Genomic DNA, 57671 nt, shown 5'->3' with positions numbered 1-57671 from the left:
GCCGGAACGCCGTATCTCTCCGCCCCGGTGATGTAGTCGGGCAGGGACGTGGCGGCATCCGCGGGGGCGTTGCTGGTGAGAGTGATGCTGAGCGAGAGCGTCCGGGATGTGCGACCGGTGCCGCAGCCCGACCAGGCGAGCTGGACGGCCGGGGTCACGTAGTAGTCCATCTTCGAGCCGGTGCCGTCGTTGAGATAGACCCCGAGGCGCGCGGTGTCGACGTCGCTGGCGACGAGGGCACCGGCCAGAGTGGTCTCGTCGAGGATGTCCTGATCCGCTTCGTCCGCGCTCCAGAGGTACAGTCGGTGCTCTTCGCCGGCCCGACCCAGCGCGGCGATGAGGGCCACGGGATCGAGGTCGCCGTCGGTCAGTGCCGCGAAGACCGCGCTCGCCGCGACAGCGAAGACCGCATCCTGCGCCTTCGGGTCCCGATACGCCAGGTACACATCGTTGAGCAGGTAGTCCACCGCGTTGGCACTCGTTAGTTCGATCCCGGTGGGGAGGGTGACCGGACCGGTCGCTTCGAGGAGATACGACAAGGCGACCGGGTCGATCGAGACGACGCTGTCGACGGGGCGATCGTTGCGCGCCGCGAACTCGCGCGCGAGCTCTGCCGTCAGCCGGAAGTCGGGAACCTGCGTGACGTTCTGCAGGAATCTTCCGGGCTTGGCCTGGTAGATCGTCGCGTACTCGCCCAGGTCGAGAACGGACTCCGGGTACGGTGCGAAATCACCCGAGCTGAGCTGCCCGTCGATGGACAATCGCCCGTCGTCTGCGCGGATGAACGTCGCGGCGCCGACGATCCCGCCGAGCGTTCGCCATTCGGCGTTGTTCTGCACGATGATCATGTGGTCGCGCGATCCATCTGCGCCGAGCATGGACGGGAGCAATCGGCTCGCCCGCGCAAGCGCGTCGGTGCCTGACGCGACCTGCGACAGCAGCCCGCCGACGTCGTCCAGCGCGTCCGCGATGGGTGCGACGAGCGGTGCGCGATCGATGGCGGTGACCTGGTCGCGGGCGGATGCCGCGACGGCGGCGCCGTCGGTGGCGGGCTGCGCGAGTGCGGCGAAGACCGATGTGTCGATCCGGCCGTCGACCGGGACGAACGCCTCGACGCCGAAGCCGGTGGCCACTGCGGCAATCGGGCGGGCGGTTCCCGTGACGACGTCATCGACCGAGGCGGCGACGTCGGCGACTGCCGCGAGCTGGGGACCCATCCATGGCACGCCTTCGGCGCCCTGCCAGATGGGGTCGGAGGTGAGCTCGCGCGCCTGGGCGGTGTGACGGGACATCTCGTCGATCGCCTCACCCGCGGCGCTCAGGTCGCCGAGGTCCGACGCGATCTCGGGCGCCCGCTTCTGCGCGCTCGAGAGGTGGTCGTAGGCGAGGTACCCGCGCACCGCGATCCACCCCAGGGCGAAGAGGACGAACAGAAGTGCGAGCCCGAGGACCCACACGACGACGCGCCCCGCGGTGCGGGCGGCAGGGGGCAGGAAGGTCTCGGGCATCGGCATGATCCTACGGGGGTCGGCCGACCGCGCCGGATCAGGGGGCGAAGACCGCGCGTTCCCAGCGGTCGCCGCCCGAGACCTGTGCGTGCGCGGCGGCGTCGCTTGCCGCCGCGCGCAGGCGGTCGAGGTCCCAGTCCGCGAGGGGCGCGGCAGCCACGCCGATGCTCGCCGACAGCCGGACGGGCACGGCCTGCTGGTCCGTGAACGTGCCGATCCGCTCGAGGAGCTGCGACATGAGTCCCCTCACGGCGGTGTCGGGACGCGGCAGCAGGACGAGGACCTGAGTTCGTGACACGGCGTGCAGGTCGGCCTCGGGCGGCATCACGTCGCGGATGTCGTTCGCGAAGCGAGTGGTCACGCGCTGGAAGGCCCGGCCGCTCGATGCCTCGAGCAGCTCACCCGGGTCGTCGAGGCGGATGTCGAGAAGAGACCACCAGCGGTCGTCGGCGGCTCTCGCGCGGGCGAGGCGGTCGCGCGCGATCGTCGAGAAGTCCGGTGTCCGCTGCGGGTCCGCGCTCTGCGAGCCGCGACGCACGAGATAGAGAAGCGTGACCAGCGCGCACACGAGATACAGCAGGGCGACGAGCTCGTTGAGCGCGTAGAGCCCGGACATGTCCGCCTCGGTCTGCCCACCCTGTCTGTTCACCCACCGGATGATGCCGTCGATGCCCACGAGAAGCGCGAGCCCGACGAATCCGACCGACGCGACGAGCAGCGGAAGAGACATCTCCAGCTCCGGCCGGCGCAGGCGGACGAGTTCCGACACGGCCAGTCCCGATACGACGGCCCCCACAGCGAAGGCGACGCGGAAGACCAAGCCGTAGACCTCCGTCTCCGCGGTGAGGCCCAGCGCCACGGTCAATACGCTGAAGACGGTGATCGTGGGGATCAGCATGATCGGCTCGCGTCCACGGCGCGCGCGCAGGCCCACCCAGATGAAGCCGGATGCGCACAGGATCGGGCCGTGCGCCGCGGCCCGCACCAGACTCGAATCGATCTGGTCCGCGGCGACGAGCAGATAGCAGCTCAGCATGGCGACGGCGAACCCGGAGGACCAGATGGCGGCCGCTCGTCCCGGAAAGGGCAGGAATCCGAGGCCGATCATCATGATCGTGCACGCTGTCGAGAAGGCGACCAGCACGATCGTCACATCGACGTGCGTCATTGCCCACCCCCCTCGTCACGACCTGCGGCGGGGAGACGGACCGTGACGGTCGTCCCGCGTCCGAGAGCGCTCTCCACCGCGATGCTACCCCCGTGGGCCTCGACGATGTCGCGGGTGATGCCCATGCCGAGGCCCGTGCCCTGGGCGGACCCCTCCTGCGCGTTCTGGGCTCGGAAGTACGGCGTGAACACCCGTTCGACGTCCTCGGGGGTCATACCGATGCCCTCGTCGGCGACCGAGATCACCACGCACCCGTCATCGTCGAGCACCGCGGTGACCCGCAGCGTGCCGCGATCGCTGTACTTGATGGCGTTGCTCATGATGTTGTCGACGACCTGCCGCAGGCGGAACTCGTCTCCGTCGACGGGGAGGGGGCCGGCGACGACCGGATCGATCGCGAGGGCCGAAGCGGATGCCGCCGGCTCGAATGCCGCGATGGAAGCCTCGACCAGGTGGGCGGCGTCGAACGTGGCGCGGTGGTCCTCGGCATCCGTCGACTGGGCGAGCAGCCCCTGGATCAGGGTGAGCATCCGCTCGCTCGCCGACTCGATGACGTCGAGGTGGTCGCGCTGGCCGGGCGTCAGGTTCGAACCTTCGAGCAGCAGATCGGCGTGGCCGAGGATCACGGTCAGCGGGTTGCGCAGCTCGTGCGCCACCACGCGCGTGACGTGCGGTCGTTCCCGCTGGGCCTCGGCGACGGCGGTGAGATCCGCCAGCTCGATCACGGCCGTGGGCTGGCCCAGCGAGTTCGGTGCCGCATCGCGGATGGACAGCCCGAGGGCGCGCCACGTGCCGGTGCGGTCGAAGAGCCAGAGGCGTTCGTTCTCGACCACCTCACCACGGCCTGCGCGCGCGATGGCCGTCTCGCTGGGACTGAGCGCACGGCCGCGGTAGTCGGAGTATTCGACGGCGCCGCCGAGCGGGAACCGCAGATCCTGCGTGTCGAGGGAGTAGAGCGCGCGGTACGCCGCGTTGGCGGAGACGATCTCGCCGCCGCGCGTGACACGAGCCAGAGCGACCGAGATCGAGTCGAAGAGGGAGTTGACCCGCTGCTCGGCCGACTGCACCCGGTCGACGGTCGCCGTCAGTCGTTGGGCCTGGTTTCGGGCGAGGATTCGGAAGGCCCGGGTGCGTCGTGCGCCGACGGCGATCGTGATGGCGAGGAACGTGAGGGCGAGCAGGATGATCAGGAGCTCGACGATGACCTCGGGGGAGAAGCCCCAGCGCGAGGGGTCGGCCAGGCTCATGACCCCGACGGCACTGATGGACAGCACGATCTCGGCCGTGCCGAAGTACGTCGCGACCCACGCGATCGGGAACAGCCACAGGTACCCGAGGCTGGGTTGTTCGAGGGTCAGGAAGCCGATGGCGACGATGTCGACGAGGGGGAGGACGAAAGCCGCGTGACGCGGCGCCCTCGCCCACGGCGTGACCAGGGTCGCGATCGAACAGATGATGATGACGAAGACGCCGATGAGATAGCCGGTGCTCGCCAGCAACGTCACATCGAGGATGCCGACGACCAGCGTGATCACGACGACGCTGAAGGTGAAGATGAGCTGCCACTGCCACACGGATCTCACACGCGTGCCGATGAGCTGACTGTCCGCCCAGCGGCTTTCGGTTGTCGGCATCAGTTGGCTCCGTCGCCAGTGTAGCCACGCGCAGAGCGCGCGATGTCAGTGGGCCGAGGCGCCCGGCTGCACGACCGCGCGCACCGTCTTGACCAGGATGAGCAGATCGTTGACGAGCGACCAGTTCTCCACGTAGTACAGGTCGAGGCGGACCGCGTCATCCCACTCCATGGTGGAGCGGCCGCTGACCTGCCACAGGCCCGTGATGCCGGGGCGAGCGAGCAACCGACGCTTCGCGGCATCCGTGTAGAGGGCGACCTCTGCGGCGATCTGGGGACGCGGTCCCACGATGCTCATCGACCCTCCCAGCACGTTGAAGAGCTGCGGAAGTTCGTCGAGCGAGTACTTTCGCAGGATTCGCCCGATGGGGGTGATCCGGGGGTCGTTGTGGATCTTGAACAGCGGCTTCTCGCTCGTTCCTTGCGCCTCGAGGAGGGCCCTCAGCTCCTGATCCGCGCCGACGCGCATCGAACGGAACTTCAGCATGTGGAACGGTTCGCCCGCTCGTCCGATGCGCTGCTGGCGGTAGAGGATGGGTCCCGGCGAGGACATCCTGACCAGCAGTGCGACACCGGCGAGAACCGGCGACAGGGCGATGATGAGGGCGAGCGATGCGCAGATGTCGAATGCGCGCTTGGCGATCTTCTGGCCCTTGCCGAACCTGGGCGTCTCGACGTGGATGAGGGGAAGTCCCGCCACCGGTCGGGTGTGGATGCGCGGTCCGGCGATGTCGGCGATCCCCGGTGCGAGAACGAGGTGCTGCCGACCGGGCTCGAGCTGCCACGAGATCTCTTTCACCTTGTCGACGGGGAGCTCGTCGGTGCTCGTCACGATCACGGTGTCGGCGTTGCACGCGGCCAGGGCCGAGGTCACAGCGGAGATCGATCCCATGATGGGGATGTCTGTGCCGTCGATCGTCTCGGCGATGGCGCCAGTGGGCACGCACGCACCGACGAGGTGGTACCCGGCGGATTTGTTCCGGAGCAGTTCGTTTGCGGTCTCGACGACGGATCGCCGCGAGCCCACGAGCAGGACGCGCGCGGAGTAGGCCCCCGTGCGCCGCTGGGCGATCAGCCACTGCCGCCAGAGCCAGCGCTCGAAGAGGAGGACGAGGATGCCGAGGGGCAGGCTGATGAGCAGGAATCCGCGGGCGACCTCGGTTTGCGTGAGGAACGCGATGATCGCGATGACGCCGAATAGCGTGACACTCGACTGGGCGATCCTGGCGTACTCGGCGGAGCCGGCGCCGATCACGCGGTGGTCGCGGGTGTCGGCGAGGCTGAGGGTCAGCATCCACACGAGGATGAGGGCGGTCGAGAAGCTCCAGTACGAGATCTCGCCGGCGACCCGTCCGGAACTGATGGCGAGGTCGGCGGCGCCGAGCCCGAACCAGGCGATCTGGGTGCCGTAGACGACCCAGATGAGGACGAGCAGGTCGCTGATCCATAGGCGGCGCGCGTAGATGCGGCGCCACGGTGCGGCGAAGGGGGCCGTCGCCGTCACCGGCGCGCGTTCGCTCTGTTCGTCTGTCATCTTGGTCATCGCCGTGCTCGCCACATTCCCCCCCAGGATGAGAGGGCTCTCACCTTCTCTCAAGGGGCACCGTATCAGTGACCTGTAACGCGAGTGTGTCGGGGGTGTCATCGATCTACACCGCGGGCGCCGCGGGAAGACGCAATGTCGCCCGCACGCCCCGCCCGGGCGTCGAGGCCAGCGTGACGTCGCCGTCGTTGCGGCGGGCGAGATCGCGGGCGTTGGCGAGCCCGAGGCCGAGGCCGCTGGCGGTGCGCCCCTCGGCCTCACGGCCGCGGAAGAAGCGCTCGAAGGCGCTCGCGAGGGTCTCGGGCGACATGCCCGGTCCGTCATCGGCGACGACGATCGCGATGTCGTCGCCGTCACGGCGGGCCTCGACCCAGACGGTGCCGGCCTCGGCGAAGGTGACCGCGTTCGAGACGAGACTCCAGAGCGCCCGCCGTGCGTCGGGTTCGGCCGCCCAGACGTGCAGACCGCTCGGCGTCGTCAGGAGGTGGGTGCCGCGGGCGACGGCCTCGGGGCGGTGGGCGTCGCACACCTCGAGGATGAGGTCGTCGACCGGGATGCGGGTGGGCTCGCCGCCCGAGGCGGCCTGGATCAGTCCGTCGAGCAGGCCCGCGAGGCGCGCGGCCCCGCGCCGGATCGCCTCGACCCAGCCGCGCTGGTCGCCCGACAGCGGGGAGTCCGTCAGCAGGTCGGCGTAGCCGAGCACGTTGGTCACGGGGGTGCGCAGTTCGTGGCTCGCCGCGGTGACGAAGTCCTCTCGCTGGCGTTCGAGGTCGAGCTGCTGCGTCATCGCGGCCGCGCGCGCCCGCTCGGCGGCGGCGATGTCCTCGGCGGCCCGGACGGCGAGGGCGGCGTTGGTGCGCCCCTCGAAACGGGCGATCGAGACGAGCACGGTGAAGACGCCGATCGCGCTCATGAACACGACGAGCGTCACGGCGGCATCCCGCGACTCGACGGTGCCGAGCCCGCTCCTGCCCCCGGCGGTGAGGGTGAGGAGGAGGACCGCGATCGAGGTGAGCAGCGCCGACCAGGTGGCGACACGGACCGGGAAGCGCAGGCACGCCCCCGCGATCGCCGCGAAGGTCAGGAACGACAGGTGTGCGAGGCCAGGCGGGCCGAAGGCGAGGATGACGCTGGCTCCGACGGCCGCGGCGTGCACCACGAGTTCGAGGGGACGCGCGCGCTCTTCGCGGCCGACGGGGAGGATCGCGAGGCTCCCGATGAGGATCATGGCCGAGCTGTGCGAGGCGAAGATGACGATCGAGGTGGGGAAGAAGTCATCGCGCAGGAGCAGGACGTTGGTCGCGGCGATCCCGACGCTCGCGACGGCGGCGCCCCCGAGCACGGCTGCGACGAATCTCGTCGCCTGCGACAGCGTGTCGAGCCGCAACCCGGTGCCGCGGCGGGTGAGGAGCGCGGCGACCAGCAGCACCTCGAGGGTGTTGAAGAAGGCGTACAGCAGCCACAGCTCCCAGGAGCGGCCGGCGATCGCATTGGCTGCGGCGGTGAGGGCGAAGATCAGCGCCAGCACGATCCAGCGTCGTTCGGGCGCGACACGCAGTGCGAAGGCGAGCGACAGGCCGGCGGCCGGCCACCAGATGGCGATCGGCAGGCCGTTCGCCTGCAGGCGGACGCCGACCAGGGCGAGCAGCAGGATGCCGGTCGACGTGAGGGCCCACCAGAGGATGCGGCGGCCCGGGGCGAGGGGCGGTGCGAGGTCCGGCGTGCGGCCGCGCGGCAGCCCGTCCTGCCCGCCCTCGCTCCTCGTCACGCGTACACCGTACAGTCGGCGGTGTTCCGGTGGATACGGCGGTGTATTGTCTGCTGCATCGCCGACGTTCGGGGTCGGCTCGATGACGCGAGGTGAGCGCGTGGCACACGTGCTGGTGGTGGAGGACGACGTCGATGTCGCGTCGTTGCTGCAGCAGGTGCTCGCGCGTGTCGGTCATGAGGTCTCCGTCGCCCACGACGGCGGTGCCGGGCTCGATGCGGCGCATGCGCGGCATCCCGATGTCGTCATCCTGGATTGGATGATGCCGATCAAGACGGGCATCGAGGTGTGCTCCGAGCTGCGGGCGGATCCGGCCTTCGCCGACACCCGCATCCTCATGCTCACCGCCCGGTCGTCGCCGCACGACGTCTCGCGTGCGAAGGCCGCCGGGGTCGACGACTACGTCGTCAAACCGTTCACTCCGCGTCAGCTGCGGGAGCGGGTCGAAAACCTGCTTGTCGGCTGAAGCGTCAGTCGGCGGGCACCACGAGCTCGCGCTCGAGGACGACCTGATCGCCGACCTGCCGCAGCGCCGTGCCCGCCTCGCGCGTGCCGAGCCCCGCCGGGACAGCGAGGGTCAGTGCGCGGGGGGAGAGGATGCCGGGGCTCGAGACCCGCACCCGCAGCCGGTCGCCCGCGCGGGTGAGCTCGACGGCGGCGTCGCGCGCGCCGGAGTGCTTGACGGCGTTCACGAGGGCCTCGTTGACCATGCGGGTCGCCTCTTCGCCGATGCCCGGGCGGTCGAGGGCGGCGCGCGCGTCGTCGGCGATGCCGACGCGGATGTCCATCACCACCGACCACGCCTCGACGAGGTCCTCGATGGTCTTCTCGTCGACGGCGGTGGCTCCTGTGCGCAGGTCGTGGAGGATCTCGTCGGTCTGGGCGCGGAAGGCGACGAGCGTCGCCTCGTCGGCGGGGTTCTCGTCGACGTGCGCGGCGAGGATGACGCACCGGCTCTGCAGGCGGCCGTGTAGCAGGTCGCTTCCCCGGCGGAGGGGTGCACGCGCGGTGTCGACGGCGGTGGCAAGCGTGCGGGCCGCGGTGCGGAGAACGGCGGTGGCGCGTGCCTCTTCGGCGCGGGCGCGTCGGTAGGAGTCGACCGAGACTGCGATGACGCTCGCGGCGAGCGGCAGGCCGAGCAGCGGGACGAGCCCGAGCGCGCCGACGTCGGGCAGGAGTGTGTAGGTCAGCCACATGATGCCCACGCCCACGAGGGCCCACACGGCGAGGAAAACGAGACCGCGGGGTGTCGCGGGCAGGCGGCGCGCGCGACGGGTGACGGCGCCCGCGGCGAGGTCGAGGGCCGCGCTCGCCGCCAGGGCTGCGGCGGCGACGGACGGCCCGCCGTGGGCGAGGCCGAAGGGGAGGGTCGCGGCGACGTAGGTCAGTCCGACGGTGAGGGGCGGCGTTGCGCTGAGTCGCGCGAGGAGCGGCACACCGCGGGCGTCGTCGGTCGGGGCGAAGTCGGGCTGGTCGTCGGTCGGCCACTGCGTGAGTTCGTCGAGACGGTGGCTGGCCGACCGCACGCGGGTGGAGTAGTCGCGCACCGCGTCGTAGTCGACCGTGCCGGCGAGCAGGCGGTCGCGGTGCCGCGTGAGGTCGTCGGCCATCTGCGCGAGGATGCCGGGTACCTTCGTCTGCAGGTGGGCGGCCTCGGCCGTGCCGACGCGCATGAGGGCGCTCGCCTGGCGCAATCGTCGGGTCGTGGCCCGCAGCTGCCGGTGGTACGTCACGGCGACGGCGCAGACCGTGAAGAGGATGCCGGCGGTCACGATGTTCGTGGTGATCCGCGTCGTCCAGTTGCCGCCGGTGGTCAGCCCGAAGAGGCCCGCGCTGACGGCGTCGTTGAGGAACGGGCGGATTGCCGAGAGGCCGACCAAGGTCGCGATGACGACGGCGACGCGCTCGGCAGCGGTCTTCGCGAACCGGCGTTCGGCGTAGGCGGCGACGAGGCCGAGGAGGGCGAGTGGGACCCAGCCGATCGCCGCGACGGCGACGCCGCGCAGGTAGCCGTCGAAGGAGGGGATTCCGACGCTCGGCACGCTGAGGAAGGTGCCGATGACGAACGACATGAGCAGCGACCAGCGGGTGAAGTACTCGCCGCTCGCGAACGGTGCCGACAGGACGGCGACGGCGAGGTCGGTGCGGCGGCGCCACCTCGACGGCACCTCTGTCCTCACGCCCTGCACATGGGCAGCGTAGCGGCAGCGCGGGGTTCTCAGCGCGGGACGGTGGTCAGGTCGTCGCCGGTCCAGAGCAGCACCGTGTCGGGGGTGAGCGCGAGGGCTGCCGGGGCCGCGGCATCCGCTGTCACACAGGCGAGCGGGTCGGTGTCGGAGGTCAGCGACGTGAGCAGCAGCCCGTCGCAGTCCGGGGTGCGGGTCGCTGCGATGATCTCGCCGTCGAGGGTGTCGAGGGCGACGACGTCGGCGCCGATCGCGGTGGTCTCGCCGTCGGCGGCGGCGTACGCGGTGCCGTCGCAGAGGAAGGCGACCGTGCCGGCGGAGGAGCGCAGTCCCCACGGGGCGGGGCAGGGGGCGGCGAGGGGGTCGCCGTCGATGACGACGTCGGCGCCGACGAGGTAGTCGGAGCGCGCGAGCACGTCGTCGTAGGGCGACCAGAACGCGCCGTCGGTGAAGGTGCGCAGGGCCTGGGTCTCGCAGTCCTCGCCGACGTCGGCGACGGCGGTCGCCTGGGTGTCGGCGACGGAGCGCAGGGCGCGCACCTGGGCGATGTCGCGGTAGCGCGGGGTCTCGTCGGTCCAGGTCGTGCCGTCGTCATCCGATCGCTCGATGACGGGCGCCTCGCCCCCGCACGCGCCGGCGGTCGCGCGCCAGAGGATGTCGGCCCCGGCGGCGAGGTAGCGCTCGGCCGCGGCGGGTGCCGTCACCGCCGGAGCGGCGCTCGCCGTCGGCGACGGGCTGTCGACGGGAAGGGATGTCGAGGGCCGAGCGACCCGCTCGGGGTCGACTCCTTGCGTGCGCTGCAGAGCGAGCACGACCAGGCCGCCGACGCCCGCCGTCAGGGCGACGACGAGGACGGCGACGACGACGGAGGGCAGACCTCGCCGCGCCCGCGACCGGCGAGCCACGGTCAGCGGACGGCGGAGTCGCCGGCGTCGCGCGCTTCGCGCCGCGTGTCGAACCCGAGCTCACCAAAGGTGGGGGCGGTGTCGGGCACTACGGCGACGGGAGCCTTGCGCTTGCGGCCGCGCGCGGCCTTGGGCTGCTCTTGCACGTAGCCGTACCCGCCGTAGCCGTACCCGTAGCCGCTGTAGTACGAGTCCGGCCCGCGGGTCGGAACCATCGACATCACGAAGCCGGCGACCTTCGCGCCCACCGTGTGCAGCGCCACAACCGCACCCTCGAGCTGGTGGCGGGTGACCTTGCCGGCCGAGGCGACGAGGATCGCACCGCTGGTGCTGCGGGCGAGGATGGCGGCATCCGTCACCGGCAGCAGCGGGGGAGCGTCGCAGAGGACGACGTCGAAGTCGCGCTCGAGCACGTCGAGGAGGGTGCCCATCTGCTTCGAGCCGAGCAGCTCGCTGGGGTTGGGCGGGATCTTGCCGGCGGGCAGGACGAACAGGCTGCGGCCACCCCACGGGAGCATGACGTCGCCGATGCGAGTGCGCCCGATGAGTACGTCGGTGAGGCCGACGCCACCCTCGAGGCCGAGGTACTCGGCGACCTTGGGCTTGCGCAGATCGGTGTCGAGGAGGGCGACCTTCTTGCCGGCATCCGCCAGGGCGATCGCGAGGTTGATCGTCGTCGTGGATTTGCCCTCGCTGGGGACGGAGCTCGTGATGACGAAGCTCGCGCGACCGCCCATGTCGAGGAACTGCAGGTTGGTGCGCAGCGCCCGGAACGACTCGGCCCGCGGGCTGAGCGGGTCGGCGTGGACGATGAGCGGACGTTCCTTGGCCTTCGCGTCGTAGGCGATCGCGCCGAGCGAGGGGGAGGAGGTGATCTGCTCGGCGTCGCGCGGCGTGCGCACCTTGTTGTCGAGGACGGTGCGCAGCACCGCGATACCGATGCCGAGCGCGAGGCCTACGAGGGCGCCGAGAGCGAGGTTGAGCGGGACGTTCGGGCTGGCGGGGGCGAGGGCCGGCTGCGCGTCGCTGACGCGGGTGAGGCGGATCGGGCTGCCGCCCTCTTCGATCTGCGGCTCGATCTCGGGCACGACGGTCGACAGGCTCGCGGCGATCTGGTTCGCGAGGTCCGCCGCGGCGACGGCGTCGGCGTCGGAGACCGTGATCGTGATGATGGTGGTGTTGAGCGCCGACGAGGCGGTGACCTTCTCGGCGAGGGACTCGGCCGTGACGCCGAGGTCGAGCTCGGCGATGACCGGATTGAGCACGATCGGGGTCTTCACCAGTCCGACGTACGTGTTGATGCGCGTCTGCGCGAAGTTGGCGCCCTGCTGGATGTCGGATGCCGTGCCGCCGGTCTGCGTCGAGACGGCGACGCTGCTCGACGACTCATATACGGGGGTGCGCGTCAGCGAGTACGCCGCCGCCGCCCCCAGTCCGACGAGCGTCAGCACGACGATGACGAGCCAATTCTTGCGGAGGACGCGGATGTAGTCGCTGAGCTCCATGGTGCCTCTCGTGCCCACGCCCGGTCGGGCGTCCGATCAATTCGGCTCAGTCTGCCACAGGGGTGTGTCGGGCAAATGACGCGGGGGACCGGCGAGGGCGTCGTCATCAGGGTGCGACTAGGAAAAGGAAGGAGGTGACGGCGATGAGGGCAGCGCCGCCTTGAAGGGTCCGCTGCCGTCCAGCCAACGCCACCGCGGTCACGGCGGCCGAGAGTGTGAAAGTCGCGAAGTATCCGATGACGGAAGGGTTCGCGTGGAGTGCGAGAACCGCGGTGGTGGCTACGCACAAGTCCGCCGTGGTCTTGATGCTTAGGGCCCGGACACTTAGGCGGGCGTGCGCTTGACGAACGAGTAAGGAGGAAGCTGTGATCATCGATGCCCAAGGGATTAGGTACACCCAGGTGCCCGCATCAGAACGAGCGTATTGCAGTATCAGAGCAGCGACGGATCCCAGCAAACCGACTGTGAGCAGAATCAGGATGAGGCGCGGTGCCTCGGTTGGCTTCTCATGCCAGGAGTACTTCACCGAGAGGATGGAGTTGACGAACAGATTGATGCCAGCGCCCACGAACCTCCCTACGAAGTAGGCCAGGGCTAAAGTCCCGGCGGGCAGCGACAGGAGAGCGGATGCGGCCAATATGGGCATGACGGCGCTGGTCACTGAAGCGACACCCAGAAAGATCGCATGCTCAGTGACCAGCTTGCGCGCCTCGGGTTGCGAGACTCGGGTGCTGATCCCTGACACTGTTTGAGATCTCCTTACTGCCGTCGTCAGCGCCCCGACGCCTCCGAGTGTCCAGAAAAACCAGATCACGAGAAATTTCTGAGCCGGGAGTGGGAGTGCAACCAAGAGTCCAGTCGACAGGGCTGCGGCGGAAAAGACGGATACGAGCGGAATGAGTGCGGGTGAACCGTTGCACGCGCCTCGGGCGGCATAGACTCCTGCCGCGGCATACAGTGCGCCGCCGAATCCGAACAGCACAAAGCTTGATGGCGAGTCGGACGAAGGTAAGGCGATCGCAGCGACGCCCCCTGCCATGACGCTCACGCCTCCGGCAATCACCGCACATGTAGTCCATCGGTTGAACGAGGGGCGACCGATGGCCAGGTTGTAGACGACGCCCATGGCCACCCCAGTCAGTGAGACCGTGCCAACCTGGAGCATGAGCGTGAATGCATCGGCGCCACTGGGCCCGACTACTAGAGGCAGGCACGCGAGAAATACGGCGAGCAGAATCTGCGAGCCGAGGTTCGTGCCGATAACGCGGACATACCGCTTCATTAGAGGGAGCGAACTTTCCGCGCAGGCACTCCCGCGTACATTGCATCCGGTTCGCAGTCCCTATTGACCACGCTGCCCGCGGCGATCACCGCGCCGGCGCCGACCTGGACACCGGGAAGGATCACGCTCCCTGCTCCTATCCACACTCCGTCTCCGATGATCACCGGCTTGGTGCGTGCGATTGCTGCACGCTGATGAGAAGGACCCTGATGGTGGGTGCTGGTGAGGATCATCGATCTCATCCCGATCGCGACCCCACTGCCGATTCGAATGGAGTCGGAACCGTCCAGAAATGTTTCTGTGTTGATGAATGTCCGTGCCCCGATTGATACTCGGACATCCGTCACCTTCACGCCATTCGAGAGTCGTGCGGTGGGGTGGATGCGGCAGCCGAGAAGGTTCAGGTAAGCCGGGCGGAGGGGCTGCGGAAACAGGGGGCTTCCGGGTAGGGATGTCAGGAGAAGGTCGCGACGTAGTCGAGGCCATGCACGTCTCAATATGCGATAGAGAACAGCCACTGATCTGCTTCCTTTCGCGCATCGCTCTCGGGCAGGGAGCTTCGGACCGACGCTCGATCCAGCGGGCGAGAAATCGCGCGACGGATGCCTGCAGTCAGGGCTTCGACGGTAACGGGATCATCGACGACGACGTGCCCCGTGTTCTCGAGCCAAGAGGACAGGCCGGTGGAACGTGTGGTGACTATCGTCAGACCTTCGCTCAGCGCCTCGGTGATCGGAAGACCAACCTGCTCGCGCCACCTATCCGTGTCTCGCGACGCGAGAACCAGGACGCGCGCTGACCTGATTGCTTCGATGACCCCCTGCCGAGGCGGATCGATCTTCAGTTCGATCTGAGAGCGGGCGGATGTCAATTCCGTGATCCTCTCCTGAGCCGCTCCCTTCCCCACCATCAAAAAACGGAAGCCCGGATTCTCTTGAGACAACGCGGCGAACGCCTCCGCCGTCTCGACTGGGGATTTCCGATCTTCGAAGGCGCCAACGAAGATCGCATCTATCGTGGGGTTGTCCGTCGCGAAGCCTACGGGCGCTGGCAGGGCGGGGTGCAACTCAATTTCGGCGTTCCGGAGTGTGAGTCTCGCGTGAGACAGATAATTGTCGCGAGCGGCTGTGGTCCCGAAGCTGATCCGAGACGCCTTCGGCAATAGGTGCAGACCAACCCGTAAAATCAGGCGACAGGCGGTCTTCGGTAGCCCGGTTCGGGCCGCTAGTGAAGCAATAGGCGACAAGTTTTCGATCGCGTAGAAGACAATGAGGGGCCGATGTTGTTTCGGCATGCTGATCACTGCAAGTTTGAGAGCGAAGAGCAGGGGCCAGGCGTTGAATTGAAGGGCCTCATTTGTCTCGATAACGGCCGGTCGTTCTCGGCGCACAGCTCTGACTACTTCGAAGATATTGACTCTGCGGATTCGTGATTCGCTCAACCCGACCAGGTCTTCGGCGAAATCGTAGCTCTCGCGCAGGTAAAGGGTCAGCGCAGGTTCAAATTCTCCTAGCCGCTCGAGATGTGCCGATCGTAGCGATCGATACACGCGCATATTAGTTCTCAAAAGCTGAACTCGCCTTCAACTGGCCGCGGGCGCGCGCAAGTCGGTTCGTTTGTGGATGCTTCTGTCGTGAGCTCCAAACCACACCGAAGGAAGCCCCCACTAGGAAGACCCAGATGGCACCCAGCCCGTCCCATGCGTGGAGGGCCAGTGAGAAGCCAGCTGCGGAGCAGAGCGCGGCCGTCAGTCCTATCTGTTGGTGCACACCGATCGATCGGACGGCGACTATGGCGGCAACTGACACAAGTAGAAGTCCCACCCACCCTAAGGTGAAGGCGGAGTAGACGAGTTCGGAGTCCAAGGTTTGCAGAATGTCTTTCGCACCGAATGCCTCCGTTTGCACCAGCCACTGCCCTGCCGGGAATGTACCTAGGCCATATCCAAGTGGTCGGTGCAAAAGGAATTCGGGGACCGTTGAATAGATGGCCCATCGATAATTCGCACTGTAATCCCCCCCGGTGTTTCCTGATACCGCCGCCGACCACACGAAGATCGACATATATGCAAGCCCGACTAAGCCGACAGCTGCCAACGCGACAAGAACACGCGCTTTTTTCGCTATGGCGCGTCTCAACGTCGGCACAAGGGCGACGAGCGCGAAGCAGATAGCCAGGAAGAACGGCCCGCGACTCCCAGTCGCACCGATCCCAGCAAGCAGAGCACATAGCGTCAAGGTTCGCACCAACGGATTTCGTATCGCTCCGCACATCGGGACTGCCAGCGCTATGAGGGTGCCCAGGACTAGGGAGTGGTCAGAGGCCAGAACGGCGCGGACGGTCCCATCCCGAGACATCGCGGCAAGCATGGTATCCCGCGAGAATAGCGATCGGGTGGCCGCAACCTCGACCATAGCGAGGCCGCTATTCACGGCGGCAATGGTGACATATGGAACCGCAAGGCTACGTAGAAGAGAGGGGGTCTTCGACACGGCGAAGCCAGCGAAGAGCATGACGGGCGTGACGACAAGAAGTCGCTGAATGTTTGTCGCGAGGAGTGGGTCTCCGAGGGCGTCCGCCGCGAGATAGCTGACTCCGATGGTCGCGGCTAATGCGAAGAGCGTCAAGACGAGATTCAGGGCAAGCACTTGAGGGTCGAGGATCCTCCTTGCGGCTGCAACAGACACCACAAGGCCTAGGAACACGAGGATGAGGCGATTGTTTGCGACTGACGACGTGAGGGCAGGGAAAAAAGTGACGGCGGCGAAGATCCAGCCAGACGCCGTCACGGTTCGAAGGGACAACCGTGCGTCAGCGGTACCGGATCGCATGCCGGACTCCCTTGAGATAGGAGGCTAAATTTCGCACTCTGGATCTGTCCCCATGGGCTTTGATGGCGAACCTCAGGCCTTCGCGAATGATCGCCAGAATGGCTCGCGGAGGCGCCGTGTGGCGGATCGCGAAGAGACCCCCACTGCGACCCACAAAGTAGGGCGGCGCGCCCTTCGTGCTCTGGGTTACGGATGACCCGGGGTCGACCAAGATCCTCCATTCGGAAGATCGCATGCGGGCGTGAAGATCGGTCTCTTCGTAGTACATGAAGAACGCGGGATCGAACCTGTGATTTCGCAGCGCTTCGGCACGATACATAACGAACGCGCCGTCCAACCACTCACAGTCGGCCAGTCCGACGGGCATGTTTAGGCGATGGGTGGGCCTCCGAGCGAAGCGCGAGTAAACACCGCCCGTCGACCAAATCTGATTACCGGGACCTTCGAGTGTGAGGACTGGCCCGACGGCACCCGCGCCACTGTCCTCGCGCAGCGTCTGCCGCAGTCGTTCGAGTATCTGCGGCGAAAACCTCGTCTCGTGTGACGAAACTATGATGTAATCGGGCGGGTCCGCCTTCTCCAGATGCTGTTGAATGCCCACGTTGGCGGCGGCGCCGTAGCCTGCATTCCTGCAATTGATGCGCTCGACCGATGTCGGAAGTGCGCTCTCCAGAGACGCCCTCAAGGTTTCGGATTCGGAATTGTCCACCACGATGACGCGATGCTCGGGTACGCCTGCCGTCAGAAAATCCGAGATCGTGTCTAGTACTGCCGGAAAGTTCTTGTGGTGCACGATGACGACGCCAGTATCAATCAACACGCGCCGCGCCTCGACTCCTCCATAGCAAGCCGGCCGGGTAGCCCGCCATCTTGGCGATATCGCCGATGCTGACGATCAATGGTGCAATGACGATCCCACAAATTCGCTCGACCGGGCTGAGATTCTCATGGCGAAGAAGTCGACAAACGGTGCGGCGTAGATATGCTGCGCCTAACGGAAGTGCTAAGAGGAGCGCAACAGCGCGTCCTCGGCTTGCCATGCTGATCGCCACCGTGGCAAACAAATACGCTATGTACCTGGCAATGTGGCGCTTGGTCCATAGCTGCGCTTTTCCATCGCCCCGAGCGTATCGATAATACTGTTTGAAGAACTGCTGGATGCTACTACGCCCGCTCCAGGAGACGGTTGCGTTGACAATGAGATTAAGACGTCCGCCGGCGTTCAGCATCGCCAGGTCGAACACTAGGTCCTCCGAGTAGTCCAACCACTCTGGGTATCCGCCGGCAGCGGACCAGAGCGTTCGTTTGAACATGACAGACCGCGAGGATGGCAGAAAAGTGCGTTCCGAGATCTCGCTGGCCAAAGGAGTGATTGCGGCAGACAGTATCCGCTCGAATGGGGTGCGACCCGCAGGCGTGAAAAAGCCAGCCACGATATCCCCGCCAGCTCGTCCTTGGCGGAGGCGTTCAAGCCACCGCTCGTGGAGGTTCGTCCCAGCGTCGGTGACTGCGATCCAGTCATGCTTCGCGGCTCGAATGGCAAGGTTTCGTCCTGCGCTGATGTTCGCGCCGTGAGCCTCGATCAGATTGACTTCGAACGGGAGGCTCGACTCCGACTCGCGGATGAGTGCAACCGTGGCGTCAGAGGAACCGCCGTCGACCACCACGAGTTCGTCGGGTCGCACGGTCTGTCTGCGCAAAGAATCTAGCCAATCCTGGATCGAAGATTCCTCGTTCAGCACAGTGATAATCAAGCTGACGGGTGCTTCGTTCATTCAGGCCCTCCCGACAAGAAAGCGTGGGTGTTTTCGGTAGAAGCGGAACGCGCTCGCGACCTCAAGTTTCCATCCCCGCCAGTTCAATCCAGTGGACTCCCGCGCCCAACCGTGCGTCCATTGTGAGTCGCCATCCACGATGCTTGGCACGCCGGCGTGCCCTCCGCGAACGCAGAGGTCGATGTCCTCGTAGTACACGAAAAACTTCTCATCGAATCCGCCCAACTGTGCGAAGGTGTCGCGTCGCGTCGCGATCGCCGCGCCCATCAACCAAACGACGTTGCGTTCCTCGCCTGGCCCCGCATAGATGCGATAGCCCGATCGGCTCGCGCGCCCAGGTGCAAGCCTGTGCATGACCTTATTCGTGAGTGACGGCCGTCCGCGGCCATTCGGCTGCAAGCTTCCATCTGGGTACACGAGTTGTGGCGCTAGGAGTACATCACGGGACTCAAGGATTTCTTCCAGTCGCTCTAGGGTGCTGAAATCGATCCGAACGTCAGGGTTGGCCAGGATGAGGTGGTCTGTGGCCGCGACCCTCGCCGCAACATTGTTGGCCGAGCCAAAGCCGACATTCTTTGGCAGCTGGATGACCTCGGCGCCCAATTTTCGTGCCACCTCAACTGAATCGTCGGCGGACGCGTTGTCCACAACAATCCATCGATGAGGGGCCGGCACGCCCTTGGTCCAGAATTCCGCCAATTGACGACGATTGTTGAATGTAACTGTGATGATCGTGAACATCGAGCCCCCGGGTTACTAGCTGCCTGTGAAGCACGGAAGTCCTGGCTTCGGGTCATCTGATGCGTTCGATCCGTCAGTTCGCAAAGTGTGCAGGGTGCCAGGTAGTTACCCCGCGGCTTCGGTTCGGCGCTGCTGAAACCTAGCAGTTGAAGATGACGCCAATGTGTCCGGGGCTGTCCGCCACGTTTCCGAATCGTCCCAGCGGTGATCTGTAGTGTAAGCTTTCTCCTTGGTGCCTGCGCCCTGCTGGCCTCGCACCGCGAACGTGAGCCCTCCACTGGCGTGTTCGACCGGCATCCCGAGCGAACCACCCCGGAGTGGGATTCACGAACCTCTCCGTTCGAATCTATGAAAGCAGCACTACTGTGACGCGCACGTACACCCCCAAGGCTGGTGAGATCACCCGTGAGTGGGTGGTCATCGACGCATCCGACGTCGTCCTCGGCCGCCTCGCCTCGCACGCTGCCACGCTCCTGCGCGGCAAGCACAAGCCCACCTTCGCGAACCACGTCGACACCGGCGACTTCGTGATCATCATCAACGCCGACAAGGTGGCCCTCACCGGCCAGAAGCTCGAGCAGAAGAAGGCCTACCGCCACTCGGGCTACCCGGGCGGCCTCAAGTCGGTGACCTACTCCGAGCTCCTCGAGAAGAACCCGGTGCGCGCCGTCGAGAAGGCCGTCCGCGGCATGCTCCCCAAGAACAGCCTGGGTCGCCAGCAGCTGTCCAAGCTCAAGGTCTACGCCGGTGCCGAGCACCCGCACGCGGCCCAGCAGCCCACCACGTACACCTTCGACCAGGTCGCCCAGTAAGCGCCGCAGAGAAGAACAAGGATTATCTGATGGCGAAGATCGCTGACTCCCTCGACCAGACTCCCGAGAACTACTCGACCGAGACGCCGGCTGCCGCTGAGGCCGCCCCGGCTCGCCCCGTCCTCTCCGTCCCCGGCGCCGCTGTGGGCCGTCGCAAGCAGGCCATCGCCCGCGTGCGCCTGGTTCCCGGCTCGGGCACCATCACGGTGAACGGCCGCACGATCGAGGACTACTTCCCCAACAAGCTGCACCAGCAGCTCATCAACGACCCGTTCACGGTCCTCGGCCTCGCCGGTGGCTACGACGTGATCGCCCGCATCTCGGGTGGTGGCCCCTCGGGCCAGGCCGGCGCCCTGCGCCTCGGCATCGCGCGTGCGCTCAACGAGATCGACGCCGAGAACAACCGCCCGACCCTCAAGAAGGCCGGCTTCCTGTCGCGCGACGCTCGCGTCAAGGAGCGCAAGAAGGCTGGTCTCAAGAAGGCGCGCAAGGCTCCCCAGTACTCGAAGCGTTAATCCTTCGATGGCACTGTTCGGGACAGACGGTGTGCGCGGCCTCGCAAACGGCCCGCTCACCGCAGATCTCGCGCTGACCCTGGCCCAGGCGACTGCCGTCGTCCTGGGCCAGGGCCGTATCGCCGAGGCGCGGAAGGCCACAGGCAAGCGCCTGACCGCCGTCGTCGCCCGCGATCCGCGCGTATCAGGGCACTTCCTCAGCGCCGCCGTCGCCGCTGGGCTCGCCTCGTCGGGCGTCGACGTGCTCGATGCCGGCGTGCTGCCGACACCGGCCGCGGCGTTCCTCGTGAGCGACATCGACGCCGACTTCGGCGTCATGATCTCGGCCTCGCACAACCCGGCGCCCGACAACGGCATCAAGATCTTCGCGCGCGGCGGCGTCAAGCTTCCCGACGAGGTTGAAAAGCGCATCGAAGAGGCCATGGCCGGCCCGAAGCTGCTCCCCACCGGGGGAGCCGTCGGACGCATCAGCCGATTCGCCGACGCCGAAGACCGTTACGTCGTTCACCTGCTCGCGTCGATGCACACGCCTCTCCGTGGACTGCACGTCGTTCTCGACTGCGCGCACGGTGCGGCCTCCGGCGTCTCGCCCGAGACGTTCCGCGACGCGGGAGCGAAGGTCACCGTCATCGGCGCCGATCCTGACGGCGTCAACATCAACGACGGTGTCGGGTCGACCCATACCGACGTCCTCGTCGCCGAAGTGCTCCGCACCGGCGCCGACCTCGGCATCGCCCACGACGGTGACGCCGACCGCTGTCTCGCCGTCGACGCCGACGGCCGCGTCATCGACGGCGACCAGATCATGGCGATCCTCGCCGTCTCGATGAAAGAGCGCGGTCTGCTGCACCAGGACACCCTGGTCGCCACCGTGATGAGCAATCTCGGGCTCCACCGCGCGATGCAAGCCCACGGCATCCACCTCGAAACGACCGCCGTCGGCGACCGCTATGTGCTCGAGCGCATGAACGAGGGCAAGTTCTCGCTCGGAGGCGAGCAGAGCGGCCACGTCATCATGAGCGAATACGCCACCACCGGCGACGGCCTGCTCACCGGCCTGCACCTCGCCGCCGAAGTCGTTCGGCAGCGCAAGCCGCTGTCAGAGCTCGCGAAGGTCATGACCGTGTTCCCGCAGGTGCTCCTGAACGTGAAGGGTGTGGAACGTTCGCGCGCCACCGACCCAGACGTCCTCGAAGCTGTCGCGGCCGCCGAGGCTGAGCTCGGCGACGCGGGGCGGGTGCTGCTGCGGCCCTCGGGTACTGAGCCGCTCGTACGCGTCATGGTCGAGGCTGCGTCGGAGAACACGGCGTACAAGGTTGCCGAGCGTCTCGCGGAGGTCGTCAGGGGCTGACGGCCTCTCCCGAGCTCGTTCATTCCCGCACCAGGCGCCTCGATGCGTAACGAGCCCGTAGCTTCCACCCAGTAGGCTTCGAACGCCCTGGGCTGCCTTCGGGGTGACGCAATCACATGATGGGGGACTCATGAAGGGCATCATCCTCGCGGGCGGTTCGGGTACGCGACTGCACCCGATCACGCTCGGCTCGTCGAAGCAGCTGATCCCGGTGTACGACAAGCCGATGATCTACTACCCGCTGACGACGCTGATGCTCGCCGGCATCCGCGACATCCTGATCATCACGACTCCGCACGACGCGGTGCACTTCGAGCGGCTGCTCGGCGACGGCTCGCACCTCGGCATCAACCTGACCTTCGCGCAGCAGCCCTCGCCCGACGGACTCGCACAGGCGTTCACGATCGGCGCCGAGCACATCGGCGACGACAAGGTCGCCCTCGTCCTCGGCGACAACCTCCTCTACGGTCCCGGCCTCGGATCGCAACTGCAGCGCTACAGCGACATCGACGGCGGCGCCGTCTTCGCCTACTACGTCGCCGAGCCGAGTGCCTACGGTGTCGTCGAGTTCGATGCGGGTGGCCGCGCCGTCTCGCTCGAAGAGAAGCCCGCCGAGCCGAAGAGCAACTACGCCGTGCCCGGTCTGTACTTCTACGACAACGACGTCGTCGAGATCGCGCGCAACCTCGAGCCCTCGGCTCGCGGCGAGTACGAGATCACCGACATCAACCGTGCCTACCTCGACGCCGGCAAGCTGCAGGTCGAGGTGCTCCCGCGCGGCACGGCATGGCTCGACACCGGCACGTTCGACCAGATGCTCGACGCCGGCGAATACGTCCGCACCATCGAACGCCGCACCGGCCTCAAGATCGGCGTTCCTGAAGAAGTCGCATGGCGGCAGGGCTTCCTCTCCGACGACGAGCTGCGCACCTGCGCGCAGAAGCTCGTGAAATCCGGCTACGGCACCTACCTGCTCGACATCCTGAACAGAGGCGAATGACCTTGGCACACCTTCTCGTCACCGGCGGCGCCGGCTTCATCGGCTCGAACTTCGTCCACCACGTCGTCGCGCACACCGATCACACCGTCACCGTGCTCGACAAGATGACCTACGCGGGCAACCAGGCTTCCCTCGCCGACCTTCCCGAGAACCGCGTCGACCTCGTCGTCGGTGACATCGCCGACGCCGAACTCGTCGACGGACTCTTCGCGAAGGCGGATGCCGTCGTCCACTACGCGGCAGAGTCGCACAACGACAACTCGCTGCACGACCCGCGGCCCTTCCTCGACACCAACATCATCGGCACCTACACGCTGCTCGAAGCCGCCCGCCGCCACGACACCCGGCTGCACCACATCTCCACCGACGAGGTGTACGGCGACCTCGAGCTCGACGATCCCGCCCGGTTCACCGAGGACACGCCTTACAACCCGTCGTCGCCGTACTCGTCGACCAAGGCCGGCAGCGACCTGCTCGTGCGCGCCTGGGTCCGCTCGTTCGGCGTCCGCGCCACGATCAGCAACTGCTCCAACAATTACGGGCCCTACCAGCACGTCGAAAAGTTCATCCCCCGGCAGATCACGAACGTGATCCGCGGCATCCGCCCCAAGCTCTACGGCACCGGCGAGAACGTGCGCGACTGGATCCACGCCGACGACCACTCCTCGGCCGTCCTCACCATCCTCGACAAGGGGCGGATGGGCGAGACCTACCTCATCGGCGCCGACGGCGAGAAAGACAACAAGACCGTCGTCGAACTCATCCTCGAGCTCATGGGCGAACCCCGCGACGCCTACGACCACGTCACCGACCGCGCCGGCCACGACCTGCGGTACGCCATCGACTCCACCAAGCTCCGCACCGAACTCGGCTGGACGCCCTCCTACCGCGACTTCGAGGCGGGACTCGCCGCCACCATCGACTGGTACCGCGAGAACGAGAGCTGGTGGGCTCCAGCCAAGGACGGCGTCGAAGCCTTCTACGCCAGCAAAGGCCAGTGATCATGACGGAGTTCGGCAAGGCGCTCACGCCCACCGACACCGGCATCCCGGGACTCGTCGTCTGGGATCTGCCCGTCCACGGTGACAGCCGCGGCTGGTTCAAAGAGAACTGGCAACGCGAGAAGATGACAGCTGCGGGGCTCGCCGACTTCGGACCCGTGCAGAACAACATCTCGTTCAACGACGCCGTCGGGACGACCCGCGGCATCCACGCCGAACCCTGGGACAAGTGGGTCTCCGTCGCCACCGGCCGCATCTTCGGGGCCTGGGTCGACCTGCGCGAGGGGCCCAGCTTCGGCACCGTCTTCACCACCGAGCTCGACCCGTCGCGGGCGATCTTCGTGCCCCGCGGCGTCGGTAACTCGTACCAGACCCTCGAGCCCGACACCGCCTACACCTACCTCGTCAACGACCATTGGTCGCCCGACGCGTCGTACTCGTTCCTCAACCTCGCGGACGAGACCGCCGCCATCGCGTGGCCCATCCCGCTCGCCGACGTCGAGATCTCGTCCAAGGACCTCGCCCACCCGCGCCTCGCCGATGTCGTGCCCATCCCGCCGAAGAAGACGCTCGTCGTCGGCGCGAACGGACAGCTCGGCCGCGCGCTGCGCGACGCGTACGCGGACTCCGCCGACGTCGAGTTCGCCGGTCGCGAGAACCTCGACCTCACCACGGACCTCACCGGCGCACGCCGCTGGCGCGACTACGGCACCATCGTCAACGCCGCCGCCTACACGGCGGTGGATGCCGCAGAGACCGACCGTGCCGGCGCCTGGGCCGGCAACGTCACCGCCGTGGCGCAGCTCGCCCGCATCGCGACCGAGAACGGCATCACGCTCGTCCACGTCTCGAGCGACTACGTCTTCGACGGCACCCACGACGCACCCTACGGCGAAGGTGAGCCGGTCGCGCCGCTCGGCGTCTACGGCCAGACCAAAGCCGCCGCCGACGCGATCGTCGCCACCGTGCCCCGCCACTACATCGTCCGCACCTCGTGGGTGATCGGCGAGGGTAAGAACTTCGTCCGCACGATGGCCTCACTCGCCGAGCGCGGCGTCGCGCCGTCGGTCGTCGACGACCAGATCGGACGCCTCACCTTCACCGGTGACCTGGCCCGCGGCATCCGCCACCTGCTCGACGTCGAGGCTCCCGCCGGGGTCTACAACCTCACCGGCGGGGGAGACGCGGCCTCATGGGCGCAGATCGCCGCCGAGGTCTACGCACAGACCGGCCACGACGGTACCCAGGTGACGGGGGTGTCGACCGAGGAGTACTTCGCCTCGGCATCCGGCCCCGTTGCACCCCGACCCCGATGGTCGGTGCTCGACCTGGCGAAGATCGAGGCGACGGGGTTCGCACCGCGCGACTGGCGCGACTCGCTGCGCGACTACCTGAGCTGAGTCGAGCGCCTCGTGCTCAGGTCCAGGTGTGCACCGGCTCGTTCGTGTGCATCGCCTCGCGGTACTCGAGCAGCGTGGCGCGGAGAGCGTCGGCACGCTCCATGCCCGAGCGGGCCCGCATCCGCTTCGCGAACCACTCGGCGCCGTTCGTCTTCGTGACGCAGCGCCCCTCGATGATCCCCAGGTAGCGGTCGCGCTCGGCGGAGGAGACGCCCCAGGCGTCGAGCCCCTCGGCCGCGAGCGGCAGCAGAGTGTCGAGGATGAGCTCCGTCGCCGGCACCTGGCCCACACCCGGCCACGACAGCCGCGCGTCGATGCCGTCTCGCGCCGCCGAGAGGAAGCTCTCGCGCGCCGTCGCGAACGGCATACGCGACCACACCGGGCGCTCATCCTCCGCGAGCGAACGCACGAGGCCGAAGTAGAACGCCGCGTTCGCGACCGTGTCGACCACCGTCGGCCCCGCCGCGAGGATCCGGTTCTCGACGCGAAGATGCGGCATCCCATCGGCCACGTCGTACACCGGACGGTTCCAGCGGTACACCGTCCCGTTGTGCAGCTTCAGCTCCGCCAGCGACGGCACCCCGTCCGCCTCGAGCACCTCCAACGGATCCTCATCGTCGACGATCGGCAGCAGCGCCGGGAAATACCGCACGTTCTCCTCGAACAGGTCGAACACCGACGTGATCCAGCGCTCGCCGAACCACACCCGCGGACGCACCCCCTGCGCCTTCAACTCCTCGCTGCGTGTGTCGGTCGCCTGCTCGAACAGCGGGATCCGGGACTCCCGCCACAGCTCCCGCCCCAGCAGATACGGCGAGTTCGCCGCGACCGCCAGCTGCGCCCCCGCGATCGCCTGCGACGCGTTCCAGTACGCCGCGAACTGCGCCGGCGACGTCTGCACATGGAACTGCGTGCTCGTGCACGCCGCCTCCGGCACGATCGAGTCGGCCGTCGTCTCGAGCCGCTCCGGCCCCGCGATCGAGATCGCCAGATCCTCGCCGCGCGCATCGAGCACCTGCTCGTTCAACAGGTCGTACCGCGAATCCGCGCTCAACGTGCTGCGGCTCAAATGCGGTTCCGCGAGCGTGGGCAGGATGCCGATCATCACCAGATGCGCACCCAGGTCCTCCGACCGCGCCTCGGCCTCGTTCAGCCGCTCGCGCAGACCCTCCTCGAACGTCGTGAGCCCGCCCTCGCGCAGCTTCGCCGGCGGGACGTTGATCTCCACGTTGAAGCGACCGAGCTCCGTCACGAACGCCGGGTCCGCGATCGCCCGCAGCACCTGCTCGTTCCGCATCGCCGGGTCACCGACGGCGTCGACGAGGTTCAACTCGAGTTCGAGGCCCGTCATCGGGTCGTCCGTGTCGAAGCGCGCCTCGCGCAGCATCCGCTCGAACACGTCGAGGTTGCGACGGATCTTCTCGCGATGAAGGGTGCGGTCGGCGCCCGTGATCTCCTGCTTCTCGACTTCTTCTCCCACCCCGCCACGATAGGTCGCGACACCCGCCGCCCGCGGGGGCGTTGACAACCCGCGCCCCGTCGACCATGACGCGCTAACCCATCACGCCCGGAATAGCCAGGGGTTGGCTCGCATCCGGCCCCTGCCTAGCGTGGGTGGTCCCGGAACGCGCCGCTTCCGGAAAGATCGACGGAAGGACCAGATCATGGGACTCGACGACAAGATCAAGAACGCCGCACAGGACCTCACCGGAAAGGGTAAGGAAGCTGCCGGCAAGGCGAGCGACAACGAGCGCCTCGAAGCCGAAGGCCACCAGGACCAGACCGAGGCCAACCTCAAGAAGGCCGGCGAGAACGTGAAGGACGCGTTCAAGTAAGCCTCCCTCACCGAACGCCCGGGCCCACCACGGACCCGGGCGTTCGGCATGTCCCCGCGTCTCTCCGCGCCGCGCCTGACCCCTCGCTAGACTGACGCCCGGGCCGACCCGGGCCCGCTGGGGAAAGACGAATTATGGCCGGGGGAGATCCCGCACCCGTCGTTCGGCGACGCATCGGTCTCGGCGCTCACGTGTGGTGGGATGCCGTGACCAGCGGTGCCTTCTTCTCGCCCGCGGCGCTGTGGATCAGCATCCTCATCGCGGTCACGGTCCTCGCCCCGTTCCAGCACATCGACGAGGGCGCCGGGGTGGCCCACGTCGTATCGGTCGGATTCCTGGGGTGGGCGGCGCTCGCGGTGCTACTCGTCCCGGTAGCGCTCGCCGAGCGACGACTGCGCCGCGCGTCGCACCGCGGCATCCTCGTCCTCACCGCGGTCGCGGTGGCCGCCGGCATCCGCCCGTTCGTCAACGAAGCCATCTACGTCGGGCTGTACGACGGGGTGCCCGACTTCGACGGGGTCGGCGCGCGCATCGGGTCGAACGTGTTCGTCTGGCTCGCCGGCCTGTCGATCATCGCGATGACCGTGCGGTCGATCGAGCTCACCCGCGGTTCGCGCCGACGACTCACCGAGGCGATCGCGGCGCTCACCGCCGGCCGCCGGCGTCTCGCCCGGTTCGAATCCGAGAACCGTGCCGAGCTCGCTCCGCTCGTCTCGCGACTGCGTCGCCGCCGCGACGAGACGCTCGCCGGCACGATCGACTTCGCCACGGTCCGCGCGTACTCTGAGGAGGTGCGCACCGCGAGCCACCGTCTCGAGGAACGCGCCGGGCTCGACCTGCGCGCCGTGGAGGGCAGCACCGGCGAGCACGTCATCGAGCCGCCGTCCCGGTCGGCGCTGACCATGCTCCGCCCCGCGCCGTACCTGCTCACCGGTTTCGTCTTCCTCGTCGGCGCCGTGCCGTACGCGTATCAGTCGAACGGACCGTGGGCGGCGCTCGCCGCGATCCTCGCCGGAGCGCCGGTGACCCTCGCGGCCGACGCCGTCATCCGGTGGCTCGCCCGCGGCAAGGCCCCCGCGCGACGCGGACGGATCCTCGTCGGCGTGTGGCTCGCAGCCGGCGTCGCGATGACCGCGGTCGCGTGGGTCATCCTCGGACCGGCCGATCCGACCCGCTTCGTGCCCCTCATTTCGCTGCCGCTCGTTGCGCTCGCGCTCGCCGCGTGCACCGACGCGATCGCCCGCGCCGCCGACAGCGCCCATCGCCTCGAAGCGGTGCTGAGCCTCGTCGCCCGCACCCTGACCGCGAAGACCGCGTCGGCCCGCCGCCCGCTGCGGAACGCGGCGCACGTGCTGCACGGGCGGGTGCAGGGGCGGTGCGTGCTGCTCGCCGCGGCCGCCGACGAGTGGGAGCTCACGCCCGACGACATCGAGACGTTCCGGCGAGAGACGGATGCCGCCTTCGACTCGATCCTCGCGTTCATCGCCGAGACGGACTCGGCCGCGCTCGAGGGAACCCTGCAAGGAGCGCACGAGGACCTCTTCGAACTCGTCGCGACCTGGCGGACGGTGCTCGGGGTGTCGAGCGAGATCTCGCCCGAGGCGGTCGACGCGCTGCAGGACCCGGCGCTGTCACGCCGCGTCGCGACCGTCGTGAACGAGGGGTTCGTCAACGCGGTCAAGCACTCCGAGGCGAAGGAGGTGTGGCTGTCGATCGACGTCGTCGACGGTGCGCTGCTCGTCCGCACGTGGTCGCGCGGAGTGCTCGACCGCCTGCCGCCGGTGGGTCCAGAGCTGCGCGGCATCGACGTGCTCGGCGTCGGGTCGCGCATCTACCAGCGCGACGACGTCGTCGTGCTCGAGGTGCCGGTGCCGCTCAGCCCTGAGCTCGCCGTCGCGGCCGCGCCGGTTCGGCGGCCGTGGTGGACTCCGCGGGCGTCGCGCGTCGGCTGAGGATCAGTCCTCGGGGATCAGTACTCGAGCAGCGCCGCGACGACCAGCGCGAGCGCGCCGAGAGCGACCACGACCAGCACGGCATACGCCCACCGGGGCAGGCCCGGCGGCTTCGGAGCAGACCGTTTGCGGCGGCGACGGGTCGACGAGCGAGCTGACATCAGGTTCCTCCCCCAGAGCGGTCATATTCGCACACATGCATTTCGTCGCAGTTAACGGGAACCTGCGGGTTGGGGGCGGCGTGGCGCCGCGTTGCCGCGTTCACGGATGCAATGGATGCCGGGCGACGCGCGGCATCCATTGGTCAGGGGACGGCGTGTCGGGGCGGATCTGTTGCATCCGTGAACGCAACGGCCGGCCGGCCTCAGCGCGCGGCGAGCATGAGGTCGGCCGTGCGCAGCGACAGGGCCATCTGCGTCAGCGCGGGGTTCGCGGTCAGCGCGCTCGGGAACGTCGAGTTGTCGCAGATCCAGAGGTTGTCGACCTCGTGGGAACGACCGGATGCGTCGACGACGCCGTCCTCGGGGTCGTCGCTCATGCGCGCGGTCCCGAGCGTGTGGCACGAGCGCTGCGTGACCCGCGTGCTGCGCGCACCCGCCGCCCGAAGGATTCGCTCCATGACAGCCACGCCGTGCCGGTCGATGGCGCGCTCGTTCTCGCCTTGCGAGAAAGTGATCTCGGCCCGCGGCATCCCGTCCTCGGCGAGTTCGTCGCTCAGCGTCAGCGCGTTGCGGTCGTCGGGCAGGCACTCGCCGTTCATGCCGACACCCGCGCTGTACGGGTACTCGTCGACCGCCGCCATGAGCTCGCCGCCCCACAGCCCCGCGCCGCGCACGAGCTGCGTGCCGAAGTTGAGCGGCATGACGCCGAGGCTCTGCAGCAGGTATCCGCCCACGAAGTCGGCATCCGCGGGGCGCACGAAGTCCTCGCTGATGATCGACGACGGGTAGCCCCGGTACGCGCGGATCGGCTCGTCGAACCGGCCCCACACCTGCACGCCGCCGTGCGCCATGAACCCGCGCCCCACGACGCCGTTCGAGTTCGCGACCCCGGTGTGCAGCAGCAGCCGCGGCGTCTCCACGCCGCCTGCCGCGAGCACGAGCGCGGCGCACCGCTGCCGCCGCTCGACCCCGCCCGAGCGGTACACGACCGCGGTCACCCGGCCTGCGGCATCCCGTTCGATCCCGTGGACGAATGCGTCCGGGCGCACCTCGGCACCAGCCGCCACCGCGGCGGGCAGGTACGTGTTCGCGGTCGTCGCCTTCGCGCCGAACCGGTCCCCCTGGTGGATGTCGCCGTTGTCGAGCGTCGCCGGGCGCACGCCGAAATGCGGCTGGTCGCGGTCGCGCGTGAGGATCGCGGCCGGTCCATCGGTCGCGGTGATGCCGAGCGCGTCGCAGCCGCGGATCATCACGTCGGACGACCCGTTGCGGCGCACCGGGGGATAGGCGTACCGGCGCGACGGATCCCACGGGTAGTGCGCGGGACCGCTCACCCCGATGTCGGACTCCACCCGCTCGATGTAGCGGATCAACTCGGCGTGATCGATCGGCCAGTCGCGACCCTGGCCCGTGTCGGTGCGCAGCCGCAGGTCGCGCGCGTCCGGCCGCGGCGTGAACGCACCCCAGTGCAGCGTGCTGCCGCCGACACCGTAGCCGCTGTTGTTCGGCCCGAACGCGGTCGGGTCGTCGCCGCCGCTCAGCCGGTCCGACATCCAGTTGATCTTCGTGGACTCGAGCTCGTCGGGGGTGAACTCGCTCGGCGCGAAGTCCGGGCCTGCCTCGAGAGCCACGACCCGCAGCCCCGCCTGCGCCAGCCGTGCGAGCAGAGGAGCACCGCCGGCGCCCGTGCCCACCACGACCACGTCGACGACCTCGTCGGTGTCGAACCTCTGCATGCCCGGGTGATCAGTCACCCGGCGATGATCGCCGGTCACGCGGCATCCTCCACCACTGTCTGGCCGAGCTCGCTCGGCTCCCACGTCTCTCGTCCTCCGGCCGCGATGGTCGCCCATCCCGCCGGCTGTTGCGCCGTACCGCCCACCGCGAAGCCGTCGAACCCGATGCGCGCAAGGGATGCCGGGTGGGCGAGCCACATGCGCAGCAGATCGTTGCGGGCATCCTCGAACCACGAGCGGATGCCGTCGGCCCCGAGTCCGTCCGCGGCGATCCCGTCGGTGATCAGCGTCACGATCAGGCGGCGCTGCTCGGCGACGTCCGTCGGCCACACCGCCGCGATCGCGTCGAGGCCGCGCGCGTACGCGATCGGGTCTGCCGGGGAGCCCAGCGGGCGCCAGCCGTCGGTGCCGCCCTCGGCGAGCATGTCGTCGATGCGCGTGGCGAGATCGATCGTCCCGCCCTCGCCCTGCGGCACCAGCAGCGACGCGAGCGCCCGGAGCGTCTGAATCTGCGCGGGGTTCAGCGAGCGGGCAGCGCGGCCGCGGTCGTCCGCGATCGCGCGGCGCGCGAGGGTTCGCCGCACGGCGATGTCGACCCGCGTCGACGCGATGACGCGCCCCCATTCCGCCGGCACCACCGGAGCCGCGGCGCAGATCGCATCCCACGTCTCGGCGAGCACAGCGGCGACCCGCTCGGGGGTCTCGTAGGGCAGCAGATGACCGACACCCGGCATCCGCTCGACACGGGCACGGGGGTAGACGTCGGCGATCAGATCGGGCTGCGCGTCGGCGCCGAGCGACTCGTCGGCATCGCCCGCCAGCACCACGACGGGCAGGTCGAGCACACCCACGAGCCCGGTCGCGTCCTCGAGGCTGCCCGCGGTGAGCCAGTCGCGCCAGGCGGACGCCGGCTGTCGCACGACCGCGTCGACGGCGGCCTCGTGCACCTCGCTGGACAGCGGGGCGGCGACGTTCGCGGCGACGAAGGCCGCGGCATCCTCCCGCGACAGGTGGTCGCCCTGCGCGGTCGCCAACATTTCGGCGCGCTTGTCGTCGGGCATCGGCTCGGGCGTCGAGGGAGAGGGGGCGAGCAGCACGGCGCCCGCGAGCCCGAAGACCTGCTCGGTGCCGGCCAGCACGCGCGCCATGACACGGGCGGCGACCTTGCCTCCGAGGCTGTGCCCACACACGAGGAACGGGCCGCCGTCGGTTTCGGCCGCGATCCGTTCGAGCGCGGTGTCGGCCAGGTCGTCGACGGATGCCGCGCGCCCTTGATCGAGCAGGTCGATGCCCACGACGCGGAGTCGCGGATCGGTCGCCGCCGCGATGGCGCGGGCGGATGCGGCATCCAATCCCAATCCCGGCAGGAAGAAGACGGTGCACTCGTGAGGGGGGTTCGCAGCGCTCGGCACGGGACAACCCTAGGAACGCGGCCGACCTTCCTCGCCTGCTTGCGCACCCGCCGGGGAGGTGCGATCATCCCGCGCCCCTGCCTCGCCGCGCACGCGGACGCAAGGGGGTGAATCGCGCTCCGGCGCCGACCTACCGTGGCGAGCATGACCGACCAGTACACGTTCGACAACCCCGTCACCCGCTACGCCCGCGTCGAGCCGCCCGTGCAGCACCAGCCGGAGCCCGGCGTGCAGGCGCGGATGACGCCCGTCCCCGACCTGGGCGAGCACACGTACCGCGGATCCGACCGGCTGCGGGGGCGCAAGGCTCTCGTCACCGGCGGCGACTCGGGCATCGGCGCGGCGGCTGCCATCGCCTTCGCACGCGAGGGAGCGGACGTCGTCATCGTGCACCTGCCCGACGAGCAGGAGGATGCCGATCACGTCCTCCAGGTCATCGCCGACGCCGGCGTCCGCGGCCACGCGATCGCCGCCGACATCACCGATTCCGATCGCTGCCGCAAACTCGTCGCCGAGGCGGTCGAATTCCTCGGGAGCATCGACATTCTCGTAAGCAACGCGGGGAAGCAGATCGCCGTCGACCGTGTCGAGGACCTCTCCGACGATCAGTTCCGCACCACGTTCGAGACCAACGTCTTCGCCTTCTTCTGGATCGTGAAGGCCGCCCTCGTGCACATGCCTCCAGGGGCATCCATCATCAGCACCGCTTCGCTCGAGGCCTACAAGCCCGCGCCCGACCGCCTCGACTACGCGGCGACGAAGGCCGCGGTCAACAACCTGTCGAAGGGTCTCGCACAGCAGCTGGCGCCCCGCGGCATCCGGGTCAACGTCGTGGCTCCCGGCCCGGTGTGGTCGGCGCTGCAGGTCAGCGACGGCGTCTCGGACGAGCAGATGCAGGCGTTCGACGAGGAGAACGAATACAAGCGCGCCGGACAGCCCGCCGAGATCGCACCCGCGTTCGTGTTCCTCGCTTCGGCGGAGTCGAGCTACGTCTCGGGCGAGACCCTGAACGTCAACGGCGGGATGGTCACGCCGTAGCGGTCAGCGCGTCACCGAGAGCGACAGGGCGGGGGATGCCGGTGCCTTCGGCGCGGTGAGGATCGCCCCGACGTCGACGCGGGACCCCTGCGTCAGATTGGCGAGTCCCCACTCGACCCCCGAGCAGCTGATGCGGGCACCCGCGGTGCCGGGGCTCGCGACGCGGCACGACATTCCCCACGCGCTGTCGACGGCGGTCGCACCCGGCGACGCCCACGAGGCCGTCCACGACCGCACCTTCACGCCCGACGACGCCGTGAGGGCCAGGGCGATCTGGTATTTCGACGGCCATGAACTCGTCACCGTCAGCGTCGCCGAGACGCCGTTCGACGAAGCGCTCGTGGATTTCCCGACGGCGGGGTCGGGCTTCGTGCCGGGGGACGAGGGCTGCGGGGACGGCTGGGGTGCGGGTGTCGGCGCCGGCGCGGCCGGGTAGCGCACGTTCTTCGGAGTGAGGATCGGCTTCAGCGCCGCGAGCTTCGTCTTCTCGCGCGTGTACCAGTCGTCCTTCAGCAGGCCGCCGGTGTCACCGCTGTTCGGGTTGAACGACCAGTACCCCCAGCTCATGCGCCGATCCTTCAGGTAGCCGACGAACTTCGACAGCCACTTCTTGTCGGACGAGGTCTGCAGCTTCGTGCCGAATTCGCCGACGAAGACCGGAGCGATGTTCTTCCGCGCGATGTAGCCCCAATGCTTGTCCCACACCCAGGTGAGGTTGGCGGGGTATCGCTTGTCGTGGAACCAGGGCTGATCGAACACCGACGAGGGGTACTCGTGGGGCGAGTAGACGACGCGGTTCTTGACCTTGAGCACCACCGGCTTCGACTTCACGCCGGTCAGGTTGCCGCCCCACCAGGTGCCCTTGCCGTCGGCGCCGTACTGCACGCCCTCGACGATGATCAGCAGCTTCGAGTTGACGGTGTGGATGGCGTCACCCGCCCGCGTCGCCGCCGCGCGCCAGTCGCGCGCCTTCACGCCGCAGCCCCAGCACGCCGAACCCTGCGGCTCGTTGTGGAGGTCAAAGCCGATGATCGTCGGCTGGTTCTTGTAGCGCTTCGCGAGCATCTTCCAATCCGAGATCCAGCGGGACTCGGAGTACTTCTTCGTGTACCAGAGCTCGGACTGGGCATCGGAACCCGGCCGGTGCCGGTCGAGGATCACGCGCAGGTTGTACTTGCGCGCGCTCGCGACGACGGCATCCATCACCGTCAGCGTCGACGCCTTCGCGAGCTTCGGGTTCAGTGCGGTGTTCACGGAGCCGACCGATTTCTTGGTCAGGCACTCGTTCGAGAACGGCAGGCGCACGGTGTTGAAGCCCATGCCCGAGATCTGGGCCATGCCCTGATCGAGCGTGATCGACCATAGGCCGTGCGGCGCGCACGTGTCGGTCTCCATCCCGAACCACGAGGTGGCCTTCACGGTCACGGTCTTGCCGGTCGAGGCGTCCTGGATCTTGGATCCGTGCGTCTTCAGCCAGGGGATCGTGGCGGCCTCGGCCGTCGCGGGAGCGGAGGCCACGCCCAAGGATGTCGTCAACACGACAGCGGCAAGGACCGCCAGAACGCGTCGCAGCATCGGAAAAACCCCCGTCGAGAACGGCAGAACGGCCGCGTTGGAACACCCGCTGCCAAGAGTACGCGACACACCCCCTTTCGCGCGCGTACGTCCCGCGCGCGTAGGGGGCGCCGGCGGCACGGCTAGAGTTGCCGCAATGTCCCCCGACGAGACGCCGACGACGAACGATTCGTTGTACCGCGAGATCCCCCGTGCCGAATGGGCGCGGATGGCCGCCGGCATGGAGCAGCCCCTCACCGAGACCGAGGTCGTGCAGCTGCGCGGCATCGGCGACCGCCTCGACATCACCGAGGTGCGCGAGGTCTACCTGCCGCTGAGCCGGCTGCTGTCCCTCTACGCCTCGGCGACCAAACGGCTCGGCGCCGACACGGCGGAGTTCGTCGGCGAGAACGACGCCACGACGCCGTTCATCGTCGCGGTGGCGGGATCGGTCGCGGTCGGCAAGTCGACGGTCGCCCGACTGCTCCGCGAGCTGATGAGCCGCTGGCCGGGTACCCCGCGGGTCGAGCTGGTGACGACCGACGGCTTCCTCTACCCGAACGCCGAGCTCGAACGCCGCGGGATCATGGACCGCAAGGGCTTCCCCGAGTCGTACGACCGCCGCGCGCTCGTCGAGTTCCTGCTCGCGGTGAAGTCCGGCGAGGCAGAGGTGAAGGCGCCCTACTACTCGCACATGCGGTACGACATCATCCCCGACGCGCAGGTCACCGTGCGTCGACCCGACGTGATCATCGTCGAGGGGCTGAACGTCCTCGCCTCGGCGCCGAACCCGCACGACATCGCCGTCAGCGAGCTGTTCGACTTCTCCATCTACGTCGACGCCGACCACGATCACATCGCCCAGTGGTACGTGAACCGCTTTCTCGCCCTGCGCGAGGCGGCCTTCTCGAACCCGAACTCCTTCTTCAAGGTCTTCGCCGACATCTCCGACGACGAGGCCGTGACGCGCGCGCTCGGCTACTGGAACGAGATCAACCTCCCCAACCTGGTCGAGAACGTCGAGCCCACCCGCCACCGTGCGAGGCTCATCCTCCGCAAGGCCGCGGACCACACCGTCGAGACGGTGCGCCTGCGCAAGCTCTGAGTCCGTGCCTCCGCCCGGGCTCAGCGGCGTCGGATCCTCCGCCAGAGCTCGAGTCCCAGCATCCCGACACACGCCCCCGTCGTGTTCGCGATGATGTCGAGCACGCTCGGAGAGCGCTCGGTGAGGAACGCGGCCTGTCCGCATTCGATCGCGACCGTCGCGACGATTGCGATCGGCAGCACGAGCTCGCGTGAGCGCAGGATCATCGGCAGCAGCACGCCGAACGGCACGAACAGCCCGACGTTCGCGGCGAACTCGACCCGGGGATAGCTGAGCGCGGGCAACCGGCGCGAGAGGGCTTCGAGCAGCGGTGCGACGCCCGCATCCACCGGGGTCGGCCAGAACGCGATCACTGCCAGCGCGACGATGTAGCCGCCGAGCACCATGAGCGGGACGGATGCCGGTCGCCGTCGCGCGGCCGCCGAGCCAGGCAGCGGAGGTCTGGGCGGTATCTCCTGCGGGATGGGCGGCGGGACGTTCGGCATCGGTCCTCCTCGGGCGGGGCGCGACGCTGCGGCGAAGATCGCCGAGTCTACGCCCCGCCCGGGGCGGGGCCGATCAGCGCGCCGGGTACGAGCCGAACACCTGCGTGTAGAACGGCAGACCTCGCTTCGAGCACGCGACGCCGATGCCGATGCGGTTGTACGAACCGAGGATGTTGGCCCGGTGCCCGGTGGATTTCATCCATGCCGGGGTGACCTTGGCGGGGGTGTAGCCGAACGCGACGTTCTCGGCGGCGCGCGTCCAGCCCGCGGGGATCTGCGACGAGTACTTCGGGTTGTGGCTCATCCGGTTGGCGGCGGCCTGCTTCGTCGACCAGGCCACAGCGACCTTCGACATCGACGCGTTGAGGGTCAGGGGCTTCTTGCCCTTGGCCTTGCGCGCCGCGTTCACGTCGGCCAGGACGCGCTTCTGGACAGCGGCTTGCGTCGTACCGGTGCACGAGACCGACGTCGCCGCGGACGCGGACGCGGCAGGCGCAACCGACAGGGAGAGGGCGAGGACGGCGGTGAGCGCGATCGCGGATCGCCGTCGGGTACGAGAGGATGCGGACACGGGGGACTCCGTCGTGTGGGGGCACGGCCGTGCGGGGGACACGGTTCTCCATGGCTACCAAACAGATACCGCCTCCCGCCAGCCCTTGTCGCACGCGACGCGCCTGAGCGCGGGCAGGGGAGTTGTCTCAGCCCGTCCCGCTTAGAATCGGACGCATGTGTGGAATCGTCGGATACGTGGGGCCTCGCGACAGTCAGGCCATTCTCCTTTCGGGCTTGGCTCGGCTCGAGTATCGGGGGTACGACTCCGCAGGGATCGCCGTCATCGACGGCGAGGGAGACCTCGAGATGCGCAAGCGCGCGGGAAAGCTCCAGGTGCTGCGGGACGATCTGACCGCGCACCCCATGACCGATGGCACGACCGGCATCGGCCACACCCGTTGGGCGACCCACGGCGGCCCCACCGACGCGAACGCGCACCCGCACCTCGCTGACGACGACAAGCTCGCCGTCATTCACAACGGCATCATCGAGAACTTCGCCGAGCTGAAGGACGAGCTCCTCGCCGACGGATTCACCTTCCGCAGCGAGACCGACACCGAGGTCGCGGCGGTCCTGCTCGGCCGCGAGTATGCGGCATCCCATGACCTGGTCGCCGCCTTCCGGACGGTCGCCGCCCGCCTCGAGGGCGCCTTCACCCTCCTCGCGATGCACCAGGATCAGCCCGGCCTCGTCGTCGGCGCTCGCCGCAATTCGCCCCTCGTGATCGGACTGGGCGAGGGAGAGAACTTCCTCGGCTCCGACGTGGCGGCCTTCGTCGAGCACACCCGCAACGCCCTCGCCATCGGCCAGGACCAGATCGTCGCCATCACGCCGCAGGGCGTTGAGGTCACCGATTTCGACGGCCACACCGTCGAGGTCGAGCCGTTCGAGGTCGTCTGGGACGCCTCGGCCGCGGAGAAGGGCGGCTGGTCGTCGTTCATGGCCAAGGAGGTCTCGGAGGAGCCCGAGGCCGTCGCGAACACCATCCGCGGTCGTTTTTCGGACGGCGCCGTCACGATCCCCGAGCTCGACGGTCTCGACGACCTGTTCCTCGGCATCAGCCGCGTCATCGTCGTCGCCTGCGGCACCGCCGCGTACGCGGGCATGGTCGGTAAGTACGCCCTCGAGCAGTGGACGCGCGTCCCCGTCGACGTCGAGCTCGCGCACGAGTTCCGCTACCGCGACCCGGTCATCGGCCCCGACACGCTCGTCGTCTCGATCTCGCAGTCGGGCGAGACGATGGACACGCTCATGGCCGTCAAGTACGCCCGCGAGCAGGGCGCCAAGACGCTCTCGATCTGCAACACGCAGGGCGCGACGATCCCGCGCGAGTCCGACGCGATCGTCTACACGCACGCCGGTCCCGAAGTCGCCGTCGCCTCGACCAAGGCCTTCGTCGCTCAGATCACCGCCCTCTACCTGCTGGCCCTCCACGTCGGCCGTGTGCGCGGCGTCCTCTCGCAGGAGGACTCGGCTCAGGCCGTCCGTGAGCTCGAGGCGATCCCCGCGAAGATCGCGCGCGTCCTCGAGACCGAGCAGGAGCACATCGAGCAGTTCGCCGGCTGGATGGCCGACACGAACTCGGTCCTGTTCCTCGGCCGCCACGTCGGATACCCGATCGCCCTCGAGGGTGCGCTCAAGCTCAAGGAGATCTCCTACATCCACGCCGAAGGCTTCGCCGCCGGTGAGCTCAAGCACGGTCCCATCGCGCTCATCGAGCCCGGTCAGGCGGTCTTCGTGATCGTCCCGTCGCCCCGCGGCGCGGCCGAGCTGCAGAAGAAGGTCGTCTCCAACATCCAGGAGATCCGCGCCCGCGGCGCCCGCGTGATCGCGGTCGCCGAAGAGGGGGACGTGTCGGTGCTCCCGTTCGCCGACGAGGTCCTGCGCATCCCGCTGGCCGCGCCGCTGTTCGAGCCGCTCCTGGCGGTCGTCCCGCTGCACATCTTCGCGATGGGCCTCGCCACGGCGAAGGGCCTCGACGTCGATCAGCCGCGCAACCTCGCGAAGTCCGTCACGGTCGAGTGAGTCAGGCCGGGTTCCGTCCCGGCCCGAACGACGCGTTCCGCGCCTCGTCGACCCAGGCGCGCAGCTGCCACGGCGCGAACCGGAACAGCCGCGCGACGTCCGCCTGCGCATAACCCGCCTCGAGCACGGCCGCGACCGCGAACTCCTGCATCGACCCGAAATCCCGGCCGGCGAGCGGACCGGTGCGGAGGTCTCGGAAGGTCCTTGGCGTCGCCGGTCCCGCGGGAGCGCGCGGCGTCGCGGCCGGGGGCGGTGACCCCTCGTAGGGCACCGAGATGACGTAGCCCGGGACGGGGCCGGCCGCCGGCGCGGCTTCCGGTTCCTGCGGCTGCTGCCGGGTCGGCGCATACGGCGCGTACGGCCACGGCTGCGGGGGCGCCGCCGGCGCGGCATCCGGCTCCCACACCTCCGGCATCTCGAGCGGCTCGTAGCCCGGCGGCGGCGCAGCCAGGAGGTGCGCGTCGGGCCAGAGGAGCGAGTGGTCCTCCGGGGCGACCCGGTCGTCGGGCGTGTAAGCGGGTGCGTCGGTGTGCGCAGGCGGGGATGATCCGGCCTGTGAGGCGCCTTCTGCGGAGGTGCTCATCGTGACGTCCTCTTCGGGTGAGGTGATGTCAGAACTCGGAAGTGATGGTGCGGTTGTCCGCTCACGATAGCGATCCTCGCCCACGGCGTCACGTGCGTGTTCGGCCCGATCGACACGATCAATGCGTCCCAAGACACCTCCGTGACAAATGGTCGTCATCGGAATCTGATAGACACGACCGGCACCCCGAAGACACGGCGTGCGTGTGGAGGGATTCTGAGATGCGACTTTCTGTCATCGGATGCGGCTACCTGGGGGCCGTGCACGCGGCGGCCATGGCCTCGATCGGCCACGAAGTGGTTGGCATCGACGTGGATGAGCGGAAGATCGCCTCGCTCGCCGCCGGCGAGGCCCCGTTCTTCGAGCCCGGCCTGTCCGAGATCCTCTCCGAGGGCATCGCCTCCGGTCGACTGTCCTTCTCGACCGACTTCGCCGCCGCCGCGGGCGCAGCCGTCCACTTCGTCGGTGTCGGCACGCCCCAGGTCAAGGGCGGCTACGCGGCCGACCTGACCTACGTCAACGCGGCCGTCGATGCGCTCCTCCCGCATCTGTCCGAGGGCGACATCGTCGCGGGCAAGTCGACGGTTCCCGTCGGCACCGCCGCATCCCTCGCCCCCCGCGTCAGCGCGACGGGCGCGACCCTCGTCTGGAACCCCGAGTTCCTGCGCGAGGGATTCGCCGTGCAGGACACGGTCGACCCCGACCGCCTCGTCGCGGGTGTTCCCGCCGGTGACGAGGGCGAGCGCGCCACGCAGGTGCTGCGCGAGGTCTACCACCCGTCGATCGCGAAGGGGACGCCCTTCATCGTGACCGACTACGCGACCGCAGAGCTCGTGAAGGTGTCGGCGAACGCGTTCCTCGCGACGAAGATCAGCTTCATCAACGCGATGGCCGAGATCGCAGAGGTCGCCGGTGCCGACGTCACGATGCTGGCCGACGCGATCGGCCATGACGCTCGTATCGGTCGCCGGTTCCTCGGCGCCGGCATCGGATTCGGCGGCGGGTGCCTGCCGAAGGACATCCGTGCCTTCTCCGCCCGCGCCGAGGAACTCGGCCGCGGTGAATCGGTCGCGTTCCTGCGCGAGGTCGATGAGATCAACATGCGCCGCCGAGAGCGCGCGGTCCAGCTCGTCCAGGACGGCCTCGGCGGCGAGCTCTTCGGCAAGAAGGTCACCGTCCTCGGCGCAGCCTTCAAGCCCTACTCCGACGACATCCGCGACTCTCCGGGTCTCGACGTCGCCGTCCGTCTGCACGGGCTCGGCGCGAGCGTCACCCTCACTGACCCTGAGGCGATCGAGAACGCGCGCCGCCAGCACCCTCATCTGACCTACGTCGCCGACCGCGACGAGGCGCTGACGGGCGCCGACGCCGTCATCCTGGTGACCGAGTGGGATGAGTACCGGCGCGAGCTCAGTCCCGAGCATGCGGCATCCCTCACGGCCGGCCGCGTCGTCGTCGACGGCCGCAACGCTTTCGACCCCGCTGCGTGGCGCGCCGCCGGATGGACGTACTACGGGATGGGTCGCCCCTGACCGATGCGCGGCGCTCCGGCGGGTGGTGTCATCACCCGCCGGAGATCGCCGCGCCCGCCGCCATCAGGAGCAGCGCCGTCGCGTTGTAGACGATGTGCACGAACACGGCCCCCCACACGCGTCCGGTCAGGATGACCAGGGTCGCGCAGACGAGGCCGACGGCGCCCACCGAGAGGGACTCGCCGAGCGGCAGCGAGCCGTCGACGACGTGGATGAGGATGAAGCTCGCCGTCGAGACGAGGACCGCCGCGACCGCCGCCGCGGTGCGACCCGCGGTGCGTCGGAGGAGCCCGTACATCGCGACGAGGACGACGGTGCGGAAGAAGAACTCCTCGACCACCGGGCCGACGAGCCCCGACGGGATCGCCTCGGTCAGCAGCCACGACGAGGTGAGGTTCGCGGACGGGAACGGGCGGGCCGCGGCATCCGACACCCATCCCTCGATCACCCGCAGGCCGAGGCCCAGAGCGAGTCCGTAGATCACGTCCGCGCCGCGCACGCGCAGCAGCCCGGCCGGGCGTCCGCGGCGGAACGCGACCACGACGGGGACCAGCATCCCGACCCACAGGATCGCCGTCGAGACCAGCGGCGCCGACGGCGACCGCCACAGCAGCTGCACGAGCGAGCCGGCGAAGATCGCCGCGCCCAGGCTGAGCAGCGCGATGACCAGCAGGCTGCCGTTCCAGGGGCGCACCCCGGTGCCGCCGAGGCGCCAGTCGGTGCGGCGTCGGCGACGGCCGCGGCGGCGCCGCTCGTCGCCGTCGGGGCGGCGCTCGGGCTCGGCGATCGGGGTCTCCGCCTCCGCCGCGGGGGACGAGGGGCCGTCGCTAAGCTGATCCTGCACGGGCCTACCGTATCGGGTGCCCGTCCGCGTCCCACCCCCGCGCCACCGTCCCGCCGAGCACCGAGGGGGCGACTCGGACGAGGGCGAGTCGCGGCATCCGTCTCGAAGGGCCCCGCGTGATCCACATCCTCACCGTCTGCACGGGCAACATCTGCCGCTCGCCGCTCGCGGCGCTCGTCCTCGAGCAGCGCCTCGCGGACCTCGGCGTGGTGGCGACGAGCGCGGGCATCCGCGCACGTGAGGGAGTGCGGATGCCGGTCGAAGCCGCCGAGCTCGCGATCGCCCGCGGCGTGCCCGCCGACCGGATCGCGGCCCACGGATCGCGGTACCTGACCGAGCCGATCCTGCGAGGCCCCGACCTGGTGCTCGCCATGGACCGCGACCACCGGCGCGCGGTGGTCGAGCTCGCCCCGGGGCAGCTGCGGACCGCGTTCACGATCCGTGAGTTCGAGCGCCTCGCCTCGGCGACCCCCGACGAGGCGCTGCGGGCCGGTGCCGTCGGCGCGGAGCCGCGGGACCGCCTGCGCGGCGCGCTCGCCGTCCTGTCGGGGCAGCGCGGTCTCGTGCTCCCGCCCGCGGATCCCGCCGACGACGACGTGGTCGACCCCTACGGCCGCTCCCGCGAGACCTACGCACGCTCCGACGCGCAGCTCTCGCCCGGTCTCGACGCCGTCGAGCGCGTCGTCCGCCTCGCCGTCGGCTGACGCCACCCGCCGCCACTCCGCCGACGCGCAGCCGTCCCCGGATATCCTGATCTGATGCCGTAGAGCGCGGCGAGGGGGAGGCGGCATGATCATCGGCATCGGCGTCGACCTCGTCGACATCCCGCGCTTCGAGGCGTCGATCGCCCGCACCCCGAAACTCATGCAGCGCCTGTTCACGCCCGCCGAGCAGACCCTCAAGCCGCACTCGCTCGCCGCCCGCTACGCGGCGAAGGAGGCGCTCATCAAGGCGCTCGGCGGCTCGGACGGCGTGCACTGGACGGACATCGAGGTGGCCTCCGAACCTTCGGGTCGCCCCGTCTTCGCGCTGTCGGGCGAGACCGCCGTCACCGTCGCCGACCGCGGCATCACGACCGTGCACCTGTCGCTCTCGCACGACGCGGGACTCGCGACGGCCTACGTCGTCGCGGAGGCGGGATCGTGACCCGGATGCCGGAGGGCGTCGCGCGGGAAGCGGTCATCGACGTCGGCGCGATCGAGCACAACGTGCGGCACCTGGCGCGGGTGACCGCGTCCGAGGTCATCGCCGTCGTGAAGGCCGACGGGTACGGTCACGGAGCCGTGCGCTCGGCGCGGGCGGCCCTCGCCGGCGGGGCGGCGCGCCTGGCGGTCGCCGATGTGGGTGAGGCGCTCGAGCTGCGCGCCGCGGGCATCGACGCTCCCGTGCTCGCCTGGTTGCACGCCCCGGGCGCGGATTTCGCCGAGGCCGCCGCCGCCCGCATCGAGCTCGGCGTGTCGAGCCTCTACCAGGTCCGCGCCGCCGCGGCGGCCGGGTCGCCGGAGCGGCCCGTCACGGTGCAGCTCAAGGTCGAGACGGGCCTCGGCCGGAACGGCATCGCCCCCGCCGACTACGGCGCAGTGTTCGCCGAGGCGGCGGCCCTCGAGGAGGCCGGCGTCATCCGGGTTCTGGGCCTGTTCAGTCACCTCTCCAACACGTCCGCCGCCGACGACCGCACGGCGCTGTCGCGTTTCACCGTCGCCCAGGCGGCGGCCGAAGCGGCGGGTCTCCGTCCGCCGTTGCGTCACATCGCGGCATCCCACGCCGCCCTCGACCTGCCCGAGGCGCGCCTGGGCTGCGTCCGTCTCGGCGTCGCGATCTACGGGCTGTCGCCGTTCGCTGACCGGTCGTCCGCCGACCTCGGGCTGCGTCCCGCGATGACACTCCGGGCGGCGGTCGCCGCTGTCCGCCGCGTGCCCGCGGGGCAGGGGGTCTCCTACGGCTACCTGCACCGCACGGCCAGCGAGTCGACGCTCGCGCTGATCTCGATGGGGTACGCCGACGGTGTCCCACGCGCCGCCTCCGGTGCCGGACCCGTCTCGATCGGGGGACGCACGTTCCCCGTCGCCGGACGCATCGCGATGGACCAGTTCGTCGTCGACGTCGGCGACGCACCGGTCGCGGTCGGCGACGAGGCCGTGCTCTTCGGCGACCCGGCGGCGGGCGTACCCGCCGCGACCGACTGGGCCGACGCCGCCGACACCATCAACTACGAGATCGTCACGCGCATCGGCCCGCGCGTGCCGCGACGGGAGGTGCGGTCATGACCGGGATGGAGCACTTCGAGGGGCGCCGAGAGGTCGCCTCGCCCGAGGACATGGAGCGGCTCGGCCGCGAGCTGGGCGGCGCCCTGCGCGCCGGCGACCTGCTCGTCCTCACGGGTCCCCTCGGCGCCGGCAAGACGACCCTCACCCGCGGTATCGGCGCGGGCCTCGGGGTCCGCGGTCCCGTGCAGAGCCCCACGTTCGTGATCGCCCGCACCCACCCGTCCGAAGTCGGCGGCCCCGCGCTCGTGCACGTCGACGCCTACCGGCTCGGTTCCCCGGCCGAGCTCGACGACCTGGGCCTCGACCCCGACCGGTCGGTCACGATCGTGGAGTGGGGGCGCGGCATGGTCGATGGCCTCGTCGACACGTGGTGGGAGCTCGAGATCGAGCGCGGCTGGAGCGGTACGGGCGTCGACAACGCCTGCGGCACGACCGGCCCCTACGCCGCCGAGCTCGAGGACGCCGCGCCGCGCATCGTCACCGTCACGCGACGTCCCTGATCGCGGCGGCCGCGTCGCGGCATCCGTCCTCCCGATACCCTTGATCCTGTGATCCTCGGCATCGACACGTCCCTCGGCACGGCCGTCGCCGTCACCGATGTCGACGGTGCGGTGCGCGCCGAGGTCGCCAGTGCCGACCCGCTCGGGCACGCCGAGATCATCGGCTCCCTGCTGCAGCAGGTGATGACGGATGCCGCGCACGGCCCCATCGGTGCGACCGGCGCTCCGCAGCCCGTCGCCCTGACCCGCGTGGCCGCGGGCATGGGGCCCGGGCCGTTCACGGGGCTGCGGGTCGGGATCGCGGCGGCGCGCGCGTTCGCGCTGGGCCGCGGCATCCCGGTCGTCCCCGTGCGTAGCCACGACGCGGCCGCCCTCGCGGTGCTGCTCGCCGACCCGTTCGCCGAGTTGCCGCGGTTCGCGGTCGTCACCGACGCCCGCCGCCGCGAGTTCGCGTACACCGTCTACGACGGCATCGACGACGACGGACTCCCGCGGCGCGTGACCGAGGCCACCCTGACCCCGCGCGACGCCGTCGACGACGCGCTCGCCGCGCACGGCGCCGAGCGCCGGGACGTGACGGCGATCCCGGGCGCGATGGTCGCGCTCGTCGCGGCGCGCGCGGTCGCCGCGGGCAGGGTCGAGTCCCTCGGCGAGCCGCTGTACCTGCGCGCGCCCGACGTCACCCTCCCCGGCGCTCGCAAGAAGGTCGGCTCGTGACCCTCCGCACCGCGACCGCCGCGGACCTCGACGACATCATGCGCCTCGAGCGCGCGTCCTTCCCGACCGATGCGTGGAGCGACGCCCTCATGGCGGGCGAGCTCGCCTCCCCCCACGGCCGGTACGTCGTCGACGTCGAGGCGGGCCGTGTCGTCGGGTACGGCGGTGTGCGCGCCGTGCAGGGCGCAGCGGATGCCGACATCCAGACCATCGCGATCGCCGCCGACGCGCGGGGTCACGGCCGGGGCCGCGCGCTGCTGCGCGAACTGCTCGCGACGGCCCGGTCCCGCGGCGCGCGCGAGGTGTTCCTCGAGGTGCGCGCCGACAATCCCGGAGCCGCCGCGCTCTACCTGTCCGAAGGGTTCGCCGAGGTGGGCCGCCGGCCGCGCTACTACCAGCCCGACGACGTCGACGCGATCGTCATGCAGCTGAACCTCGTCGCCTGGGACGCCCGTCGCACCGCGGCGCCGACCGCCGCCGAAGGATGGTGCTGAGATGACGCACGAACCCCTGGTGCTCGGTATCGAGACGAGCTGCGACGAGACCGGCATCGGCATCGTCCGGGGTCGCACCCTGCTCTCGAACACGATCGCGAGCTCGATGGACGAGCACGCCCGCTACGGCGGCGTCGTGCCCGAGGTCGCCGCGCGCGCCCACCTCGAGGCGCTGCAGCCGGCGATCGAGGCGGCGCTCGCCGAGGCGCAGGTCTCGCTCGCCGACCTCGACGCGGTCGCTGTCACGAGCGGCCCGGGTCTCGCCGGCGCGCTCATGGTCGGCGTGGGCGCCGCGAAGGCGCTCGCCGTCAGCCTCGACAAACCGCTGTACGCCGTGAACCACCTCGTGGGGCACATCGCCGCCGACATCCTCACCGGTGACGAGGTCGAGTACCCGACCGTCGCGCTCCTCGTGAGCGGCGGGCACACCTCGTTGCTCCTCGTCCGCGACCTCGTCTCGGACGTCGAGCTGCTCGGCGAGACGATGGACGACGCCGCCGGCGAGGCGTTCGACAAGATCGCCCGCATCCTCGGTCTGCCCTATCCCGGCGGCCCCGAGATCGACAAGGCCGCCGCGACGGGCGACCCGCAGGCGATCCGGTTCCCGCGCGGTATGTCGCGTGCGTCCGACATGGCCGAGCACCGTTATGACTTCTCGTTCTCGGGGCTCAAGACCGCCGTCGCGCGCTGGGTCGAGCAACGCGAGGCGGCCGGTGAGCCCGTCTCGGTGCCCGACGTGGCGGCATCCTTCCGCGAAGCGGTCGTCGACGTCCTCGTGACGAAGGCGCTCGACGCCTGCGCGCGTCACGACGTGCCCCGCCTGCTGCTGGGTGGCGGCGTGATCGCGAACAAGCGTCTGCGCGACGTCGCGCTCGAGCGTGCGCAGGCCGCGGGGGTGGCCGTCCGCATCCCGCCCCTCTCGCTCTGCACCGACAACGGGGCGATGATCGCGGCGCTGGCCTCCGAGCTCATCATGAGCGGTCGCCCGGCCTCGACCCTCGCGTTCGGTGCCGACTCGACCCTGCCCGTCACGACGATCCAGGTGGAGCCCTCGTCATGAGCGACGAGCGGATGCCGCCGCCCGCCGCCCCTGCCGCGGACGAGCCCCCCGCTGCTCCCGCCGTCGAGGCGGCATCCCCCGACGTCGTCCTCGCGCCGACGGACACCGCGCTCCCCGGCGCGCACCGGGGCGGTTTCCGTCGGGAGCTCACGCAGCCGCTCCCCGTCGCACCGCCGCTCGCGGTGCACCCGGATCCCGACGAGGCCGCCGCCCCGGACGTCCGCTGGATCCCCCCGGCGCCGGTGCTGCCGCGCAGCGCCGGTTGGTCACTGTTGTTCGGGTCGCTCGGGCTCGTGCTGGCCTGGTTCGTCGGCTGGGGCTTCCCGGTCGGCGTGATCGGCGTCGTCCTCGCCGTCCTCGCGCTGCGACGCCCGTGGGAGAAGCGCGAGACCGCGTTCTGGGGTCTCGGCCTGAGCATCGCCTCGCTCGCCTACAGCGCCGGCTGGCTGTGGTGGGCGGCCTCGCAGGGCGCCCTGTCCGGCTGAGTCAGACGCGCTCCGCGAGTACGGCGACCCGCTTCGCGTCCCGCCCTTCGCCGACCCTCGTGAGGATCAGCGTCGCCGAGGCGTCGCCGCGCAGCGCGAGCTTGCGCCGGAACTGCGCCGGGTCGACGTCGACGCCGCGCTTCTTGATCTCGACGGTGCCGACGCCCCTGTCGCGGAGGGCGGCGTTGATCGCGGGCACCTTCATCGGCAGAACCTCCCGCACGCGGAACGTCTGCACGAAGGGGTTCGTCAAGGCGGCATCCGAGGTCAGGTAGGCGATGCCCTCGGCCACCATCCCCGCCTGCAGTTCCCGGGCGACCTCGCCGATCAGGCGCGCGCGGATGACGGCGCCCTCGGGCTCGTGGAGGAAGGCGCCGAGCTCGCGGACCGGCTCGTCGGGCGCGTCGGCGGCCGCCGTCAGTTCCGCCGCAGCCCCGCCCCTCATCACGAGCGCCGAGCGTGCCACGCCGTCGCGACGCAGGGCGCCCGACCACAGCACGAGCTCGACGGTCGAACCGTCGACGCTGATCCACTGCGCCTCGACGTCGTCGGGGAGCAGGCTGCGATCGAGGCCCGGTCCGAGTTTGATGCCCACCGGCATCCGTTCTGCGAGGGCGAACGCCCAGTCGAGCGAGGGTGACCAGTCCTCGGGCCGGGTGCGGCTGGTCTCGCTGTGCCCCGCGGTCCGACGGGCGGGGTCGAGCCAGACCGCGTCCCAGCCGTCCAGGTCGGTCTCCTCGGCGAGGCCCTGCCGCACGGTGACGGCGTCGCCGAACGGCGCGAGGTTGTAGGCGGCGAGGGCGGCCGTCGTCTCGTCGGCGTCGACCGCGAGCACGTCGAGGCCGATGCCCGCGAGTCCCAGGGCGTCGCCGCCGATGCCGCATCCGAGGTCGGCGACGCGGGTGATCCCCGCGGCCCGGAACCGTCCGGCGTGCCGGGCGGCGACCTCGAGCCGTGTCGCCTGCTCGAGCCCCGCGCGGGTGAACAGCATGCGCTCCGCGAACGGACCGAACTTGCCCTCTGCGCGCACGCGCAGGTGCGCCTGGCCGACGACGGCCGACACGAGATCGGGGGAGTGGCCGGCGGAGCGCAGCCGCGAGACGGCGGCCGCGACCTCGGCGGTGGATGCCAGGGGTCCAACCTCGTCGATCATCCGCAATCCCTGGGGGGTCAGGAGGGCGGTGAGCTCGGCCTTTTCCATCCGGCCAGCCTAGGTCTCCGCGGTCGGATGGTGCGTCGCGGCATCCGTCATCGTGTTGGCACTCGCGTTGCATGAGTGCCAACCGCGCTCTAGACTTTTGTTAGCACTCTCGGTAAGCGAGTGCTGATGAGTCTTGTAGCAGGACCCCACCAGCAAGAAAGAGGTAGACCGTGTCGGTTTCCATCAAGCCGCTCGAAGACCGCATCGTCATCAAGCAGGTCGAGGCCGAGCAGACCACCGCAAGTGGCCTGGTCATCCCTGACACCGCCAAGGAGAAGCCCCAGGAGGGCGAGGTCGTGGCCGTGGGCCCCGGCCGCATCGACGACAACGGCAACCGGGTTCCGCTCGACGTCGCCGTCGGCGACCGCGTCCTGTACAGCAAGTACGGCGGCACCGAGGTCAAGTTCGGCGCCGACGAGTTCCTCGTCCTGTCGGCTCGCGACGTCCTGGCGGTCGTCGTCCGCTGACACACAGCGACTGCAGCGCAGGGCCCGGATGCTTCGGCATCCGGGCCCTGTTCCGTTGATGGCAGGATCTGGGCGATCGACGGCAGTGCGGATGACGCGCCCGCTGTCATGACCGTCGTAGGCTTGTGCTCATGACACCCGAGCAGGCCGCGCGCGAGAAGTCCCTCGGGGGCGTCTTCGTCTTCTCGGCCTACGTCCTGTGGGGCTTCCTGCCGCTCTACTTCGTCAGCCTCGCCCCGACGACGCCGTGGGAGGTCGTCGGCTGGCGCATCCTGCTGAGCCTCGTCTTCTGCATCGCGCTGCTCGCGATCACCCGCGGCTGGGGGCGGATGCGGGTCATCCTGCGCGATCGTCGCCTCATGCTCTGGACGCTCCTGGCGGGCCTGCTCATCTACGTCAACTGGCAGGTCTTCCTCATCGGGACTCTGACCGGTCACGTCGTCGAGACGAGCCTCGGCTACTTCATCAACCCGATCGCGACCGTGCTCCTCGGCGTCATCGTGCTGAAGGAACGCCTGCGGACCGCGCAGTGGGTCGCGGTCGGCATCGCGGGCGTGGCGGTCGTCGTGATCATCGTCGCGGTCGGCCGCGTGCCCTGGATCGCGCTCGCCCTCGCGGCGAGCTTCGCGACGTACGGTCTCGTCAAGAAGAAGATCGGACCGTCGGTGGATGCCGTGAGCGGCCTCACCCTCGAGTCCTTCTGGCTCGTGCCGATCGCCGTCTTCCAGCTCGTCCTCGTCGGTGTCACCTCGGGGCTGACGATGGGCCGCGAGGGGACCGGGCACACCGTCCTGCTCCTGCTGGCGGGGGCCGTCACCGCCGTTCCGCTCCTGTTCTTCTCCGCCGGCGCCCGCCGCACCACGCTGACCGTGGTCGGCATCCTGCAGTTCATCGCGCCGATCATGCAGTTCCTCACCGGGGTGCTCATCCTCGGTGAGCCGATGCCCTTCGAGCGCTGGATCGGATTCGGCCTCGTCTGGGTCGCCGTCGCGGCCTTCACGGTGGACTCGCTCGTCTCCTCCCGGCGCAACCGGACGCGCGCCGAAGCGGTGGTGCCCGACCCCGTCTGATGCCGCCGGACCCCGCTTCCCGAGACCGTTATGGGAGCGTGCCCACCTCGTTACACATCGTTAACGAACGGCAACATTGGAGAGACGAGCGCGCCGCTAGGTTGATCACACCGGGGCAGACCCGATCTGACCCGTGTCACCACAGCAAGGAGCACAATGTCCGTCTTCTCCCGTTCGCGTGCCGCGAAGGCTCTGGGCGGTATCGCCCTCGCCAGCGCGTCCGCCCTCGTCCTCGCCGGCTGCGCCGGTTCCCCGACAGCGCCGTCCTCGCCGTCCTCGAGCGGCCCCGCCGTCGAGCGCGAAGATCTGACGCTCAAGCTCGGAACGGTCCTGCCCCAGACGGGAAGCCTCGCGTTCCTCGGCCCGCCCGAAGAGGCCGGCGTGCTCCTGGCCGTCAACGAGATCAATGAGGCCGCGAAGGGCATCACCGTCGAGCTCAGCGCCGGCGACTCCGGTGACACCGACAACAAGGCCTACGAGACCACGGTCCCGCGTCTGCAGAACGAGGGCGTCTCGGCGATGATCGGTGCCGCGGCATCCGGCGTCACCAAGCTGTTCCTCGACAGCAACGTGTCCGAGGGCATCATCACGTTCTCGCCCGCCAACACCTCGCCCGACTTCACCACGTGGGAGGACGACAACCTCTACTGGCGCACGGCGCCGAGCGACCTGCTGCAGGGCGAGGTCCTCGCGAACAAGATCGCTGAAGACGGCAAGAGCACGATCGGCATCATCTACATCAACGACGCCTACGGCACGGGCCTGCGCAACGTGGTCAAGGAGGTGTTCGAGAGCACCGGTGGCACCGTCGTCGCCGAGTCGTCCTTCAACACCGGTGACACCTCGTTCGACGCGCAGGTCGCCACCGTCGCCGCGGAGAACCCCGACGCCATCGTGGCGATCACGTTCGACGAATTCGCGACGATCGCGCCGCTGCTGGTCAACGCCGGTCAGGATGCCGAGAACTTCTACCTCGTCGACGGAAACCTGAAGCAGTGGGGCGACGACGTCAGCGTCTCGCTCGAGGGTGCTCAGGGCACGACCCCCGGGCCCGTGCTCGAGGACGACTTCGTCGAGCGCCTGAACGCCGCGTGGACCGAGGCAGGCAACAGCGAGCTCGAGGACCAGTCCTACGCCGCTGAGTCGTACGACGCCGCAGTCCTGCTCGCCCTGGGCGCGCTCGCTGCGAACGACGTCTCGGGCACCGCGATCGCCGGCAAGCTGCAGGAGGTCTCCGGTGGCAGCGGCGACGGCACCGCCTGCACCACGTTCGCCGATTGCGCCGACATCATCCTCGACGGCGGCGTGGCCAACTACGACGGCTACTCCGGTCCCATCACCTTCGACGAGAACGGTGACCCCACCGAGGCGACCATCGGCATCTTCCAGTACGGTGCCGACAACACGCACACGCGCATCAACTGACGCGCAGCACTGAGGGCGGCGCCCGGGGATTCCGATCCCCGGGCGCCGCCTTTCGTTGCGCCCGCGGAGTGCGAGCGCGTATGCAACGACGAAGCCCCCGTCAGCGTTCAGCGGACGGGGGCCTCGTGGAAGGGAGTCAGTCGGTACCGAGCGTTCCGAGGTAGAGCCCGATGACCTTCGGGTCGTTGAGCAGCTCGCGGCCGGTGCCCTCGTAGGCGTCCCGACCCTGGTCCAGGACGTACCCGCGGTCGCAGATCTGCAGGCAGCGTCGGGCGTTCTGCTCCACCATGATCGTCGTCACGCCGGCCTTGTTGATGTCCGAGACGCGAATGAAGGCGTCATCCTGACGGACGGGGGAGAGGCCGGCGCTGGGCTCGTCGAGAAGCAGCACGGAGGGATCCATCATGAGCGCCCGCGACATGGCGACCATCTGGCGTTCGCCACCCGACAGCGAGCCCGCACGCTGCTTCAGGCGCTTGCCCAGCTCGGCGAAGATCGACGTCACGAACTCCAGCCGCTCCTTGTAGGCGCTCGGCCGCTGGTAGAGACCCATCTGCAGGTTCTCCTCGATCGACAGCGAGGGGAACACGTTGTTGGTCTGCGGGACGAACGCGACGCCGCGACGGACGAGAGCGTCGGACTTGAGTCCGACGATGCTCGACCCGTCGACGTTGATCTCGCCGCCGCGCACCTTGACCATGCCGAAGATGGACTTGAGGAGAGTGGACTTACCCGCGCCGTTGGGCCCGATGATGCCGATCAGCTCGCCCTTGCGCGCGACGAGATTGGCGTGGTTGATGATGTTGATGCCCGGCAGGTATCCGGCCAGCAGGTCGCGGACCTCCACGACGATCTCGCGGTCGTCGACCGCACCGACCTCGGGAGAGGGCACTCCGGATGCCTGGGTCATTTGTCCTCTTTCTCGGCGTCCGCGATCGAAGACGCCTCCTCTTCTTCGATCTCCGCGAGCATCTCGCGGGCGGATTCGTCCAGTTCGCCGGGGACCCGTCCCGTCACGACGCCCAGATCGACGTCCTGGTGGCTGCCGAGGTACGCATCGATGACCGCCTTGTCCTGCATGACGGTGTCGGGCGGACCCTCGGCCACGACCTTCCCCTCGGCCATGACGACGACCCAGTCCGCGATGTGGCGGACCATGTGCATGTCGTGCTCGACGAAGAGAACGGTCATGCCGAGCTCTTTGAGATCGAGGATGTGATCGAGCAGCGACTGCGTGAGGGCGGGGTTCACGCCGGCCATCGGTTCGTCGAGCATCACGAGGTTCGGATCGCTCATGAGGGCGCGGGCCATCTCCAGGAGCTTCCGCTGGCCGCCGGAGAGGCTGGCCGCGAAGTCCTTCTCCTTGGCGTCGAGCTTGAAGCGCGCGAGGAGGCCACGGGCCTTCTCTTCGATCTGCTTCTCCTGCGGACGCCAGACGCGCGGCACGAAGCTCTGCCAGAACTTCTCGCCGCGCTGCCCGGGGGCGCCGAGCTTCATGTTCTCGAGCACGGTGAGGAGTGCGAGCGCCTTGGTGAGCTGGAACGTGCGGACCTGTCCCATCCGAGCGACCTTGAAGGCCGGGATGCCGGCGAGGTTCTTGCCGTCGTACGACCAGCGGCCGCTGTTCGGCTTGTCGAACCCGCAGAGGAGGTTGAACAGCGTGGTCTTGCCGGCGCCGTTCGGTCCGATCAACGCGGTGATGGCGTTCCGGGGGATCTCGAGGTGCTTCACGTCGACAGCCGTGAGCCCGCCGAAGCGGCGCTGCACGTCGTCGATGATGAGGATCGGGTCGTTCTTCGCGACTCCGGGGACGTTCTCACCCTTCGCGAGCCCGGTGGTCTTCGGGCGCCGCACCGAGCCGGTCGGAGGGGGCGTCGCGCCCGGCTGGTCGGGGATCAGATCACTTGACAAAGGTCATCTCCTTCTTGTCGCCGAGAAGACCTTGCGGCCTGAAGATGACGAGCAGCATGAGGGCGACGCCCACGAGGACGAACCGGAGCGTGCCGGCCTGGATGCTCGTCATCGGGAGGAACCCCTGCGAGGCGAGCTGCGGGAGCATGTTGCCGAGGAGAGCCATCACCATCCAGAACAGGACGGCACCGATCGACGGGCCGAAGATCGTTGCGGCGCCGCCGAGCAGCAGGATCGTCCACAGGAAGAAGGTCAGCGAGGTGGTGTAGCTGGACGGGACGACGGCGGAGGGAAGGACGAACACGATGCCACCGAGGGCACCGATGACACCGCCGACCACGAGCGCCTGCATCTTGTAGGCGAAGACGTTCTTGCCGAGGGCTCGGATGGCGTCCTCGTCCTCGCGGATGCCCTTGAGAACGCGGCCCCAGGGGCTGCGGACGAGCGACCAGACCACGAAGAGCGCCAGCGCCAGCATCAGCAACCCGAACACCCGCACCCAGAGGCCGTCCGCATTGAACGTCCACGGGCCGAAACCGTAGGTGCCGTCGGGGAAGGGGTTCGCGTCGCGGAACCCGCCGTGGTAGTTGCCGAGGCCGTCGGCCGAGTTGGTGTACTCGTCGAACACCTGCGTCGTGAAGAGGAGTCGCACGATCTCGGCGGCCGCGATGGTGACGATGGCGAGGTAGTCGGCCCGCAGTCGCAGCGTCGGGATGCCGAGAACGAGAGCGAAGACCGCCGCGAGCACGAGGCCGATGATCATGCCGAGCCACCACGGCAGGCCGAAGCTCAGGACCGAGATCGCGTAGCCGTAGCCGCCGAGGGCCATGAATCCGGCCATGCCGAAGTTCAGGAGACCGGCGTAACCGAAGTGCACGGCGAGGCCTGTCGCCGCAAGGGCGTACGCGATGGTGATGGGGCTCAGCAGGTAGCTGAGCGTGTTTCCTACGATGGCACCCCAGTCCACGGGCTACCCCAATCTCTCTTTACGGCCCAGCAGACCCTGAGGCCGCACGAGCAGGATGAGGATGAGTACGACGAGAGCGCCCGCGTACTTCAGGTCTGACGGGATCCACAGCGTCGAGGTCTCGACGACGATGCCGACGATGAGGGATCCGAGAAGGGCACCGAACGCGGTGCCGAGACCGCCGAGGGTGATCGCCGCGAAGATCAGCAGCAGCATCTGCGTGCCCATGTCCCACTTCACACCGGGGCGGAAGTAGGCCCACAGGACGCCGGACAACGCAGCCAGGACACCGGCGAGGATCCACACGATGCGCACGACGCGATCGACGTTGATGCCCGAGGCCGAGGCGAGCTGGGGGTTGTCGGAGATGGCTCGAGTCGCCTTGCCGATCCGGGTGCCCAACAGGAAGTAGGCCACCGCGAGGATCACCAGGATGCTGACGCCCATGCTGATCAGGTCGATGTAGGAGACCGAGATCGGGCCGAGCTGGATCGGTGCGGGGCTGGCGCCCGGAAGCTGGTACGTCGAGCCGCCGATGACGAACTGGTACGTGTAGCGGAGGGCCAGCGAGAGGCCGATGCTGACGATCATCAGCTGGACCACCCCCAGACCTCGCCGGCGGAGCGGGCGCCAGATGGCGGCATCCGACGCGAGTCCCAGCGCCGCGCCGCCCAGCATCGCCGCGGCGATCCCGAGCCAGAGGGGCAGCTGCCACATGGTGCTGAAGATCATCGCCAACAGCGCGCCCCAGGTGACGAGCTCGCCGTGAGCGAAGTTCGACAACCCCGTCGTGCCGTAGATCAGTGCCGCTCCCATCGCTGCGAGCGCGAGCAGGAGCCCGAAGTTCACGCCGTTGAACAGGCGGGACGCGAACTGGTCGATGAAGGACTGCGTCTGGCGTTCGCCCTCGCCGAGGAAGAGGTTGACGATCTTTGACCCGGTGAGCCCGAACTCCACCTCCTGCGACGCGGAGTCGCCCTCGACGATGACGCCGTCCGGCAGCGTCGACTCGTCGACGGTCAGGGTGTACGTGGCCTTCTCGGGCACGTACAGCCGCCAGCGTCCATCGGTCGTGGTGAGAGTGGATGCCTCGAACCCGTCGCCCTCCACCGAGATGGACACGTCGGGGACGGGTTTGTCATCGAACGTGATGACACCCGCGAAGTAGAACGAGGTCTTCTCCTGGTCGTCTCCGGGGTTCTCCGGAGCTGCCGCGAAAGCCGCTGAGGGGATCGCGCAGAGGAGTGTGATCGCCGCGAAGAGTAACGCGGCGAGGGCGGACACGCGATGTGTCATCCGCCCCGGGCGACGGACAGTGCGCGTCGTCGGGGTGATCGCCACTGGCACCTCCTGAGTTGAGTGGTCGAACGCGCCGAGGGGTACCAGTGTTCGGTGGCTTCGGCGACACCTGAACGTATTGGTCGATTGTTGCCTGCGTGTTTCGGCGGCGCAACTCGACACGGAATACGGCGAGCCGCTCGGCGCTTAGAATCATGAAGACCCGAGAAGGAGCGCGCATGAGCGATCACAACGACCCGTTCGGATTCGTGGGACTGACGTACGACGACGTCCTGCTGCTGCCCGGTCACACGGACGTCATCCCCTCCGAGGCCGACACCTCCTCCCGGGTCACGCGACGCATCACCGTCGCGACTCCTCTCCTCTCCGCCGCGATGGACACCGTCACCGAGTCGCGCCTCGCGATCGCCATCGCGCGCGAGGGCGGCATCGGCATCATCCACCGCAATCTGTCAATCGCCGACCAGGCATCCATGGTCGACCGCGTGAAGCGCAGCGAGTCGGGCATGATCACCGACCCGATCACGACGACCCCCGACGCGACCATCGAAGAGGTGGACGCGCTCTGCGGGCAGTACCGCATCTCGGGCCTCCCCGTGGTGGATGACGAGGGGCACCTCGTCGGCATCGTCACCAACCGCGACATGCGTTTCGTCTCGGGCTTCGAGCGCCAGACGACGAAGGTGCGCGACGTCATGACGAGCGAGAACCTCGTCACCGGCAAGGTCGGCATCGGGGCGAACGAGGTCATCGCCCTCTTCGCCCACCACCGCGTCGAGAAGCTCCCCCTCATCGATGAGGAGGGGAAGCTCGCGGGGCTCATCACCATCAAGGACTTCGACAAGAGCGAGAAGTACCCGCTCGCCACGAAGGACGATCAGGGCCGGCTGCGGGTCGGCGCGGCGATCGGGTTCTTCGGCGACGCATGGGAGCGCGCCGAGGCGCTGCGGGATGCCGGGGTCGACGTCATCGTGGTCGACACGGCCAACGGCCAGTCCGCCGGAGTCATCGACATGGTCAAGCGGATCAAGGCCGACGCCTCGTTCGCGCACATCGACGTGATCGGCGGCAACGTCGCGACCCGCGAAGGCGCGCAGGCGTTGATCGACGCCGGAGTGGATGCCGTCAAGGTCGGCGTCGGGCCGGGGTCGATCTGCACGACCCGCGTCGTCGCCGGCGTGGGCGTGCCGCAGGTGACCGCCATCTACGAGGCGTCGCTCGCGGCGCGCGACGCCGGCGTGCCGATTATCGCCGACGGCGGTCTGCAGTACTCGGGCGACATCGCGAAGGCACTCGTCGCCGGTGCCGACACCGTCATGCTCGGTTCCCTGCTGGCGGGTACCGACGAGTCCCCGGGGGAGGTCGTCTTCCAGGGCGGCAAGCAATTCAAGCTCTACCGGGGGATGGGTTCGCTCGGTGCGCTGCAGACCCGCGGCAAGAAGACCTCCTACTCGAAGGACCGCTACTTCCAGGCGGACGTGCCGAGTGACGACAAGCTGATCCCCGAAGGCATCGAGGGGCAGGTCGCGTACCGCGGTCCGGTCTCGGCCGTCGCGTATCAGCTCGTCGGTGGTCTCCGGCAGTCGATGTTCTACGTGGGCGCCCGCACGATCGAGGAGCTGAAGGCGCGCGGCAAGTTCGTGCGCATCACCTCGGCCGGTCTGAAGGAGTCCCACCCGCACGACGTCCAGATCGTCGTCGAGGCGCCGAACTACAAGCGCTGAGCGGGTCGGCGAGCCCGACACGCCCGGGATGCGGGGCTGATTTGCCCAGTCCCCGAACCCCGCGTAACTTATTACTTGTTCGCCCCACAGGGAAGAGCGAGAGGCCGAAAGGCCCGCCGCCCTCAAGATGGCGAACCACCCCCTCCAAGAAGAAACAGTCGCTCTGCGATTGGGTCTGACCTCAGGTCTAGGACGGGGCATCGGGACGCTCCCGCAGTCGTCACCTCCCACACCCACGATCTCTCGAGATCACCGGCGTGTCGGGTTTGACGAGTTCGCGGGTGTCATCCTAAGGTAGAGAAGTTGCCTCACTACGAAGCCCTTGCGGGGGTGGTGTGGGAGCATC

At 68.9% G+C, this 57671-nt stretch carries 54 protein-coding genes (1 of these 54 running past the window's edge); 25 read left to right on the top strand and 29 right to left on the bottom strand.

Features of this window, described 5'->3' with window-relative positions; genetic code table 11:
• The 5 genes from AYL44_RS10755 to AYL44_RS10735 form a co-directional block, all read right to left on the bottom strand.
• Window positions 1-1508: the 5' portion of a DUF4012 domain-containing protein gene (locus AYL44_RS10755; protein ID WP_064003300.1), read on the bottom strand. Its footprint begins 289 nt before the window's first position; 1508 of the gene's 1797 nt are visible here — the first part of the coding sequence; the start codon lies at window positions 1506-1508; its stop codon lies off the left edge, out of view.
• A 37-nt stretch (window positions 1509-1545) separates the two neighbouring features.
• Entirely contained in the window at window positions 1546-2676 is a 1131-nt protein-coding gene (locus AYL44_RS10750; RefSeq protein ID WP_064003299.1) for a hypothetical protein, read from the bottom strand.
• Window positions 2673-4310: a sensor histidine kinase gene (locus AYL44_RS10745; RefSeq protein WP_064003298.1), complete on the bottom strand. Its 1638-nt coding sequence runs from the start codon at window positions 4308-4310 to the stop codon at window positions 2673-2675. The genes AYL44_RS10750 and AYL44_RS10745 overlap by 4 nt, the downstream gene beginning before the upstream one ends.
• A gap of 45 nt (window positions 4311-4355) precedes the next feature.
• Window positions 4356-5843, bottom strand: a complete 1488-nt coding sequence (locus AYL44_RS10740; RefSeq protein WP_064003461.1) for a sugar transferase — start codon at window positions 5841-5843, stop codon at window positions 4356-4358.
• Between the two features lie 115 nt (window positions 5844-5958).
• On the bottom strand, window positions 5959-7620 hold the full coding sequence (locus AYL44_RS10735) for a sensor histidine kinase (protein ID WP_064003297.1): 1662 nt from the start codon (window positions 7618-7620) through the stop codon (window positions 5959-5961).
• A 100-nt stretch (window positions 7621-7720) separates the two neighbouring features.
• Between AYL44_RS10735 and AYL44_RS10730 the strand changes: the two genes are divergently transcribed.
• Entirely contained in the window at window positions 7721-8086 is a 366-nt protein-coding gene (locus AYL44_RS10730; protein ID WP_231872782.1) for a response regulator transcription factor, read from the top strand.
• Between the two features lie 4 nt (window positions 8087-8090).
• Here the strand turns inward: AYL44_RS10730 and AYL44_RS10725 are convergent, their stop codons facing one another.
• The 10 genes from AYL44_RS10725 to AYL44_RS14435 all read right to left on the bottom strand — a co-directional run bounded on the left by AYL44_RS10725 (window position 8091) and on the right by AYL44_RS14435 (window position 18845).
• Window positions 8091-9788, bottom strand: coding sequence for a hypothetical protein (locus tag AYL44_RS10725; RefSeq protein WP_231872781.1), 1698 nt, complete (start codon window positions 9786-9788; stop codon window positions 8091-8093).
• A gap of 50 nt (window positions 9789-9838) precedes the next feature.
• Complete coding sequence (locus tag AYL44_RS10720; RefSeq protein WP_064003296.1) at window positions 9839-10711, bottom strand: hypothetical protein; 873 nt, start codon at window positions 10709-10711, stop codon at window positions 9839-9841.
• Window positions 10712-10713: 2 nt separating this feature from the next.
• Window positions 10714-12216 (bottom strand): polysaccharide biosynthesis tyrosine autokinase, encoded by a 1503-nt coding sequence (locus AYL44_RS10715; RefSeq protein ID WP_064003295.1) that lies wholly within the window; start codon window positions 12214-12216, stop codon window positions 10714-10716.
• Window positions 12217-12322: 106 nt separating this feature from the next.
• A complete protein-coding gene (locus AYL44_RS14570) occupies window positions 12323-13498 on the bottom strand; it encodes a hypothetical protein (protein ID WP_157532645.1) in 1176 nt (391 codons plus the stop codon).
• Complete coding sequence (locus tag AYL44_RS14900; protein ID WP_197471648.1) at window positions 13498-13731, bottom strand: DapH/DapD/GlmU-related protein; 234 nt, start codon at window positions 13729-13731, stop codon at window positions 13498-13500. The genes AYL44_RS14570 and AYL44_RS14900 overlap by 1 nt, the downstream gene beginning before the upstream one ends.
• Window positions 13732-13991: 260 nt before the next feature.
• The gene (locus tag AYL44_RS14445; RefSeq protein WP_082886188.1) at window positions 13992-15053 is read right to left on the bottom strand and encodes a glycosyltransferase; all 1062 of its coding nucleotides are present in this window, start codon (window positions 15051-15053) and stop codon (window positions 13992-13994) included.
• Between the two features lies 1 nt (window position 15054).
• Window positions 15055-16287 carry an O-antigen ligase family protein gene (locus AYL44_RS14565; protein ID WP_197471647.1) on the bottom strand — a complete coding sequence of 411 codons (1233 nt, stop codon included), beginning with the start codon at window positions 16285-16287 and terminating at the stop codon, window positions 15055-15057.
• A gap of 22 nt (window positions 16288-16309) precedes the next feature.
• Window positions 16310-17149 carry a glycosyltransferase gene (locus AYL44_RS10700; RefSeq protein ID WP_064003292.1) on the bottom strand — a complete coding sequence of 280 codons (840 nt, stop codon included), beginning with the start codon at window positions 17147-17149 and terminating at the stop codon, window positions 16310-16312.
• Window positions 17139-18104: a glycosyltransferase gene (locus AYL44_RS14440; RefSeq protein ID WP_082886196.1), complete on the bottom strand. Its 966-nt coding sequence runs from the start codon at window positions 18102-18104 to the stop codon at window positions 17139-17141. Before AYL44_RS14440 ends, AYL44_RS10700 begins: the two co-directional genes overlap by 11 nt.
• Entirely contained in the window at window positions 18105-18845 is a 741-nt protein-coding gene (locus tag AYL44_RS14435; RefSeq protein WP_082886186.1) for a glycosyltransferase, read from the bottom strand.
• 365 nt (window positions 18846-19210) lie between these two features.
• Here AYL44_RS14435 and rplM point away from each other — a divergent pair, with 365 nt between their 5' ends.
• From rplM to rfbD, 6 genes are all read left to right on the top strand, one after another.
• Window positions 19211-19657, top strand: a complete 447-nt coding sequence (gene rplM / locus AYL44_RS10690; RefSeq protein WP_064003290.1) for a 50S ribosomal protein L13 — start codon at window positions 19211-19213, stop codon at window positions 19655-19657.
• Window positions 19658-19686: 29 nt separating this feature from the next.
• On the top strand, window positions 19687-20172 hold the full coding sequence (gene rpsI, locus AYL44_RS10685; RefSeq protein WP_064003289.1) for a 30S ribosomal protein S9: 486 nt from the start codon (window positions 19687-19689) through the stop codon (window positions 20170-20172).
• 7 nt (window positions 20173-20179) lie between these two features.
• Window positions 20180-21523: a phosphoglucosamine mutase gene (gene glmM / locus AYL44_RS10680; RefSeq protein WP_064003288.1), complete on the top strand. Its 1344-nt coding sequence runs from the start codon at window positions 20180-20182 to the stop codon at window positions 21521-21523.
• Between the two features lie 130 nt (window positions 21524-21653).
• Window positions 21654-22523: a glucose-1-phosphate thymidylyltransferase RfbA gene (gene rfbA / locus AYL44_RS10675; RefSeq protein ID WP_064003287.1), complete on the top strand. Its 870-nt coding sequence runs from the start codon at window positions 21654-21656 to the stop codon at window positions 22521-22523.
• A 2-nt stretch (window positions 22524-22525) separates the two neighbouring features.
• On the top strand, window positions 22526-23524 hold the full coding sequence (rfbB, locus tag AYL44_RS10670) for a dTDP-glucose 4,6-dehydratase (RefSeq protein ID WP_064003286.1): 999 nt from the start codon (window positions 22526-22528) through the stop codon (window positions 23522-23524).
• Window positions 23525-23526: 2 nt separating this feature from the next.
• A complete protein-coding gene (rfbD, locus tag AYL44_RS10665; RefSeq protein ID WP_064003458.1) occupies window positions 23527-24924 on the top strand; it encodes a dTDP-4-dehydrorhamnose reductase in 1398 nt (465 codons plus the stop codon).
• A gap of 16 nt (window positions 24925-24940) precedes the next feature.
• Here the strand turns inward: rfbD and AYL44_RS10660 are convergent, their stop codons facing one another.
• Window positions 24941-26404 carry a hypothetical protein gene (locus tag AYL44_RS10660; RefSeq protein WP_064003285.1) on the bottom strand — a complete coding sequence of 488 codons (1464 nt, stop codon included), beginning with the start codon at window positions 26402-26404 and terminating at the stop codon, window positions 24941-24943.
• A 184-nt stretch (window positions 26405-26588) separates the two neighbouring features.
• Here AYL44_RS10660 and AYL44_RS10655 point away from each other — a divergent pair, with 184 nt between their 5' ends.
• Together AYL44_RS10655 and AYL44_RS10650 are read left to right on the top strand one after the other, a co-directional pair.
• The gene (locus tag AYL44_RS10655) at window positions 26589-26759 is read left to right on the top strand and encodes a CsbD family protein (RefSeq protein WP_064003284.1); all 171 of its coding nucleotides are present in this window, start codon (window positions 26589-26591) and stop codon (window positions 26757-26759) included.
• 134 nt (window positions 26760-26893) lie between these two features.
• A complete protein-coding gene (locus AYL44_RS10650) occupies window positions 26894-28711 on the top strand; it encodes a hypothetical protein (protein WP_064003283.1) in 1818 nt (605 codons plus the stop codon).
• Between the two features lie 17 nt (window positions 28712-28728).
• On the opposite strand, the gene AYL44_RS14705 is transcribed toward AYL44_RS10650, so the two are convergent.
• From AYL44_RS14705 to AYL44_RS10640, 3 genes are all read right to left on the bottom strand, one after another.
• Entirely contained in the window at window positions 28729-28872 is a 144-nt protein-coding gene (locus AYL44_RS14705; RefSeq protein ID WP_197471646.1) for a hypothetical protein, read from the bottom strand.
• 203 nt (window positions 28873-29075) lie between these two features.
• A complete protein-coding gene (locus AYL44_RS10645; RefSeq protein WP_231872780.1) occupies window positions 29076-30626 on the bottom strand; it encodes a GMC family oxidoreductase in 1551 nt (516 codons plus the stop codon).
• A gap of 17 nt (window positions 30627-30643) precedes the next feature.
• Window positions 30644-32020 (bottom strand): alpha/beta fold hydrolase, encoded by a 1377-nt coding sequence (locus AYL44_RS10640; RefSeq protein WP_064003282.1) that lies wholly within the window; start codon window positions 32018-32020, stop codon window positions 30644-30646.
• Between the two features lie 144 nt (window positions 32021-32164).
• Between AYL44_RS10640 and AYL44_RS10635 the strand changes: the two genes are divergently transcribed.
• The gene (locus AYL44_RS10635; RefSeq protein WP_064003456.1) at window positions 32165-33058 is read left to right on the top strand and encodes an SDR family oxidoreductase; all 894 of its coding nucleotides are present in this window, start codon (window positions 32165-32167) and stop codon (window positions 33056-33058) included.
• Window positions 33059-33061: 3 nt separating this feature from the next.
• Here AYL44_RS10635 and AYL44_RS10630 read toward each other — a convergent pair whose 3' ends face one another.
• On the bottom strand, window positions 33062-34576 hold the full coding sequence (locus AYL44_RS10630) for a cellulase family glycosylhydrolase (RefSeq protein WP_231872779.1): 1515 nt from the start codon (window positions 34574-34576) through the stop codon (window positions 33062-33064).
• 193 nt (window positions 34577-34769) lie between these two features.
• Between AYL44_RS10630 and coaA the strand changes: the two genes are divergently transcribed.
• The gene (gene coaA, locus AYL44_RS10625) at window positions 34770-35717 is read left to right on the top strand and encodes a type I pantothenate kinase (RefSeq protein WP_064003280.1); all 948 of its coding nucleotides are present in this window, start codon (window positions 34770-34772) and stop codon (window positions 35715-35717) included.
• A 20-nt stretch (window positions 35718-35737) separates the two neighbouring features.
• Here the strand turns inward: coaA and AYL44_RS10620 are convergent, their stop codons facing one another.
• Both AYL44_RS10620 and AYL44_RS10615 read right to left on the bottom strand, forming a co-directional pair.
• Complete coding sequence (locus AYL44_RS10620; protein ID WP_064003279.1) at window positions 35738-36202, bottom strand: VanZ family protein; 465 nt, start codon at window positions 36200-36202, stop codon at window positions 35738-35740.
• A 73-nt stretch (window positions 36203-36275) separates the two neighbouring features.
• Window positions 36276-36773 carry a CAP domain-containing protein gene (locus AYL44_RS10615; protein ID WP_064003278.1) on the bottom strand — a complete coding sequence of 166 codons (498 nt, stop codon included), beginning with the start codon at window positions 36771-36773 and terminating at the stop codon, window positions 36276-36278.
• A 155-nt stretch (window positions 36774-36928) separates the two neighbouring features.
• Here AYL44_RS10615 and glmS point away from each other — a divergent pair, with 155 nt between their 5' ends.
• On the top strand, window positions 36929-38779 hold the full coding sequence (gene glmS / locus AYL44_RS10610; RefSeq protein WP_064003277.1) for a glutamine--fructose-6-phosphate transaminase (isomerizing): 1851 nt from the start codon (window positions 36929-36931) through the stop codon (window positions 38777-38779).
• Between the two features lies 1 nt (window position 38780).
• On the opposite strand, the gene AYL44_RS10605 is transcribed toward glmS, so the two are convergent.
• The gene (locus AYL44_RS10605) at window positions 38781-39362 is read right to left on the bottom strand and encodes a hypothetical protein (RefSeq protein WP_064003276.1); all 582 of its coding nucleotides are present in this window, start codon (window positions 39360-39362) and stop codon (window positions 38781-38783) included.
• A gap of 221 nt (window positions 39363-39583) precedes the next feature.
• Between AYL44_RS10605 and AYL44_RS10600 the strand changes: the two genes are divergently transcribed.
• Window positions 39584-40894, top strand: coding sequence for a UDP-glucose dehydrogenase family protein (locus AYL44_RS10600; protein WP_064003275.1), 1311 nt, complete (start codon window positions 39584-39586; stop codon window positions 40892-40894).
• A 31-nt stretch (window positions 40895-40925) separates the two neighbouring features.
• On the opposite strand, the gene AYL44_RS10595 is transcribed toward AYL44_RS10600, so the two are convergent.
• On the bottom strand, window positions 40926-41738 hold the full coding sequence (locus tag AYL44_RS10595; protein WP_064003274.1) for a CPBP family intramembrane glutamic endopeptidase: 813 nt from the start codon (window positions 41736-41738) through the stop codon (window positions 40926-40928).
• Between the two features lie 116 nt (window positions 41739-41854).
• Here AYL44_RS10595 and AYL44_RS10590 point away from each other — a divergent pair, with 116 nt between their 5' ends.
• The 8 genes from AYL44_RS10590 to AYL44_RS10555 all read left to right on the top strand — a co-directional run bounded on the left by AYL44_RS10590 (window position 41855) and on the right by AYL44_RS10555 (window position 47261).
• Window positions 41855-42442, top strand: a complete 588-nt coding sequence (locus AYL44_RS10590; RefSeq protein WP_197471645.1) for a low molecular weight phosphatase family protein — start codon at window positions 41855-41857, stop codon at window positions 42440-42442.
• Window positions 42443-42527: 85 nt separating this feature from the next.
• Window positions 42528-42884: a holo-ACP synthase gene (locus AYL44_RS10585; protein ID WP_064003272.1), complete on the top strand. Its 357-nt coding sequence runs from the start codon at window positions 42528-42530 to the stop codon at window positions 42882-42884.
• 5 nt (window positions 42885-42889) lie between these two features.
• Window positions 42890-44005: an alanine racemase gene (alr, locus tag AYL44_RS10580; RefSeq protein ID WP_064003271.1), complete on the top strand. Its 1116-nt coding sequence runs from the start codon at window positions 42890-42892 to the stop codon at window positions 44003-44005.
• Entirely contained in the window at window positions 44002-44505 is a 504-nt protein-coding gene (gene tsaE / locus AYL44_RS10575; protein WP_064003270.1) for a tRNA (adenosine(37)-N6)-threonylcarbamoyltransferase complex ATPase subunit type 1 TsaE, read from the top strand. The genes alr and tsaE overlap by 4 nt, the downstream gene beginning before the upstream one ends.
• A gap of 48 nt (window positions 44506-44553) precedes the next feature.
• Entirely contained in the window at window positions 44554-45222 is a 669-nt protein-coding gene (gene tsaB / locus AYL44_RS10570) for a tRNA (adenosine(37)-N6)-threonylcarbamoyltransferase complex dimerization subunit type 1 TsaB (RefSeq protein ID WP_064003269.1), read from the top strand.
• A complete protein-coding gene (gene rimI, locus AYL44_RS10565; protein ID WP_064003268.1) occupies window positions 45219-45716 on the top strand; it encodes a ribosomal protein S18-alanine N-acetyltransferase in 498 nt (165 codons plus the stop codon). Before tsaB ends, rimI begins: the two co-directional genes overlap by 4 nt.
• A gap of 1 nt (window position 45717) precedes the next feature.
• Window positions 45718-46776, top strand: a complete 1059-nt coding sequence (gene tsaD / locus AYL44_RS10560) for a tRNA (adenosine(37)-N6)-threonylcarbamoyltransferase complex transferase subunit TsaD (RefSeq protein ID WP_064003267.1) — start codon at window positions 45718-45720, stop codon at window positions 46774-46776.
• The gene (locus AYL44_RS10555; RefSeq protein ID WP_064003266.1) at window positions 46773-47261 is read left to right on the top strand and encodes a hypothetical protein; all 489 of its coding nucleotides are present in this window, start codon (window positions 46773-46775) and stop codon (window positions 47259-47261) included. The genes tsaD and AYL44_RS10555 overlap by 4 nt, the downstream gene beginning before the upstream one ends.
• Window position 47262: 1 nt before the next feature.
• Here the strand turns inward: AYL44_RS10555 and AYL44_RS10550 are convergent, their stop codons facing one another.
• Window positions 47263-48462: a class I SAM-dependent methyltransferase gene (locus AYL44_RS10550; protein WP_064003265.1), complete on the bottom strand. Its 1200-nt coding sequence runs from the start codon at window positions 48460-48462 to the stop codon at window positions 47263-47265.
• 170 nt (window positions 48463-48632) lie between these two features.
• Here AYL44_RS10550 and groES point away from each other — a divergent pair, with 170 nt between their 5' ends.
• From groES to AYL44_RS10535, 3 genes are all read left to right on the top strand, one after another.
• Complete coding sequence (groES, locus tag AYL44_RS10545; protein ID WP_017203655.1) at window positions 48633-48929, top strand: co-chaperone GroES; 297 nt, start codon at window positions 48633-48635, stop codon at window positions 48927-48929.
• Window positions 48930-49060: 131 nt separating this feature from the next.
• Complete coding sequence (gene rarD / locus AYL44_RS10540; protein WP_064003455.1) at window positions 49061-49999, top strand: EamA family transporter RarD; 939 nt, start codon at window positions 49061-49063, stop codon at window positions 49997-49999.
• A 156-nt stretch (window positions 50000-50155) separates the two neighbouring features.
• A complete protein-coding gene (locus AYL44_RS10535) occupies window positions 50156-51424 on the top strand; it encodes an ABC transporter substrate-binding protein (RefSeq protein ID WP_064003264.1) in 1269 nt (422 codons plus the stop codon).
• 136 nt (window positions 51425-51560) lie between these two features.
• On the opposite strand, the gene AYL44_RS10530 is transcribed toward AYL44_RS10535, so the two are convergent.
• Genes AYL44_RS10530 through AYL44_RS10515 form a run of 4 tightly spaced genes read right to left on the bottom strand, consistent with a single transcriptional unit; the run spans window position 51561 to window position 55598 of the window.
• Window positions 51561-52334 (bottom strand): ABC transporter ATP-binding protein, encoded by a 774-nt coding sequence (locus AYL44_RS10530; protein ID WP_064003263.1) that lies wholly within the window; start codon window positions 52332-52334, stop codon window positions 51561-51563.
• A complete protein-coding gene (locus tag AYL44_RS10525) occupies window positions 52331-53335 on the bottom strand; it encodes an ABC transporter ATP-binding protein (protein WP_197471644.1) in 1005 nt (334 codons plus the stop codon). The genes AYL44_RS10530 and AYL44_RS10525 overlap by 4 nt, the downstream gene beginning before the upstream one ends.
• Complete coding sequence (locus AYL44_RS10520; protein WP_064003261.1) at window positions 53325-54302, bottom strand: branched-chain amino acid ABC transporter permease; 978 nt, start codon at window positions 54300-54302, stop codon at window positions 53325-53327. Before AYL44_RS10520 ends, AYL44_RS10525 begins: the two co-directional genes overlap by 11 nt.
• A 3-nt stretch (window positions 54303-54305) precedes the next feature.
• A complete protein-coding gene (locus AYL44_RS10515) occupies window positions 54306-55598 on the bottom strand; it encodes a branched-chain amino acid ABC transporter permease (RefSeq protein ID WP_064003454.1) in 1293 nt (430 codons plus the stop codon).
• Between the two features lie 221 nt (window positions 55599-55819).
• Between AYL44_RS10515 and guaB the strand changes: the two genes are divergently transcribed.
• The gene (gene guaB, locus AYL44_RS10510) at window positions 55820-57325 is read left to right on the top strand and encodes an IMP dehydrogenase (RefSeq protein WP_064003260.1); all 1506 of its coding nucleotides are present in this window, start codon (window positions 55820-55822) and stop codon (window positions 57323-57325) included.
• Window positions 57326-57671 lie beyond the last annotated feature (346 nt).

The sequence above is a fragment of the Microbacterium oleivorans genome (assembly GCF_001644225.1).
Taxonomy (GTDB): Bacteria; Actinomycetota; Actinomycetes; order Actinomycetales; family Microbacteriaceae; genus Microbacterium; species Microbacterium gawkjiense.
This window is presented reverse-complemented; position numbering and strand designations above follow the sequence as displayed.

Excerpts from the sequence above, each read along its gene's own strand:
- AYL44_RS10750 (WP_064003299.1), bottom strand. The coding sequence starts at position 2,676 with ATGACGCACGTCGATGTGACGATCGTGCTGGTCGCCTTCTCGACAGCG.
- AYL44_RS10745 (WP_064003298.1), bottom strand. The coding sequence starts at position 4,310 with ATGCCGACAACCGAAAGCCGCTGGGCGGACAGTCAGCTCATCGGCACG.
- AYL44_RS10740 (WP_064003461.1), bottom strand. The coding sequence starts at position 5,843 with ATGACAGACGAACAGAGCGAACGCGCGCCGGTGACGGCGACGGCCCCC.
- AYL44_RS10715 (WP_064003295.1), bottom strand. The coding sequence starts at position 12,216 with ATGGAGCTCAGCGACTACATCCGCGTCCTCCGCAAGAATTGGCTCGTC.
- AYL44_RS14570 (WP_157532645.1), bottom strand. The coding sequence starts at position 13,498 with ATGAAGCGGTATGTCCGCGTTATCGGCACGAACCTCGGCTCGCAGATT.
- AYL44_RS14900 (WP_197471648.1), bottom strand. The coding sequence starts at position 13,731 with ATGATCCTCACCAGCACCCACCATCAGGGTCCTTCTCATCAGCGTGCA.
- AYL44_RS14445 (WP_082886188.1), bottom strand. The coding sequence starts at position 15,053 with ATGCGCGTGTATCGATCGCTACGATCGGCACATCTCGAGCGGCTAGGA.
- AYL44_RS14440 (WP_082886196.1), bottom strand. The coding sequence starts at position 18,104 with ATGAACGAAGCACCCGTCAGCTTGATTATCACTGTGCTGAACGAGGAA.
- AYL44_RS14435 (WP_082886186.1), bottom strand. The coding sequence starts at position 18,845 with ATGTTCACGATCATCACAGTTACATTCAACAATCGTCGTCAATTGGCG.
- rpsI (WP_064003289.1), top strand. The coding sequence starts at position 19,687 with ATGGCGAAGATCGCTGACTCCCTCGACCAGACTCCCGAGAACTACTCG.
- glmM (WP_064003288.1), top strand. The coding sequence starts at position 20,180 with ATGGCACTGTTCGGGACAGACGGTGTGCGCGGCCTCGCAAACGGCCCG.
- rfbA (WP_064003287.1), top strand. The coding sequence starts at position 21,654 with ATGAAGGGCATCATCCTCGCGGGCGGTTCGGGTACGCGACTGCACCCG.
- rfbD (WP_064003458.1), top strand. The coding sequence starts at position 23,527 with ATGACGGAGTTCGGCAAGGCGCTCACGCCCACCGACACCGGCATCCCG.
- AYL44_RS10655 (WP_064003284.1), top strand. The coding sequence starts at position 26,589 with ATGGGACTCGACGACAAGATCAAGAACGCCGCACAGGACCTCACCGGA.
- AYL44_RS10650 (WP_064003283.1), top strand. The coding sequence starts at position 26,894 with ATGGCCGGGGGAGATCCCGCACCCGTCGTTCGGCGACGCATCGGTCTC.
- AYL44_RS14705 (WP_197471646.1), bottom strand. The coding sequence starts at position 28,872 with ATGTCAGCTCGCTCGTCGACCCGTCGCCGCCGCAAACGGTCTGCTCCG.
- AYL44_RS10635 (WP_064003456.1), top strand. The coding sequence starts at position 32,165 with ATGACCGACCAGTACACGTTCGACAACCCCGTCACCCGCTACGCCCGC.
- coaA (WP_064003280.1), top strand. The coding sequence starts at position 34,770 with ATGTCCCCCGACGAGACGCCGACGACGAACGATTCGTTGTACCGCGAG.
- AYL44_RS10620 (WP_064003279.1), bottom strand. The coding sequence starts at position 36,202 with ATGCCGAACGTCCCGCCGCCCATCCCGCAGGAGATACCGCCCAGACCT.
- glmS (WP_064003277.1), top strand. The coding sequence starts at position 36,929 with ATGTGTGGAATCGTCGGATACGTGGGGCCTCGCGACAGTCAGGCCATT.
- AYL44_RS10605 (WP_064003276.1), bottom strand. The coding sequence starts at position 39,362 with ATGAGCACCTCCGCAGAAGGCGCCTCACAGGCCGGATCATCCCCGCCT.
- AYL44_RS10600 (WP_064003275.1), top strand. The coding sequence starts at position 39,584 with ATGCGACTTTCTGTCATCGGATGCGGCTACCTGGGGGCCGTGCACGCG.
- AYL44_RS10585 (WP_064003272.1), top strand. The coding sequence starts at position 42,528 with ATGATCATCGGCATCGGCGTCGACCTCGTCGACATCCCGCGCTTCGAG.
- alr (WP_064003271.1), top strand. The coding sequence starts at position 42,890 with ATGCCGGAGGGCGTCGCGCGGGAAGCGGTCATCGACGTCGGCGCGATC.
- tsaE (WP_064003270.1), top strand. The coding sequence starts at position 44,002 with ATGACCGGGATGGAGCACTTCGAGGGGCGCCGAGAGGTCGCCTCGCCC.
- tsaD (WP_064003267.1), top strand. The coding sequence starts at position 45,718 with ATGACGCACGAACCCCTGGTGCTCGGTATCGAGACGAGCTGCGACGAG.
- AYL44_RS10555 (WP_064003266.1), top strand. The coding sequence starts at position 46,773 with ATGAGCGACGAGCGGATGCCGCCGCCCGCCGCCCCTGCCGCGGACGAG.
- AYL44_RS10550 (WP_064003265.1), bottom strand. The coding sequence starts at position 48,462 with ATGGAAAAGGCCGAGCTCACCGCCCTCCTGACCCCCCAGGGATTGCGG.
- rarD (WP_064003455.1), top strand. The coding sequence starts at position 49,061 with ATGACACCCGAGCAGGCCGCGCGCGAGAAGTCCCTCGGGGGCGTCTTC.
- AYL44_RS10535 (WP_064003264.1), top strand. The coding sequence starts at position 50,156 with ATGTCCGTCTTCTCCCGTTCGCGTGCCGCGAAGGCTCTGGGCGGTATC.
- AYL44_RS10530 (WP_064003263.1), bottom strand. The coding sequence starts at position 52,334 with ATGACCCAGGCATCCGGAGTGCCCTCTCCCGAGGTCGGTGCGGTCGAC.
- AYL44_RS10515 (WP_064003454.1), bottom strand. The coding sequence starts at position 55,598 with ATGACACATCGCGTGTCCGCCCTCGCCGCGTTACTCTTCGCGGCGATC.
- guaB (WP_064003260.1), top strand. The coding sequence starts at position 55,820 with ATGAGCGATCACAACGACCCGTTCGGATTCGTGGGACTGACGTACGAC.